Source organism: Streptomyces sp. NPDC053513, assembly GCF_044544765.1.
Taxonomy (GTDB): domain Bacteria; phylum Actinomycetota; class Actinomycetes; order Streptomycetales; family Streptomycetaceae; genus Streptomyces; species Streptomyces litmocidini.
Genome location: NZ_JBITXP010000017.1, coordinates 1 through 55,252, shown reverse-complemented (window position 1 = coordinate 55,252; position 55,252 = coordinate 1). Strand labels below are relative to the sequence as shown.

The following is a 55,252-nucleotide window of genomic DNA, read 5'->3' as shown; positions in this document are numbered from 1 at the left end:
GGGGGCCGGGGCGGCGGGGGCGGGGGGGGGGGGGGGGGGGGGGGGGGGGGGGGGGGGGGCGGGGCGGGGGGGGGGGGCCGGCCGCCGGGGCGCCCCCCCCCCCCCCCCACGGTGCTTGGACGTGACGGCAGTGGGAACAGGTCGAGCCGGTACTTCTCCACCCGGGGCGATCGCTGCTCGGCGAGACCGGCGAGCAGCTTCCGGTAGTAGGGGAGCGCGCCCGTGATCTCCGCGGCGCGCTCGTCCCGCAGGGCGGCGCCCCGAAGGACCTGACGAAAAGAGCCGGGCCGGACGGTGCCGTGGCTGCGACCACCGTCCGGCCCGGAGTATGTCGGGCAGGTGTTTCAGGCCGCCTGCTCGTGCGCGCAGGCGTCTTCGATGCCGTACGTCTCCCAGGCGGGGAAGTCGTCGTCGGCGGGGACGGTCTCGCCCGGCACCAGCAGGCAGGCTTCCAGCGCCGCGTGCAGGGCGTCGACGCGCAGTCCGGTGCCGATGAAGACGAGCTCCTGGCCCTGCGTGGTGTCCGGGCCGCGTGCGCCGGACGGTTCGAACCGGGCGACGGCGCCGGCCTGGGACCACAGTCCGGTCACCCGGGGCCGGGTGGCGAGCCGGAAGAAGCCCTTGGAGCGCAGGACCCGCCCGAAGGCACCGCTGTCGAGGCCCTTGGTGACGAAGGTCCACAGGCGCCCGGGGTGGAAGGGCAGGTCGGAGCGGAAGACGAGCGAGGAGATGCCGTACTCCTCGGTCTCCGGCACGTGGTCGCCGTTGAGCTCCTTCACCCAGCCGGGGGCCTGCTGCGCCTTCTCGACGTCGAACAGGCCGGTGCCCAGGACGTGTTCGAGGGGCACGCGTCCGCGGACGGCGGGGACGATCCGCGCCTCCGGGTTGAGCCGGGACAGCGTGGCGCGCAGCCGACGCGCCTCGTCGGGCTCGACGAGGTCGAGCTTGTTGAGGACGATGACGTCCGCGAACTCGACCTGGTCCATGAGGAGGTCGCTCACGGTGCGCTCGTCGTCCTCGTACTGGTCGAGCCCGCGCGCGACGAGTTCGTCGCCGCCGCCCAGCTCGGGCAGGAAGCCGGCGGCGTCCACGACGGTCACCATGGTGTCGAGCCGGGCGAGGTCGCCGAGGGTCGCCCCGTCGTCGCGGGGGAAGGAGAACGTCGCGGCCACGGGCATCGGCTCGGAGATGCCGCTCGACTCGATGAGCAGGTGGTCGAAGCGGCCCTCCCGGGCGAGCCGGTCGACCTCCTCCAGGAGGTCGTCGCGCAAGGTGCAGCAGATGCACCCGTTGGTCATCTCGACCAGACGCTCCTCGGTGCGGGACAAGGCCGCCTCACCGCCGCGCACGAGCGTGGCGTCGATGTTGACCTCGCTCATGTCGTTGACGATGACCGCGACCCGCAGCCCTTCGCGGTTGCCGAGGACGTGGTTGAGGAGGGTGGTCTTCCCGGCCCCGAGGAACCCGGAGAGGACCGTGACGGGGAGCCGGTCGTCGTACGGGGGCACGCGCTCAGCCCTCGGGCCGGATGAGGCCGCGCTCGTACGCCTTCACCAGCCGCTGCGGGACCCGGTGAACGACGCCGTCCACGGTGACCGGCACCAGCTGGGGCGTGGTCGCCTTCCACTGGGCGCGGCGGTGACGGGTGTTGCTGCGGGACATCTTCCGTTTGGGGACGGCCATGGGAACTCCTCGGTCTCGGGGGTGACACCCCGAGGCTATATGAAAATGGATCCCATTATCAACAATGAAGGGGTGGAGTGAGGTCCTGCGGGGGAGTGCCGAGTCGGTTCCGTGTGACACCGCGGCCTCTCGGGTGTCCGCGTGCGGCCCCGGGCCCCCTCGGGGCCCAGCGGGTCCACACGCGGACGTGGGTGCCCCTGAACGCCCATGGCGTCCATTTCCCATGGAGGGCTACGGTTCGCCACCGGCCGCCGGAGCTGGGAACGACGTCATGTCCGCCTCTACCAGGAGGACTTGGTCACTCCCGGAAGGAAGCCGGCGTGTGCCTGCCGGCGTGCCTGTACGCGGGAGAGGCCGAACTTGCGCAGGTAGCCGCGGGGGCGGCCGTCCGTGCTGTCGCGGTTGCGCACGCGCGTGGCGCTGGCGTCGCGCGGCTGTCGGCGCAACTCCGCGAAAGCGGCGTCCCGTTCGGCCGCCGTGGAGGACGGGCGCCGGATGATCTCCTTGAGCTCGGCCCGCCGGGCGGCGTACCGCTCGACGATCTCCTTGCGCTTCTCGTTCTTCGCGATCTTGCTGCGCTTCGCCATCAGACCTTCCCCCCTCGTGCGCGGATGCGCGCCACGGCGGCTTCGACGCCGATCGCGTCCACCGTCTTGATCGCCCTGGCGCTCAGGGTGAGCCGGACGTGCCGTCCCTCGCTGGGCAGCCAGTAGCGCTTGCGCTGGACGTTCGGGCCGAAACGGCGTGAGGTGCGCCGGTGGGAGTGGGAGATCGTGTTGCCGAAGCCCGGCTTGGCGCCGGTCAGTTGGCAGTGAGCTGACATGGGTGATGCCGCCTTTCCTGCTGGCTGGATGGGATGCCCACTGTAGCGGTATCGGAAATGAAAATCGTTCCCATATACTGTGCGGCATGGCACGCAACGAGATCCGCCCGGTCATCAAGCTCCGCTCCACGGCTGGCACCGGATTCACCTACGTCACGCGCAAGAACCGCCGCAACGACCCCGACCGCCTCGTGCTGCGCAAGTACGACCCCGTCGCCGGCCGACACGTCGACTTCCGCGAAGAGCGCTGACCCCCACCACGACCACCTCGAAAGGTCCTGCCATGAAGCCCGGAATCCACCCCGCCTACGAGCCCGTCGTCTTCCGCGACACCGCCTCCGGCACCGCCTTCCTCACCCGGTCGACGATGACCGGCGACAAGACGATCGACTGGGAGGACGGCAACACCTACCCGGTCGTCGACGTCGAGATCTCCTCCGCGAGCCACCCCTTCTACACGGGCACCGCCCGCGTCCTCGACACCGCCGGCCGCGTCGAGAAGTTCCAGCGCCGCTACGGGGCCCGCTGATGGACCACGCTCACCGGCTTCCCGTCGTGATCGTCGCCGGGCTGCACGCCGATGCGCGGAAGGAGGTCGTCGACCGTCTCCTGAGGGCCGTCCCCGGCAGTGTGGCCCTGCACCACGACCTGGCGGGGGCGTCCGACGGCGGCGTCCTGCGGTTGATCCGCGACGCCTCCGGCACCGTCTCCTCCGGCGAGACGCCACTGGTCGACGACTGCGCGTGCTGCGCGCTGCGCGAGGACCTCGTCCCGGAACTGCAGCGTCTGGCGGACAGCGGTCTGACCCGCCTCGCCGTCGTCGAGCTGTGGGACTCCGTCGAGCCGAAGGCCATGGCCGAGGTCATCGCCGCCCACGCCGGAGACCGCCTGACCGTGACGAACGTGATCACCGCCGTGGACCCCTCCCTCGTCCTGCCGTACCTCGGCAACGGCGACGACCTCGCCGAAGCGGGCCTGGCCGCCGCCCCCACCGACCAGCGGACGGTCGGCGACACCTGGGCCCGGCAGCTGGAGTACGCCCCCGTCCTCGCCGTCGTCGACAACGACCAGGCCGACGAAGAGGACCACGCCCTGCTCGCCCAGCTGCACCCCACCGCACGCCGGGTGGCGGCGGCTTCCGGCGAACTCGCCCAGATCGCGTTCGCCGGCTTCGACGTCGAGGCCGCCGCGGCCGCCCAGCACCCCGCGTGCGCGCTGCTGCCCCAGGACGCCGACGAGGCCGGCGTCACCACCTTCGTCTGGCACCGCCACCGGCCCTTCCACCCGGAACGGCTGTACGAGGCCCTCGAAGACCTGTGCTGCGCGGCGGCCCGCAGCCGCGGCCGCTTCTGGCTGGCCGACCGTCCCGACACGCTCCTCGCCTGGGACGCCGCCGGCGGAGCGCTGTGCGTGGAGAGCGCCGGCCCCTGGCTGGCGTCCCTGCCCGACGCCGCCTGGGAGATGGTCCCGCCGATGCGCCGCGCGGCCGCCGCACTCGACTGGCACCCCGAGCACGGCGACCGCTGCCAGCACCTCGTCTTCACCTCGCCCGGCCTCGACCGGGACGGGCTCGAACGACTCCTCGACTCCTGCCTGCTGACGGACGCCGAGTACCGGGCGGGACGTGAGGCGTGGAAGAGCCTGCCCGCCGCCTTCGGCTCCCTCCTCGACGCCGCCTGACCTCGTACGACCCCACTGACACGCTCAACCGAAGGAGCCGCGACATGGCCCGACGCCCCGACCTCCGCAAGCCCGTGAAGTCCCGCCCCAACCCGCTCGACGCCGCCGGGATCACGTACATCGACTACAAGGACACCGACCTGCTGCGGAAGTTCATCTCCGACCGCGGCAAGATCCGCAGCCGCCGCGTCACCCGCGTGACCGCCCAGCAGCGGGCCCTCGCCACCGCCGTCAAGAACGCCCGGGAGATGGCCCTGCTGCCGTACGCCGCTCGCTGACGATCGTCCGCTCGGCCTCCTCGTGGCGGAGGCCGAACACGGCACCACGAGGGGCGGCTGCCTGCCGCGTGGTCCGGGCGGCTACTTCACCGAAGGCGCGGAGTGGCGCCGGGTGAGGGAAGCTCTACGCGGACCTGCGGAGGAACCGTCCGCGTGGAGTCGTGCCGCCCAGAGCACCAACGGCACTTGGAGGGGAAGCCTCGCCAGCGCCGCCGCCCTGAGCGGGGCGGGCCGGTGGCGCCAGTCGTAGGCCATCTTCACGTTCGCCGGGAACACGGCGGTGAACAACCCCGCTGCGGCCAGCGCGCCCGCGCCGCGCGTGCGCGGGTGAGCGACCGCGGCGCCGACGGCGATCTCCGCGAGCCCGCTCAGGTGCGTCCAGGTCCGGGGCGAACCGGGCAGGCTCCGGGGCACCATCGCGTCGAACTGCCGTGGAGCGACGAAGTGGGCCACGCCGGCACCGATCAGCAGACCGCTGAGCAGTCGGGCGGACGTAGTCGAACCAGGCATGTCTCGTCTCCTCGCCGATGGTGGCGCCACGTGCGGATACCCGTAAGTTACCTGAAAGTAGGGAGCGGTCGGCGGCGAAGGGGAGTCGTTCTGCCCGACGCGGGGACCGTGACCGGGGCCTCCCGGGCGGTGTCCGGCGGCCGGGCGGTGTCCGGCGGCCGGACGCCGCCCGGGAGGCCGGAACTTCACCGTGCCGCTCCGTTCACCTGCGCGGGCACCACCACCGGCACGTGCGAAATCCTCCCTTCTCACGAGTCCGTGCGATTCCGTACGGGTCCGTACGAACTTGTACGAGTTCGTGCGAGTTCTGCGAGTGGGGCATGCGTCCGGCGCCGATCCGCTCTGCGGAGGGGGCTCAGGCCCGGGCCCCGGAGAAGTCGGCCGCGTCCAGCGGACCGACTTCCCCTACGGCATGGGACGCCGGGGCGCCGGGTGGGTCGCCGGGCGAAACGGTCAGGCGGGAAGGGGCATCAGGAGCAGAGGGGTGGTGGTGGGCTGGGGGGAGCCTCCGGCGGGTTCGAGGGTGAGGCCGACGGCGCCCGCGTCGGCCGGATCGCCGGCGAGCACGACGGTGCCGTCGTGCTCGATCAGTCCGGCCGGGCGCATCGTGCCGTCGTGGTCGAGCCAGAGCTGGTAGGTCTTGCCCGTCCCGGGTGCGGGCAGGTTGGTGGCGGTGAAGAAGGCCTCGTTCTGCCGCGCGGAGGCGACGACGGTGGTCAACGCTCCGTTGGCGGCCTTGCCGTGGACGGTACGGGCGTCGGGCGCGGCCAGTACGGTGCTGACCGCGTCGAGTTGCTGCTGGGCCTGGCGGGCTTGCCGCTCGAGGTCCTGCGAGTGCTGCGTCTGCCACACGGTGGCGCCGCCGAGTACGGCCGCGGCCACGCCGGCGGCCAGAGCCAGCGGCACGGCCCTGCGGCGCAGCACGCCACCGAAGGCGGGTGCGGAGACAGGGGCGGGGATGCGCGGCGGAAGCTGGCGCACACTCTCGATGGCGGTCATGACCCGGGCCTTGGCTGCCGCGGGCGGTGCCTGGGAGACCGCCGCTGCCAGGCGCGCCGCGGTCGCCTCGAACTCCGCCACTTCCTGCCGGCAGGCCTCGCACGTCCGCAGGTGGTCTTCGAAGACGCCGCGTTCGCCGGAGTCCAATGCGCCCAGGGCGTAGGCGGCGGCAAGGGTGTGGGCGTCGGTCGCGTCGTGTTTCATGTGGTCACCCCCATGCAGTCGCGGAGCCGGATGAGCCCGTCGCGCATGCGTGTCTTGATGGTGGGAAGAGGTGTGCGCAGGGCTTCGGCGACTTCACGGTAGGTCAGCCCCTGGTAGTAGGCCAGGGTCACCGCCTGTCGCTGCAGTTCGGTCAGGCCGCGCATGCAGCGGCGGACCTGCTCGGACTCCAGCCGGGTCTCGACCTGCTCGGCGACCTCGTCGAACGCGGTGGTGTGCTCACGGGCGGCCTGGGCCTGCTCGCGGTCGGAGGCGGCCTGGGCGGAGCGGACCCGGTCCACGGCCCGCCGATGGGCGATGGTCGCGGCCCACGAGGTCACCGCGCCGGCGTCCGGCCGGTAGCGGGCGGCCTGGCGCCACAAATCGATCATGACCTCCTGGGCGACCTCTTCGGACTGCGCCCGATCGCGCACGACTTTGATCACGATCCCGAACACCACGGGTGCGAGAGCGTCGTAGAGGACGGAGAAAGCCTGTTTGTCGCCGTGCGCGACCTTCTGCATGACCTCGGTCAGGTCGGCACGGCCCGTGGCGGGTCCGGCGCCGAAAGGGAGCGGTTGGTTCACCGGCGCCGCTCCGGCCGTGGCGAACCGGCGAAGCGGCGGCCGGGCGCGGCCGTCAGGGGACGGGGTGTCCATCGCATGTCAGTCCTCGACTAGTCGCTCAAGCGGTGGACGGGCCACCCCACGGGTCGGGCCGGCCACCACAGGAGGTGGGCGTGTCACCGGTTCTTCGTAGCGGACGGGCGCGCGGATGGGAGGCCGCTTCGTCACCCGCGCCCCGGTGGTTGACCCGTTCGAGGGAAGTGTGAGCTGTCGGCCCAGCCGGCGGGCGGGTGGCGGCGAAGGCACGGGTGGGGGAACCGCCGGGTGTACTGCGGTTCCCTGTGGGCCGCGCGGATCCGCCGCCCGGCCTCAGGTACCTAGGAGGTAGTCGAGATGGTTCGTGTACGACGCGGTCTTGCGGTTGCGATGGCGGCTGGTGCCGTCGTGGTGGGTGGCGCCGCGGCGGCTTCGGCCGATGCCGGTGCGCAGGGTGTGGCCGCGTACTCCCCCGGGGTGGGCTCGGGCAACCTCGTCCAGGTGCCCCTCCACGTCCCGGTCAACGCCTGTGGCAACACCGTCAGCGTCATCGGCCTGCTGAACCCGTCCTTCGGCAACACCTGCGTCAACGCCTGACGCCCCACCGAGGGAAGCCCCGGTCCGCCGCCGACAAGACGGGGTGGCGCGGACCGGTGACCTGACCCGGCGCGGAGGCGCAAGGCGGTCTCGGAGACGCGTTGCGCGAAAGAGCCGTATGCCGGGCAGGTCGGCTGCGGGTGGCCGTCGGCACAGCCACCCGCAGCAACCTTCCGGGACTCCGGCGGGGCTACCAGGTGAGGACCGCGATGACCTGCTTGCCGAGGTCCGAGGGGCTGACGAAGAGGTCCGCCCCCAGGGCCCGGACGATCTTCAGACCGCGGCCGCCCTGATCGATCCGCTGCCCGCGGCCATGACGCCCGGACAGGTCTGTCGAGCCGTCGCTGACGGCGACGCCCACCCGTCCCGGCTCCAGACCGACAGTGAGCGCGTAGGGCCCGTCGGCATGCAGGACGGCGTTGGTGACCAGCTCCGACACGATGAGCACGAGATCCTCTGCCACGGCAGGGGGACAGACTGCCGTCTCCCGGGCCAGGAGCAGTGCCGCGGTCTGCCGGGCCTGTCGCGCCGCCCGCGCGGCCGACGGGAGCCGGATGTGCAGCGTTGCCGGACATCCGCAGGACGCGATGGCGGTGTCCATGACCATTCCTCACAGTGAGCGGCCCTCCGGGGGCAGAGGCCGGGCGGAGGGGAACGGAGCGGGGCCCCGGTCGTCCCGGAACCCCACTGCGGTCTGCCGGTCAATGCCACTTGTCGTGGCAGTCCCAGTGGGCGGGAACCCAATGGCTGACGTAGTGGCCGGGCACCCAGTGCTGCTTCCAGTGGCCCTTGCCCCACCATCCGTCGTGCCACTTCCCGTGGTGGTCCCGGTGGCCCTGGTGCCAGGAACCCTGGTGCCACCTCCATTCCCAGTGACCCTTGGCCCACTTCTTGGCCCACTGGCCCTTGACCCAGGTGCACTGCTCATGGCGGTCGTGCCGGTGGTCATGGTCGCCGGTGACCACCGAGGTCACCGCGGACGGCGCCGGCGCGGCGTTCGCCGTGGCGGAGACGCCCAGCACGGACGCACCGGCCAGAAGTCCGGCCGAGGCCGCCCCGGCGGCCAGCCGCCGCGCGCGCAGGGATGCGCTCATCGCACTCACCTCCTTCAACCCGTCGATCGATGCGTTCCGCGGGCCCCTCGCCTTCGGGGGCCTCCTATGGGTAATTCGGGGCGAAATGCCTGACGGATTGCGCGCGCCGCGAAAAGGTTGTGCGGCCGATCCGGGGGCTCTCCACCCCCGCTTCGCTGCCGTACCGAACTGCTTGAGGACCGCCTGATCGACACCCTCCTCGTACGTTTTTCCCCGCCCCGCCCCCCGCCCCCGCCCTCGCGCTCACCCTCGGTCACCGCACCCGGCGGGTTCACTCTTTCGGGGGTCGGACCAATCCGCTGGGCGGGGGGCTGCCGAATGCCGGGTGTGAGCAGCTTCCGCAGGACTCCTTCCCGCGCCGCAGTGGGCACGTCGGCCGGTCTTCTGGCCGCGTTCACCGCGCTCGCCGTGGCCGAGCTGGTCGCGGGGCTCCTGCGGCCGGCCGCGGGACCGGTGACCGTGGTGGGCGGCGCGTTGATCGACCGGACCCCGGCCGCGGTGAAGGACTTCGCGATCCGTACGTTCGGCGAGAACGACAAGGCCGTCCTGCGGTTCGGCATCCTCGCCGTCCTTGCGTTCCTCGCCATCGGCCTGGGCGTGCTCGGCCTGCGTCATCGGCGCATCGCCGCCGCCGGTGTGCTGTTGTTCGGGATCGTCGGCGCCGCCGCGGCCCTCGGCCGTCCCGACTCCACCGGCGTCGGTGACGCATTCCCCTCGATCGCCGGAGCCGTTGCCGGCGCCCTCGCTCTCTACGTCCTGGCCTCCCAAGCACCCCCCTCGGCGGCCCCCGCTGCCGGCGAAGGCGGGGTGTGGAGCAGACGCGGATTCCTCACCGCGGCAGGCGTGACCGCCGCCACGGCGGCATCGGTGGGCCTGCTCGGGCGCTTCCTCTCCGGCCGGCAAGGGCAGGGTGCTGTCGTCTCCCGCGAGAACCTGGTCCTTCCCGAACCCTCGTCACCAGCCCCTGCCCTCCCCGCCGGAGCCCGGTTGAAGGTGCCCGGCATCAGCTCCTTCACCACCCCCAACCGCGACTTCTACCGCGTCGACACCGCCTTGACCGTCCCTGAGGTCGACGCCCGGACCTGGCGGTTGCGGATCCACGGAAGGGGCGTCGCCCGCCCCCGCACGTACACCCTCGACCAGCTCCTGGCCCGTCCGCTCATCGAGCGCGACATCACTCTCACCTGTGTCTCGAACGAGGTCGGCGGCCCCTACGTCGGCAATGCCCGCTGGCTCGGCGTCCCCCTCCGCGACCTTCTCCGGGAGGCCGGCGTCAGGCCCCCGTCCCACGGCGGCACGGCGGATCAGCTGGTGGCCCGTTCGGTGGACGGCATGACGCTCGGCTCACCCGTCGACGACGTCATGGACGGGCGCGACGCCATGCTCGCCGTCGGCATGAACGGCGAACCGCTGCCCTTCGAGCACGGCTTCCCCGTCCGCATGCTCGTCCCCGGCCTGTACGGATACGTCTCCGCCTGCAAGTGGATCGAGTCGATCGAGCTCACCACCTTCGACGCCTACGACCCGTACTGGGTGAAGCGCAGGTGGGCCCGCCGGGCGCCGGTCAAGACCCAGGCGCGCATCGACACCCCCAAGCCCTTCACGCGCCCCGCCGCCGGTGCCGTCGTCGTCGCGGGCGTCGCATGGGCCCAGCACCGCGGCATCACCCGCGTCGAGATCCGCATCGACGACGGCCCCTGGCAGGAAGCCGACCTCGCCACCCAGGACAGCCCCGACACCTGGCGCCAGTGGTCCTACCGCTGGAACGCCACCCCCGGCGGTCACACGCTCACCGTACGCGCCACCGACGGCACCGGATCGGTGCAGACCGAACAGCGCACCCGCACCGTCCCCGACGGGGCGAGCGGCCGGCACAGCGTCTTCGTGACCGTCCCCCAGATCCCCAGGGCCGGCCCGTAGACCGGCCCTGGCAGTACAAACCCACGCCGTATCCGACCTTCCTGACAGCTCTTCAAGGAGTAGAAGACGATGAACAGCATGAAGTTCCGCCGCACCGCGATCGCCGTCGCCGCGGCAGCCCTGCTGCCCCTCTCTCTGGCCGCGTGCTCCGACTCCGGCAGCGACACCAAGGCCGCCCCCACCGCGGCCGCCGGGGACGAGGCGAAGACGGACACGAACACCCCGTCGAACGACGCGACGACCGGCGACCAGCCCTTCGGCCCGGCCTGTGCCGGCGTGCCCAAGGAGGGCGCCGGTTCCTTCGACGGCATGGCCGAGGACCCCGTGGCCACCGCGGCCTCCAACAACCCGGCCCTGTCGACCCTGGTCACCGCGGTCAAGAAGGCCGGGCTCGTGGACACGCTCAACAACGCCAAGGACATCACGGTCTTCGCGCCCACGAACGACGCGTTCGCGAAGATTCCGAAGGCCGACCTCGACAAGGTCCTCGCCGACAAGGACATGCTCACCAAGATCCTCACGTACCACGTCGTCGGCCAGAAGCTCACCCCGAAGCAGCTGGAGAACGGCAGCTTCGAGACCCTCCAGAAGGGCATGATCACCACCGCCGGCTCGGGCGAGTCCTACAAGGTCAACGACACCGCGAACGTGGTCTGCGGCAACGTCAGGACCGCCAACGCCCACGTGTACATCATCGACACCGTCCTGATGCCGAAGTAGACGCCTGATCCTTCCGTCGTGGGAACGACCGGTGGTCCCGCCCCTTCCGAACAGGAAAGGGGCGGGGCCACCAGCACGACCGCGCTCCCCGTGGGCGATCCTCCGGCGGCGCCCGTCATCCCCGGATTCCCGTACCGGGCCATCGCCGGCCTCGTCTCCGACCGCGACACCACCTGAAAAACCACCAGCTCAGGACCGTGTCTCTCCGACACGATCACGCACCGGCTTGTCAGCGCCGGACCGTTCCCGTGCCTTGCGGTCGTTGTACGGCTCCTGATCCCCGCGCCGACTCCGGCGCGGGGGTCACGGATCCCGGTGCCCGCCGGGTGGGGCTGCCCGGCTCTCGAGGGTGCCGGGTGGACCCGGCGAGGGATCGCCCGCCGCGAGGTGCTCCAGGACCTCCGCCAGTTCCTGGCAGGCGCGGCGCACCGACCGGCGGGTCGCGCGCTGCTCGGTGATGACGGAGGCGAGAAGCAGGGCGGTCAGGGCGGCGGAACCGTTGAACGCCTGGAGCTTGACCATGATCTCGACGTCCGTCAGGTGGAGGAACGCGCCCCGCCCGGAGGTCGCCTCGAAGGTGGTGAGCACGGAGGCGAAGAGCGCGCACAGCATGCTTCCGGCGAGCTGGAAGCGGAGCGCTGCCCAGATCAGCAGGGGGAAGACGAGGAAGAGGATGCTCATCGGGCTGAGCACGGCCACGGGCACGAGGACCAGGGTCGTCAGCCCCAGAAAGGCCGCCTCCTTCCAGCGCCGTACCCGGAACCGTCCGGCCGGCCCCGCGAGGACGAGCAGGAGCGGGGCGACGAGCAGCACCCCCATCGTGTCGCCCACCCACCAGGCCAGCCAGGCGGGCCAGAACTCGCTCTTGTCCAGGGAACCCTTCGCCACCTGCAGTCCGACCCCCGCGGTCGCGCTGATCAGCATGGCGCCGAACCCGCCGAGGAAGACCAGGGAGAGTCCGTCCCGCAGCCGCGCCATGTCGCGCCGGAAGCCGGCCCGTCTCAGCAGCAGGAAGGCGCAGAGCGGCGCGACGGTGTTGCTCGCCACGGTGACCACCGTGGTGGGCCCCGGAGCGGTGAGGGAGGCGATGACGAGGAAGGAACCGAGGGCGATCCCCGGCCAGACCCGCGCGCCGAGCAGCAGGAGTGCGGCGACGGCGACGCCGGTGGGCGGCCAGATGGGGGTGACCACCACGCCTTCGACGACGAGGCGGCCCATCAGGCCGAGTCGTCCGGCCGCGTAGTAGCAAACCGCCACGGCCAGCGACATCAGGGCCGTCTCGGTAAGGGGCCGGAACTGCCGAATATCCAACACGTCAGCCATCAGACACCGGCCGGGCCGCCACGACCGGGCAAGGACCCCTGCGTGTCGGGCGCCGCCGCACGGCACGGGCCCGGGCCGGTCCGAGAGCCGACCCGGGCCGAGAGTCGATCCGGGCCGAGGGCCGATCCGGGCCGAGAGTCGACCCGGTCCGAGAGCCGATCCGGACCGAGGGCCGGCCTGGGCCGAGGGCCGGCCCAGCCCGAGGCGAGCCCCTCCCTTCACTCCTCGGCCGCCGACCGGGCCGGACCGCCGTCATGGCCGACGACCAGGACGGCCGCGTCGTCCTCGTGCCCCACCGTGGCCGCCAGCTTCATGACGGCGGAGGCGAGCGCGTCGACGTCCAGCCCGGCGACGGCGGTGATCCCGGCGAGCCGCGTCACCCGGTCCAGACCCTCGTCGATGTGGAGCGAGGGCCCCTCCACCACCCCGTCGGTCAGGAGGACGAAGACACCGTCGGCGGTGAGCCGGTGGCGCGTGGTCGGGTAGTCGACGCCGCGGAGCACACCGAGCGGAGGCCCGCCCTCGCTGTCGTCGATGCCGGAGCGGCCGTCGGTGGTGGCCCAGATGTGGGGGATGTGACCGGCCCGGGCGCATTCCAGGGTGCCGGCAGCGGGGTCGAGCCGCAGGAAGGTGCAGGTGGCGAAGAGGTCGGCGCCCAGGGAGCTCAACAGGTCGTTGGTGCGACCGAGCAGCTCTCCCGGGTCTCCGGTGACGGAGGCCAGCGCGCGCAGTGCCACGCGGACCTGGCCCATGAAGGCGGCGGCCTCGATGTTGTGCCCCTGCACGTCACCGATGGACATGCCGATCCGCCCGCCGGGCAGGGAGAAGGCGTCGTACCAGTCACCGCCGACGTTGAGCCCGTGGTTGGCGGGCTCGTAGCGGACGGCCAGCCGGGCGCCCGGAAAGCTGGGCAGGTCCGAGGGCAGCATGCCGCGCTGCAGGGCCACGGCGAGCTCGACACGGGAACGCTGCGTCTCGGCCAGTTCCCGCGCCCTGGCGGTCAGCGACCCGAGCCGGACCAGAAGGTCCTCGCTGTTGTCGGCCGGCCGTCTGCGGAACATCGCTCACTCCGACGTCACGACAATCCTCGCATCAGTCCGCCCCGTCTCCAGCACGCGGGACCACAGGGGACCACCTCGGTACGAACAGGTCCTTCCCCACTCTGCCCGGAGGGGACGGCGTCCGCATCTCATCGGCGGAGAACGCGGCGGATCCCGGCGGGCCACCCCACACCACCGGAAACGAACAATCGTTCGGCCGGATCGAAGGCATCGCCCCGTCCCCGACCTCCGTCCGGACCGAGCGGGCCGACGCCGCGCGACCCGCCCGGCGGATCACCTCGCCGCGCCCGCCCGAGCGCCGAGTCGACATCGGACGCCCTCCACCACCGTGAGGCGGTCGGGGACCGTCTGGCCGAGCTCCTCGATCTGATCGTCGAACGGTGAGCACGGCCTGTAGTCGGGCCGGACGGCGGCCGCGAGTTCCGTGACCGCCGGTGTGAGGCCCGGACGGGCGGGTGCATGCCCGGCCAGGAGCGCTCTCGGCCCTCAGTTCGAGACGGCCTCGGCCCAGCCGCGGTTGACGGCCTCTCTTGCCTTCTCCGTCTGCGCCTCCGTCGGAAACGTCGGCGTGCCCTCGACCGTCGGCAGTTTCCCCGCGGCGGTCTTGTCGAGGGTGCCGTCCTTCTCCATGGCGTCCATGAGGACGGGGCGCGCATAGGCGCCGAGCCGGAGGTTCTGGCCCTCCGGGCTGAAGACGTACTCCTGCCACAGACGTGCCGCCGCGGGGTGCGGAGCGTCTTTGTTCACCCCGTTCGCGTAGTACTGGGCGAAGCTGCCGTCGAAGGGGATGGCGGTCTGCCAGTCGACGTCCGTGCCGTTCTCGCGGAACTCGTCGGCGTATCCGAGGTTGAGGAAGTCCCAGTCGATGCTGATCGGGGTCTGGCCCTTCGCGATCGTGGCCGGGGTGGATTCGACCGGGATGAAGTTGCCGTTCTTGCTGAGCTCGGCGAAGAAGTCGATGCCGGGCTGGATGTCGTCGAAGGAGCCCCCGTTCGCCAGGGCCGCCGCGTAGACCGCGGCGAAGGCGGAGCCGGACTTGGTGGGGCTGCCGTTGAGCGCGACCTTGCCCTTGTACTCGGGCTTGCGCAGGTCGGCGAAGGTCGCGGGGCAGGTCTTGACGCGCTTGGCGTCACAGCCGATCGAGATGTAACCGCCGTAGTTGTTGTACCAGCGGGCCCTGCCGTCCTTCTGTTCCTCGGGGATCTCGTCGTACGCGGCGACCTTGTACGGAGCGAGCAGGCCCTGCCGTGCCGCGGACTGCGCGAACGAGTCCCCCATGTCGATCACATCGGGGGCGCGGCCTCCGCCCCTGTGCTCCTTCAGGGCGTCGATCTCGTCCTGGCTGGTGCCCTCCGGGTTCTCCACCATGACCTTGATCCCGTACTTCTTCTCGAAGCCGTCGATCACCGCGCCGTAGTCGGCCCAGTCGCTCGGGAGCGCGATCGTGTGGAGCGAGCCCTCTTTCTTCGCCGCCGTGGTCAGTGCTGCCATGCCGCCGGCGTCCGCGGCGGAGGTGGCCACCGCGGGTGCTCTGGGCGTGGTGCCGGGCTTGTCTCCGCAGGCGCCGAGGGGCGCCGCGAGGACCAGGCAGGCGGCGACGAAGGCTGTCGGGAGACGAGGTGTGGGCACAAAGGCTCCGTAACGGGCGGTCGCGTACTGATCGAGGCCAGCGTACGTTCGGCGGCCTCGGCGGCGCAGTCCCAGACGATGGTGTCCGCTGTCTTCCCTGCGGCCGCCGTACCGGCGCGTTCTCAGGACCCCTCGTCGTCCCACCCGGCCAGGAGCGCCTCCCCGAGATCCATCGCGGGCGGCGCGGCCCCGTCGAGGAGGGACTGCTCGCTCCAGATGATCTTGCCGCGGGCGGTGTAGCGGGTGCCCCAGCGCTCGGCGAACTGCGCGACGAGGAACAGGCCGCGACCGCCCTCGTCGGTGGCCTCGGCCCGGCGCAGGTGCGGGGAGGTGCTGGACCCGTCGGAGACCTCGCAGATCAGGCTGCGGTCGTACAGCAGCCTCACCCGGATGGGCTCGGTGCCGTAGCGGATGGCGTTGGTCATCAACTCGCTGAGGATGAGTTCCGTGGTGAAGGCGATCTCCTCCAGGCCCCAGTCCGCCAGTCGGCGGGCGCAGGCGTTGCGCACCGGGGACACCGCCGCAGGGTCGGGCCGCACGTCCCACTCGGCGATCCGCGAGGGGTCCAGTCGGCGGGTGCGGGCCACCAGCAGCGCGACGTCGTCGCTGGGCCTGCTGGGCAGCATCGCGTCGATCACCGCGGTGCAGGTTTCCTCCGGGGTGCGGGCGGGCCCGGCCAGGGCGGCGCGCAGCGCTGTCAGGCCCGCGTCCGGATCGCGGTCGCGGCTCTCGATCAGCCCGTCGGTGAAGAGTGCCAGCCGGGAGCCTTCGGGCAGGGTGACCGTCATGGTCTCCATGGGCAGGCCCTCGCCCAGGCCCAGCGGCGGGGAGACCGGCACCTCGGGCAAGGACACGGTTCCGTCGGGGCGGACCAGGGCGGGGCCCGGATGCCCGGCGGTGGCGGCCGTCACCTGCCCCGAGACGGGATCGTAGACGGCGTACAGGCAGGTGGCTCCGGTGATCCCCTGCCACTCCTGCTCGTCGGTGTCGATGTGGGCGACCAGCTCGTCCAGGTGGCTCAGGAGTTCGTCCGGAGGCAGGTCGAGGGTGGAGAAGTTGTACACGGCGGTGCGCAGGCGGCCCATGGTGGCGGCTGCGTGGAGACCGTGGCCGACGACGTCGCCGACCACCAGGGCCACCCGGGTGCCGGGCAGCGGGATGACATCGAACCAGTCACCACCCACACCGGCCTGAGCAGCCAGATAGCGGTGCGCGACCTCGACGGCGGACTGCTCCGGTACGCCCCGGGGCAGCAGGCTGCGCTGCAGGGTGACGGCCATGGTGTGCTCGCGGGTGTAGCGGCGGGCGTTGTCGACGGCCAGTGCCGCCCGGGCGGTCAGCTCCTCGGCGAAGGACACGTCCTCCTCGTCGAACGGCGGGGAGTCCTGCCCCCGCCAGTAGCCGGCCATCCCCAGCACCACGCCCCGGGCCCGCAGGGGCACGGCGATCAAGGAGTGGATGCCGCGGTCCAGGATCCGCAGGGCGTTGGCCGGGTCCTGGGCCCGCCAGCGGTGGGTGGTGCGCAGGTCCGCCTCCAGGACCGCGCGGCCGTCGGCCAGGCCGGCCGCCATGGGGCTGGTGGGAACGAACCGGATCAGCTCGCCGACGGGGTAGAGCGGGTGGTCGCCCTGAAGGCCGACGGCGGCGGTGCGGCGCATCTCGGTGCTCGCTTCGGTCGGCTCCTCGCCGCGCAGCACCGGGTCCAGCAGGTCGACCGTGACCACGTCGGCGAACCGCGGGACCGCCACCTCCGCCAGTTCCTCCGCGGTGCGCTCGACGTTCAGCGTCGTTCCCACCCGCACCCCCGCGTCGTAGAGCAGCTTCAGCCGCTCGCGGGCCGCCTCGGCCCTGCCGGAGAGTGCCCGCAGCTCGGTGGTGTCCCGCAGCGTGACGACGGTCCCGGCCTGCCCGTAGGGGGCGGTGGGCCGGACGTTCACCGACAGCAGCCGATCGGTAGCCATGTGCAGCTCGTCGGTCGCGGAACGGCCCGATGCGATCGGCTCGGCGATTCCCTCCTCCAGACCCAGGTCCGTGACGGGGAGGCCTTCCGCGTCCACGGGCAGACGCAGCAGCCGCCGCGCCTCGTCATTGGCCAGCAGCAGCCGTCCACCGCCGCCGATGATCAGCACGCCCTCCCGCACCGCGTGCAGCACCGCGTCGTGGTGCTCGTACATCCTCGTCATCTCGGCCGGTCCCAGGCCATGGGTCCGGCGCAGCAGCCGACGGCTCACCAGAGCGGTTCCGCCCGCGGACAGGGCGAGCACAGCGGCCGCGCTGCCGAGGACGACCGGCAGCTGCCGGTTCACCATGCTCTGCACGTTCTGGACCGTGACCGGGGAGGAGACGATGGCGAGGACGCGGCCGTCGGAGTCCTTGACGGGGACCACCGACACCACGGACTGTCCCAGGGACCCTTCGAAGGTGTCGGTGAAGGACTGGCCGGCCGCCGCCTTGGAGAAGGGGCCGACGACGTGCTTCCCGATCTGCCGCGGGTCGCTGTGGGCGAGGGTGACCCCGGAGAGCGTGTACACGTTGATGCCGTCGACCCCGGCGACCTCCCGGGCCGCCTCGGCGCTCGGCTGCAGCACCGCGCTCGGATGGGGGCTGCGGAGGGCCGCGACGATTCCCGGAGATTCCGCGAACGTTCCGGCGGCGGCGAGCGTACGGTGCCGGGCGTCCACCATGCCGGCGCTCCGGGCCTGCACCACGAGCGCCACCACCGCGGCGGCGACGAGCAGCACCACGACGGCCAGCTGCAGGAGGAACACCTCGCCGGCCACGCTGCGCACGCTCAGAAGGGAGGACAGACGCTGCGGCCGCCGTGCCTTCCCCCTGGGGGGCCGGGCGTGCTCCTGACGCTCCTGGTGGCTTCCCGAGCGGGGACGCCGAGAGGGAGGGGAGGAGCTCGTGGTCGAGCCGAGCAGCCGACGTCGGACTCGTCCAAGCAGGTCGCTCATACCTCATCTTCTAACCTCTGGGGGCCGTCGGCAGCGGGGAGCGACGGTCGCCGAGCCGGCGAGCCGGGTCCCCTCCGCAGAGCGAGGGCGTGGCGCGGAATGCCCGTGGTGTCCGGATAATGGATGGAACGGCGAGTGGAAGGGGACATCTCGTGCCATCGGCCAGGCCGGGGGGCGAGGAGACCCACGGCCCGTTCTGGTCCGAGCCGGGGACGCTGCTCGAGCACGTGCCCGTGGCCGTCTTCGGCCTCGACGACGAGGGCCTCGTCTGTTACTGGGGGCCCGGCGCGCGGGACCTCTTCGGACATGACGCCACCGCCGTCCTGTCGAAGCCCGGCGCCGTTCTCTTCGCCGACGGGCCCCCGGGCGCCCCCGACCCGTGCTCCCTGCTGACCGAGCGAGGCCGGACCCAGGGTTACTGGAGGGGGCGGCTGCCGGCCCGGCATCGTGACCGCACCGTCTTCGACTGCGGCTTCCGGGCCTTCTCCGTGACCGGATCCGGCGGACCTTCGGTGGTGATGGTCCTGGCGAGCCGCAGTGACGAGCTCGATCGGGTCAAGACCAACCTCGCCTTCCTCGACGCCCTCTTCGAGACCTGCCCCATCGGTCTGGTCATGCTCGACCAGGACCTCCGGTACGTCCACCTCAACCAGGCGCTCGCCGACATGGACGGTCTGCCGATCGAGGCCCACCTCGGGCGGCGCATGGACGAAATCATGATCATGTCCGACGGCGGCGAGTACCGGCGCATGCTCCGCGGCGTCGCCCTGGGCGGAGCACCGGTCGTGGGGACCCTGGTGGGCATGCGTCCGCGGGGGCATCCGGACCGTGATCAGGTGCGGTCGGTGAGTTTCTTCCCCCTGAGCCAGGCGGTCGGCTCGCGCCCCGGAGTGGGCGGGCTGATGCTGGACGTGACCGACCGGGAACGGGCCATCCTGGAAGCCACCGCCAGCCGTCGACGGCTGGCCCTGCTGGACGGGGCCTCCACTCGCATCGGGACCACCCTGGACGTGAACGTCACCGCCCAGGAACTGGTCGACGCCTCGATGCCGGACTTCTGCGACGGCGCCGTGGTCGAAGTCGTGGAGTGGATGGACGAGGTGGAGGACTTCGACCCGGCGCGACCGCTGTTCACCCGCAGGATCGCCTCCGGGACGATCCTGCCCCCTCCGGCCACCGAACTCGTGAGCGGGGTGGAGACGGTGCGGTACCCGCCCGGCTCCGTCATCCACGACATGCTGAGGACCGGTCGCGCCATCTCCGCCGTGGTGAACGAGGAACTCCTGGCCCGGACCGTCCTCATCGAGTCACGCTCACGGCTCTTCGCGGAGAGCGGACTGGCCTGCGTCCTCGTCGCCCCGCTCATCGCCAGGGGCACGGTCCAGGGAATCGCCATGTTCGGCCGGTCCACGGGCCGACCGGCCTTCACCCGGGACGACGTCAGCCTGGCCGGTGAGCTCGCCTCACGGGCTGCGATCTGCCTGGACAACGCCCGTCTGTACAGCCGTGTCCAGGACATCGCCCTCACCCTGCAACGGGCTTTGCTGCCCAGCGCGTTGGCGACCAGCCCGTACGTGGACGTGGCCCACCGGTACGTACCCGGCAGTCGGATCACCGAGGTCGGCGGAGACTGGTACGACGTGATCAGCCTGTCCGACGGCCGAGTCGGTCTGGTGGTGGGCGACGTGATGGGGCACGGTGTGTCGGCCGCCGCGGCCATGGGCCGCCTTCGTATCACCACCAAGGCTCTGGCCAGGCACGACAGCGAGCCCGACGACCTCCTCACCGAGCTCGACGCATGCGCCCAGGAGGCAGGCATCGAGCTGGCGACGTGCCTGTACATCGTCTACGACCCGAAGAGCGGAAGAGCCCGCATCGCCAGCGCCGGCCACCCCCCGCCCCTGGTGCTCCGGCCGGACGGCACAGTGGAGACCATCGACGACGTCCTGGGAATCCCTCTCGGCGTCGGCGGCTGCCCTTTCCGGACGATCGAGATCGAACTCCCCGGGAACGCGAGTCTCGCCCTGTACACCGACGGCCTCATCGAGACACGAGGCGCGGACCTCGAGGTCGGTCTGAAGGCGTTGCGCGCCGAACTGGGCGGGGACCCGGGCCCGTTGGAAGCAACCGCGGACCGCATCCTCGCGAGCCTGCTGCCCGCCCCGCCGGCCGACGACGCGGTTCTGGTCCTCGCCCGCGTCCGCCGCGCCCGTTGAGGAGGCGTCGAGCCCGGTGTGTCTCGGCAGCCGCTGGTGCGCGGCCTGCGGCAGGCGGGCCCGCGGCAGGTCGCGGCGGACGGTGACCACGTCGGCCGGGTGGCCGGCCCGCGCGTACCGTCCCCAGACGAAGACGGCCGGTCCCTCGTCCGGTCCCCAGGCGGACTCGGCCTCCCGCAGGCCGCGTTCGGCCCACTCCAGGACCTCGATCGTGCGTCCCGCCACCTCCGGCTCCCTGGCGACCAAGAGGTGTGCGTGGCCGTTCGCGACGTCCCCGATCGGTCCGTCCGAGTCGTCGATCTCCCCGTACGTCCGCTCCGAGGCCCGCAGGGCCTCACGGGCCACCTCCACCGCGTCGGCGGCCCGGCCGCTCGCCGTCAGCGCCCGCAGGATGGTGACCGCCTCCGCCGCCTGCTGCCCGTAGCGGAAATCGCCCTCCCGCCCGTACGGGCAGTCGCACCAGCCGGCGAGCCCGCCGTCCTCGTCCTCGGTCAGCTCGACCTCGTAGGCGTCGCTTCCGTCCGCGACCGCGTTGATCACCACGTCCCCGATCTCCAGCCGGGACACCGTGGACGGATGGCCGAGCCCCGCTCGAAGGAACGCGCCTCGGCGAGCCGGCGCAGGTCTTCCTCGGTGAAGCCCGGAGCATGTGTCACGGCGTTCGTCGAACCGGACGGGAACCACTCACCACCGGATGTTCAGGATGGTCCGACCTGGCCTGATGGTGCGTCGGAAAAGTCAGCCATCGGTCGGCGTGAGCTCTGCGACCCCTGGGGACTGCTGACCGGACAAGCGAATGGTCGTACGCTCCGAAGGCCACCCTTGGCCTGCAAAAAGCGGGCAGGGAGCAGACAGATCGGGAGTCATTCCGTGCGTCGTGCCATGTTCAGGTCCAAGATAAGATCTGACCATGTGGCGTCGCCGCAGGTCAGGGGCATCATGTGCCCCCCTCAGGTCAGCAAACGGTCAGCATGCGTCCGCATGCTGTCCCCGCGTGCTGACCACCGACCCGCAGCAGGCGCCTGAGCATGATACTTGGGCTGGAACGGATGGTTCGCGACATGGCCCGACAGCTCGCCCGCGTCATGGGTTCCTTCTTCAAGGACTGCGGCTGCGCCAAGCCCACCCGCGCCCTCACCCGTACTCGATCCGTTTCCGCGACGCCCTCGGCAGGCAGCGCGAGGAGTCCGGATACGCCACGCAGGACGACGCGGTCGAACGGCTCACCCAGCTGTACGTGGAGAAGAAGACCACGGCGCCGTCGGTGGCGGCGGCCCGCCGTGAACTGGGTCAGCTGACGGTCGAGGAGTACGCGAAGCAGTGGCGGCCGAGGCAGCGCCGGATGACGGACTACTCCACCGGCGAGCATGTCGACAGCTCGATCAACGTGCACATCGTCCCGCGTCTGGGAGCGCGGAAGCTGAACTCGGTCACGCCGATGGTGGTGGAGCGGTTCCTGGACGAGAGGGAGAACGAGGGGGTCGGCCGGGGCAACCAGGTGAACATCTCCCGGGCTCGGACCGCAGGCAACCTCGTCTATGCGGAGCAGAGCGGCCTGTCCTCGGCCGGCGGCTTCCTCGTGACGGAACCGCTCCGGCGTCTGCTCGCTGACCACCGGACCGAGCTGCCGCAGGCTCTCGTCGTGGGCGCGAAGGGGGCGGGTAAGACCTTCATGTACGCGAAGGCCTGTGCCGCGCGGACGTGGCAGAAGTTCGCAGAGCAGTCCGGGATCAGGGGCGTCACCGTCGAAGCGCCCATCGTTCCTGTTCTGGAGTCAGCGAACCTGGAGTACGGGGATCTCGAGCCGCAAGACCTGCGTGATGCTTTCGCGTCGGCGAGCGGTCACATGCCGCAACGGAATGTCACCAGCTCCAGCATCTCGGACCGGCTCAAGGCCGGTCTGGGCAGGCTAGGTGGTCAGGATGAGCTTGGGTGGCGGAGCCTGTGGCTGGAATGCCTGGCCATGGCCTGCGGACTGGAGGTCTCGGAGCAGCGGACTTCAGAAGAGGCATTGATCGAGCTTGGCCGGCGGGCCAAGGCGGTCTTCGTGATCGATGGCCTCGAGGACCTCATGCAGAACCTGGACAGTGACACGAAGCGCACTGCACTGCGAGTTCTGCTGATCGACGTCCTTGGATGGCTCCGCTCCCTGCGCGGCCGCCCCTTCGGTCTTGTGGTCTTCGTCCGGCGTGACCTCGTCACCGGCGCGGTTCGGCAGAACAGCGGCCAGCTCCTGGGTCGGTACGATCACTACGCCCTGCATTGGAGCAAGGAAGAGGCCCTGCGTCTCGCCCTGTGGGTGACTGCGCACGCCGATGCACTGCCCGAACCCATTTCGCTTTCCGGGATCACCGATCTCTCGGCGGACGAGTTGATCGACAGTCTCATTCAGGTGTGGGGTTGGAAGATGGGAAGCGCGAAGTCCCGTGAGGCGCGCTCCCACCTATGGGTCCCTGCGGCCCTGGGTGACTTCAACGGCCAGGTGCAGGCGCGAGATGTGGTGATGTTCCTCGCAACAGCAGCCAAGAACTCTGAGCAGTACAACGATACGGTGGACGACCGTGTGCTCGTCCCCACTGCCATGCGCAAGGCCTTGCTGGAGTGCAGCAGGAACAAGATTATTTCAGTGGGGGAGGAGAACAAGGAGATCGGCCGGCTACTGGTGCACATGCAGGGACTCGGCCACTCTGTCCTGGTTCCGTTCGAGCTCGAGCAGGTCGAGTTGACCGTGGCGGATGCGGACCTGCTGATTGAATCCGGGGTCTTCAGTAAAGGGGCCGACGGGCGCTACTGGGTGCCGGAGATCTATCGACATGGTCTTGGGTTCAACAGTGAGCGCCGCGCGCGGGTGCTCTGGTAGCAGGCCGCAGCCTCAGGTGCTGGTGAAGGGACGCAGGTTCGATTCCTGTCGTCGCGAATCGAAAGAGTCGCAGACCAGAGGCCGTATCGGAATCGTCCGATACGGCCTCGAGATTCCTTCGGGGCCGATCGAGGGTTACGGCGGTTGGAGCGGCTCGCGTGGTGGTGAATGCCGCGGGCAGCGGCGGGCGAGGCGTGCGGAGCGCCTGGGGTGTGGAGACGATGCCGGGTGCCTTGCCTTGATTCGGCCAACCTGCTACACGGTTGGTGATCTGTGCGGACCGAGGTTCTGGGGACCTTACGAGCTGGTGCGTGATAGTGACGGAGTCGTGTTCGCCTGATCGGGGTCGTGATCACGCGGCGGTAGTGCGGTCGGCGACAAGGCCGGCGATGGCCCGGTAGGTGTCGGGCAGGCGGTCGCGGCGGTGGGTCCAGCGGGCCGACTGCTTCCAGCGTTTGTGGTCGGCAAGCGCGTGCTCGACGGTGATGCGCTTCGACGAGTGCCGGTGCCGGGCTTCCTCTCTGGCTGAGTGCACGTGCGACAAAGCGATCTTGTTCGGCTTTCTGGGCGGTGTGATCGCCCGCCCGGGGTGGTCGCGGCGGAGGCCCGGATATCCGTCGTCCAGGAGAACCTCCACATCAGGAAAGTGCCGGAAACAGACACCGATGCCTTCGTTGCGCGTGGCGGTCGCGTCATGCATCCGTCCTGGTCGCAGGGCATCGCTCCAGAGCGTGCGGCCCTGGTGGTCGGCGATGACGGTGGCCTTCATCGTGTTCTGCTTCTTCTTCCCCGAGACGAACGCGCGGCGTCCGCCGCGGCCGGCCAGAGGACGGCGGACCTGGATCTCGGTGGCGTCCAGCCGCAGCTCGACGCCCTCAGCCTGGGCATAGGCGAACACATCGGCCAGGGACTGCAACCGCAGGCCAGGACGGTCGGGAACAGTGCACCCCCGCTCGGCCAAAAGCACCCGTATCTCCCCGATGGCCCGGGTGACAGTGGAACGATCGACACCGAACAGCAGAGCAAGCACCGAGTGCGGGAGATCGTGCCGCAGATGGATCAGCGTGGCGACCAGCCGGTCGGTGAACACCAGCCGATGCCTGGCACCGACCCCTGCCTCACGTTTTCTGGCCCCGCCGCGTGCCTCGTGACGGCGTCCCTCCACAGCGGCCTGCCACGGGCCGGCCAACTCCTCAACCAAGCAAGCCAGGTGGTGCCGGAAGATGCCGGTGAACAACTGATGCGCGAGAACCGCCCGACTGGCCATGATCACCACAGCTGGATCATGCCACCCACCAGTACAGACACCTCACCCGCTATCACGCACCGGCTCGTAAGGCCGGGCCTGCGGCTGGAGGCCCTTGACCAGGGTTGATCGCGGGCCCGAACCTTCGCGGGTTGATGTCGTCGATCTTCGGAAGGCCGGGGTGGCGGTCGAGTTTCTGACGGATGAGCAGGCGTCGCCTGTGAAGCATCGCCTTCCGATCTCCGGCGGCGACTCTTCGCGGAGGGATTGGTTTAGGTCGGATTTATCTGTGGCGGGCCCTGTGTTTTATATTTTGCCGTTCACCTGGGGCCCGCACAGTTGCCTGTCTGCCTGCGTGGGTCCGTTGCCACGTGAGCGTCTTGCCGTGAGAAGTGGGGGCTATAGCTGGGTCGATCCTCTGGGGGAATCCCATCCGATGGCGGATATACAGCAGACAGACGATTCCCGTTTTCCGAAAATCTGAATCATCTGGATTATTACTGTCTGTCGCTTCGCTGCACCTTGCGATGGAGTGAAGCGAGCAGAACGCTCACTCTCCGAGCAGGTTGAAGACTGGCGGTCGCCCGCATGTGGCGGCTGTGTGCGGTGCATCCGTGCGACTTCGATCAGGCCGGGCCTTGATCAAATGGGGAAGATGTGGAGCGCCCGCCCGCTATGAAGCTCGCGGAGGTATTGGCGGAGATCCGTTTGAGCCCGCCAGTCTTTTACCCACTGCGGTCGCGGGGGGTGAATGCTTCGAATGATCAAGATGCCGAACGGTGAACTCGGTGTCGTCGTGCAGATTTGGATGCCTGGTGGGAGGTGCATAGCGCTTCTCACGCTGATCGGGGCGGCCAGTGGGGGCCTGCCGGGAAAAGTTCAGGTCAGGCGCACTTCTTCGTGCCCCTAGAAGAAGCCGAGCTTCTTCGGGGAATACGACATGAGTGAATTTTTCGTTTGCTGGCGGTACAACACCTGCGCCCGTATTGATCAGCCTAAAAGGTAGTTGTTGCGGCCTTCTGGCCGGGCCTGATGTCGCCCGCACCGCCCTGAACGCGGCACTGATCACGGCGCTACGGAGCGCTGGAGCCCAGGCCCGTCAGACCGCCACCCAGCTCCTTCGAGACTACGAAGTGGTCTCGTTTCCCGTCCGGCCGGACGGGTCGGACACCGATCCCGATCCAGCGCAGCGAGACCATACCGCTGTGACCGTCAGGGTGATGATCGCGTCGGGCGTCATGGCGGGGCTCGTCGACGTGCATTACCTCGACCCGGATCTCTGCATCGTCCCCAGCCTGATCGAGCTGGACGCCACCAGATGGCTCAGGAATAACCAGGCACGCGAGGAACACGTGTGGTGGCGGGACTGCCCGTCTTGCGGCTACGCCGGCAACGTGTACGGCGAACTCGAGGCCACACCATGCCGATGTGAGGAGTGGAAGGAGGAATGCCAGCACTCCGGCGGGGTCATCGATGTAGGGACCGTCGAATCCTTCTCCTGCCCCTTCCGTGGCCTCGTACTGAGCAGCCGTGGAGAGCTTGTTACGGCAGGCATCGAGTCACGCACGGAAGCCCTGAACCCCGCGGAGTCCTGGTGAGCTAAGAGGTGACCCGCCTGAAGCGTGTTGCAGAAGGTTGCGTTCGGGCAGGTCAGGGCCGGTTTGCGGCCGGTCCGGTCATGCGGCGAGGACGAGGTCGTGCATGTGGGCGACGGCCTGGACCGCGTAGTGGAGGCCGTTGCCGCGCTGCTGGCAGTCGCGGAGGATCTTGTAGTGCTTCATGCGGGCGAAGGCGTGCTCGACACGGGCCCGGACCTTGCGGTGCTCGGCGTTGTCCTCCTCCTCGCCGGGCAGCAAAGCCCGGCCGGGGCGTTTGCGGTGCGGGACGACGAGCCCGGTGTTGATGTAGGCGCCGTCTCCCAGCACGGTCACGCCCTCGCAGTGCCGGGCCAGGCCGGAGTCCCGGCCAGGCCTTCGCGTCCGCGGTGTTGCCGGCCACCGGCCGGGCCGCAACGATCACCAGCTTGGTATCGGCATCGATGACGACCTGCACGTTCGCCGAGAACCGGTAGTTGCGGGAGGACGCGCCGGTCTTGCGGTCGCGGACCGGGATCAGGGTGCCGTCCACGATCCACAGCCGCTCGACCGCGTCGGTGGGGCGGGTGGCCGGCTCGATCGCGAGCAGCGGCCGCAGCCGCTGGATGACCCGGCAGACCGTCGCCGGCGAGCAACCGAACAGCGGCGCGAGCTGCCGCATGGTGAGGTTCGTGCGGTAGTACACGGCCACCAGCAGCACCCGGTCCGCCAGCGGCAGGCACCACGAACGGCCGCCACCGGGCCCGTTTCCGCCCCGTTCACGCACGGCCTTCGACAGTCGCTCGAACTGCCGCATCCGCAGCCCCGTGAACGTCTCCACCCACAACGAATCAGCCCTCAACACCCCGCCCGTACAGGGGAAATGCCCGGCCCCTGCCCAACCCGTCGACCGGCGGGTGAGCGGTCACGGCAAGGCCCCCGGGGTGGGTTCCCGGGGGCCTCGGCGGTGGGGTGGGGTCAGCCCGGCAGCGGGCGGTCCCGCTGGACGACGGCGTCGGTGTGCGCCGAGCCGTCGGCGACGCTGGTCACCCGGTAGCCGCCCTTGTGGAAGACCCAGTACCAGTTCTGGGCGTTGCCCGGCTGCCGGCCCGGCACGGGCTGGACGGCGTCGACGTGCTCCACCCCCGCGAGGGACGACCACAGGGAGATCTCGTTGTCGCCGCTCTCGCGGCGGTCCCGGTACCCCCCGGCCTGGAGGGAGATGATCCGGTACCGCTGGCCCGCGGGTGTGGTGTGGAACATCCAGTAGTGGTACCGGCCGTCACCCCCGGGCTGCTTGTCGGGGATCGGCAGCACCGCGTCGACATGGGTGACCGGGTCGGGCGCGGCGTCGAACGAGGTCCACTGGCTCAGCGGCCGCGCCCGGTTGCCGTCCACCCTGACCCGGACGGGCTCCTGTCCGTCGACGAGGACGTACCGGTAGCGCTGCCTGCCGTCGTCGCCCGTGAAGAACAGCCAGTGGCCGGACTCCCCGCCGACCTCCTGCCGGCCCGGGACGGGCCAGGCGGCGTCGACCCGCTCGATGTCGTGCAGGTCGTCCCAGAAGGACAGCGGCCGCCCGTCCGGGTCTTCGAGCGCGAGGGTGGCGTCGCCACCGCCGACCGAGGAGCTGAGCGGGACGGCCCTGCCGCCCTGGAAGGCGAGGTAGCGGCCCGGGTGACCGGGCCGGGGGACCACCGCGTCGACCGGCCGCGCCTGGGGATCCGGCACGGGGGTGACCGACCCGCCGCTCTCCAGGCGCCCCTGGGCGAGACCGCGCAGGGTGCTCAGGGAGGGGCTGAAGGCGTACACCGCGCCCTCGGTCCTCACGAACGGACGGAACCCGAGCGTCGTGGTCTGCCGCTCGCCCGCCGCGTTACGGCTCTCGAAGCTGACCTGGCCGTCGTTCACATCGGTCAGCTGCCCGCTCACCATGGGGTCGGGGCCCGGCCGGTGCGGGCGGTCGTGCGGGAAGTCGGGGTCGTTGACCCAGTCGGCCTGGATGAACTCGAACTGCCGCACCAGGTCGGCCTGGTAGCAGACGAAGACGAGCCCCCGGGGGTCGTCGGCGCCGGCTCCCTCGCCCTGGGTGGGGTTGAAGGGCCGCCCGTAGGGGATGCCCCGGCGGATGATGCGCCGCTCGTCCATGAACCTCTCGTCGACGAGCTCGCCCTCGTCGACCAGTCCGTCGCGCGGGTTGGTCTTGCGCAGGTGGGAGAAGAGCGGGGTGACCAGACCGTCGGGGTCGTCCTTGAAGGTGATGTCGTTGTCCGGCTCGGGCTCCGGCTTCCCGGCCGGCTTCATCGGGCAGTTGGCGACCGACGCGCCGGACGGCCAGCGGCCCACCAGACGGGCGGCGAGCCACTCCTGGGTGGTCCGGTCGTCGACCGCCTTGGCGGCCTTGAGCCGCTTGAGCTCGACGCCGACCTGCGCCCACCAGCCGGGCACGTCCTGGTGGAGGCGGCGCAGGACCTGGAAGGAGCCGTTGCGCATCCAGGGCGGGACACCGGTGGGCCGCTTGCCGTCGCCGGTGGCGTCGACGACGAACTTGTCGGCCGAGATCAGCCGGGTGCCGGGGTGGCCCAGCACATAGCCGGGGCGGGCCGGGTCCTCCTCCTCGAAACCGCACACGCCCGGCTCGCTGACGCCGTCCTTGAAGCCGAAGTGCTCCTTGCCCGCGGAGTCGCCGGGCAGGGTGGTCCCGTCCTGCTGGAAGACCACGACGGCCCCGGCGCGGGAAGCCGCCTCACGCTGCCGGGCCAGCTCGTTCCTGAGGTCGTCCTCGGTGTCGCAGGCGATCGTCAGGACGGCGTGCACGACGCGGGAGTGGTCGTAGCCGAACAGCCAGCCCTTCGGGTCGCTGTCGTCGGTGTCTCCCAGGGCCAGCGCCCGGTCGGACGCGCCCTGGACGAACGCCTCGACCGTGCTCCCGCCGGGCACGGAGTCGAAGATCTTCTCCTTGTTGGTGAAGAACTGGAGTCCGGGATGGGTGAGCGCGAGTCCCAGCCAGGTGGCCTTGAGGTGCTGGGGGTCGTCGCCCATCGAGTTGCGCCGGGCCTCGCTGAACCGGGCGTTGAACTCGGCGACCTGCCGGGTGGTGGCGATCTGCGGGACGAGGGCCTCCAGCCAGGAGCGGGCGGCGGTGACGTCGCCGAACTGGAGGAGGAGCAAGGACACGTTGTCCTTCTTGAAACCGGCCAGGATGTCGCCCTGGATCTCGGTGCTGTCGCGCAGCGTGAGCTGAGCGGGCATGAGTCTCCCTGAGGGGGTCGGGGACGGACGGGGAGAGGCGCGGTCAGGCGCCCGGGCGCAGCTGCACCCACTGGGCGGTGCTGGGCACGCCCCGGTCGTCGAGCAGGAACAGCAGGTAGTACCCGGGGGGCGCTTCCTCGGCCGAGGCGGGGGTGCGCAGCACGAGCTTGTTGCCGGCGCGGCTGGTGATGGGCAGTTCGAGCCGGCGCTGGCTGGTGTCCACCGAGTGGGTGGAGGTGATGGGGGCCATCAGCACGGCCCGGCTGACCCGGTCCGGGGTGCTGGTGCTGACCCGCAGGTTGGCGGCGTACCCCTGCGGGGTGGTGGGGACGCCGGACAGGGCCGGCCGGTCGCCCTGGTGCAGGTAGGCCGGCTCGTAGATCTCGATCGTGCCGTTCATGTCGGACTTCACGTCCGGGTCGTTGGCGATCTGCTGGAGCTCGTCGCCGGTGACCATGATGCGGCCGTCGGGCAGCAGCACCGCGTTGGAGTGATAGGCGCGCGGCAGTCGCTGGACGGGGCCGAGGCGCCACTGGCCGCTGCTGTCGCGCAGCTCGATCTGCCGGTACTTCTCGTCCGCGTTGGGGTTGTACGGACCGTTGCCGTAGTCGCGGATGTCGTAGCCGCCGTTGACGGTGAACAGCGTGCCGTCGGGAAGGATCAGCGTGTCGTCCTGGGTGCGGCCGAAGGCACGCGGAGTGTCCTTGGTCCAGCGGCCGCCGGAGAACTTGTAGGTGTTGGGGTCGTTGCGGTTGCCGCCGAGGATCAGCACGGAGTCCGGGCCGTTGACGCCGTTGGGCAGGGCGACGGCGGAGCCGTAGTTGCGCATGCCGCCGTCGGGCCGGTTGGTGAGCTTGCGACTGGTCTCCTGCTTCGGGTCGAAGACGTACTGCTCGTCGTAGTTGCGCCCGAACCCGTAGATCAGGCCGTCGCGCAGCGAGAACAGGTGCGGGTAGTCGACCGTGAACTCGGCCTTGACGGACCACCTGTCGAGCGACTGGCCCCGGGGCCTGGCCGACGGGTCCAGGGAGACGGCCGTGCCCTTGGCGGGGAAGCGCTCGATCGACTTGGACAGCACGCCCCATCCGACGTCGCCGTGGCCGGAGGTGATGAACTGCCGGCCGTCGGCGCCGGTGACCACCGTCGGGTACCAGCGGCCCTCCGCCATGTCCTGCTGCTGGAGCCAGGTCTCCTTCCACGGGTCGAAGACCAGCGCGAGGTGCGCGCCGGAGCCGTGGTTGCCGCCGAGGTTGCCGCCGAAGACGCCCACCATGCCGTTGGGCAGGTAGGAGTGCCCGGCGCAGAAGATCGGCGCGGGCCGCGGCTCGTCCGTGCCGTCGTCCACCTCGACCACGGGCGGCGGTACGGCCTTGAAGGCGGAGGCCTTCGTGCCCTCCTCCGGGTCCCAGACGTAGGCGCGTCCGGCGTTGTCGCCGCCGATGACGTCGGTGGGCGCGGTCTCCTTGTTCGGGCTGTCCTCGACGGGCTCGAAGGAGAACAGCAGGACCTTGCCCGTGGGCAGCAGCGCGACGTGGTCACCGAAGTCGGGACTGGGGAAGTACTCGGTGAACTTGCCCCAACTCTCCGCGTCGAACGCCGAGTTGATCTCTTTCTGGGACTCGGTCAGTCGCTTGAGGCTGCGGGTCCGCATGGGCTGCGAGTAGCCGTGGTCCATGGCCCGCATGCCGATGCGGTCGCGGGCCAGCTGTTCGGCGGCGCCCTGGCCGAGGGCCTTCGCCTCGGCGGGGCGCACCTCCGCGCGGACCTGTTCGTCGGTGATGCGGACGCCGCCCGACCGGACGGGGGACTCGTGCGCCGGGGAGGGCTTCGAGCGGGCGGACGGGACGGAGGCGCCGGCGGGCGCGGTGGCGGACAGTGCGATCGCGGCACAGCCGACCGCGAGCGCCCATCTCCCTCTGCGGGACATCAGGCTCCTTAAGAGCGCATGGCAGCCACCCGGACAGAGCCGGGTGACCACGCAGGGTGACTGAACGAGGCGAGTAGATCACACACCGTAGCGATTCGGGGGCTGGTGTCCGAGCGGAACGATTCAGCATGGCCCGTTGGTGTCCCGCTCTGCGTGTCCGCAGGGGGGTGGAACGGCGCGCTGCTAGCAATGGGCCGACTCCCCTTCCCCTGCTCCAAGGAGGACCACTACCATGCGCACGACTCGGGCCGCTCTCGCGGCCGTCGCGAGTGCCGTGACCCTGCTCGGCCTCTGCGCCGCCCCGGTCGCGGCGGACCCGCCCCAGCCGCCGCGCCACATCACCGGCAAGGTGATCCGCGGCGGCGCCGACGGCCGCCCCCACGAGCTGTTCTGTCCCGCGCCCTTCCAGGCCTACAGCGGCGGCTTCACCATCAAGGCCCGCAAGGGCGCCCGCTTCATCGAGGAACCCGCCGACCTCCTGGAGAGCCGCCCCAACGACACCGCGACCGGCTGGATCGTCGCCGTACGCAAGGGCCAGCTCCTGCCGTCACCGCACCCCCACCGCGCGCACCCGCGGATCGAGCCGGCCGACCTGGTCGTCCACGTCGTGTGCACACAGGACATGCCGACGCACGGCATGTGACCGTCCCCGCCGCGGGACCGCCGGCGCCTCGTCCCGCGCCTGCGGTCCCGCGGTGCTGAACTACCCTGGCCGGTGTGCTGCGTGATGTGACTGCTGTTCGATACGTGACCCCGCTGCGGTCCGGCGGCTCCGTGCCCGCAGTCGTGGAGGCCGACGACCTGGGCACGTACGTCGTGAAGTTCACCGGCTCCGCGCAGGGCCGCAAGGCGCTGGTCGCCGAGGTGATCGTCGGCGAGCTGGCCCGGGCCCTCGGGCTGCGCTTCCCCGAACTGGTGCTGGTGCACTTCGACCCGGCCGTCGCCGCGCACGAGCCGCACCAGGAGGTGCGCGAGCTGCACGGGGCGAGCGCCGGCCTCAACCTCGGCATGGACCACCTGCCGGGCGCCCGCGACTTCACCCCCGAGATCGCCGAGGTCCTCCCCGTGGACCCGCTGGAGGCGGGCCGGATCGTCTGGCTGGACGCGCTGACCGTCAACGTCGACCGTACGGTCCAGAGCTCCAACCTGATGGTGTGGCCGACGCTGGGCACCGTACCGCCGCGGCTGTGGCTCATCGACCACGGAGCGGCGCTCGTCTTCCACCACCGCTGGGACGGCGCGGACCCCGCCAAGGTGTACGACTTCCGCCACCACGCCCTCGGCCTCTACGGCCCCGACGTGCGCGCGGCCGACGCCGAACTCGCGCCGAAGGTGACCGAGGAGCTGCTGCGCGGGATCGTCGCCGGGGTGCCGGACGCCTGGCTCGCCGACGGCGGGTTCGCCACGCCCGACGAGGCGCGCGAGGCGTACGTGGCCCACCTCCACGCGCGCGTGCGGGCGTCGCGGCAGTGGCTGCCCACCGATTTCCCCGACCGGGACGAGCTCGCCGCCGAGGACGCGCGGCGGGCGGCGAGGAACCGGCGAGGGCGCCCCGCGTGGCTCAAGCAGGTCCCCGACCTGCACGGCAAGCCCGCGGCCGAACAGGATTGGTCGGTGCACCTGGGATGACGTCCGGGACCCGCCGGGTCCGGATCGAGTACTCACGCAGTGCCGCCGGCTGCCGCGCGCGGCAGCCGGCGCAGAAGCTGCTGACCACCTTCGAGGCCGAGCCGGACGAGCCGGCCCTCAAGTCCGGCACGGGCGGGGTGTTCGTCGTGCGGGTGGGCGACGAGGTGGTCTGGGACCGGCGCGAGCACGGCTTCCCGGAGCCCACTGCGGTCGAGCGGGCCGTACGCGACCGAGTGGCCCCGGGAAAGCCCCTGGGCTCTGTCGCTCCAGCCATGTGAAGACCGCGGTCCTCTTGTGGAGGACCTTGGCGTTCTTGCCCCAGCCGAGTTCGTCCCCCTTCAAGCCCGGTTTCGACGCTTCCCTGCGGACCCGGCTCGTGGACATGCTGAGCATCGCGGCGACCTCAGAGGTCTCCATGAGGACGGGCTCGACGGGTCGGCGCCTGCGAGGTCGGTCGTTTTCGGAGGGGTGCGGTTGCGGTTCCATGGGTGAGACGGCTCCTCGAGGCTGCTCTGAGGCTGATCGCGGTGCCGGGTCGTGCTCTGCTCTGGCCGGATTCCGGAGATTCTTGGCGGCCGCCCTGTGTCACTGCCAAGGGTCACCGGGTGGACCGCGGCCAGGGTCGTGAGGATCGCCGGCTTCGCCGCCCCGGGATTCGCTGCCAGGTTGCCGCGCCGCTTCGCGGGTTCCTGCGGTGGCGGGGCCCTCGCGGACGCAGGGATCGGGAGGCGTGTCGCCGATCCGTCGGGGTGACGGTGATCACGGGGGCCGTGGGCGAGAGCTGCGTAGGCTTGTGGAGTCGTCTGGGCTGCGTTCGGGGCCGAAGCGGCGTGTGCGCCGGCGCCATGGGCCTCGTCACCGTCGTCATTTCCGACACCGAGACCGAAGCCGCCTCCACGTACCGGCGTGCCCTGTGCTTCCCGCGCGGGTCAGGCCGGGTGGAGCGCGGTGTGGAGGGTGTCGACGGCCAGGGCGATGGCGGTCTGGGCCCCGCGGGTGGGGCGTAGAGCATTGAGCATCACGAAGTCGTGGATGACACCCTGGACGCGGACGGCAGTCACGGCTACGCCTGCGGTGCGGAGGCTGGCGGCGTATGCCTCACCCTCGTCGCGCAGGACGTCGGCCTCCGCGGTGATGATCAGGGCCGGAGGCAGGCCGACGAGCTGGTCGGTGGTGGCCCGCAGCGGGGAGGCGGTGATCTGTGCGCGGTCCTCCTCGCCGGGTGCGTACTGGTCCCAGAACCACTGCATGCCGTCGCGGCGCAGGAAGTAGCCGGTGGCGAATCGGTGGTAGGAGTCGGTGTCGAAGCTCGCGTCGGTGACCGGATAGAACAGGACCTGCTGGAGCAGAGCCACGTCGCCGCGTTCCTTGGCCATCAGGGTCAGCGCCGCGCTCATGTTGCCGCCGGCGGAGTCGCCGGCCACGGCCAGTCGCGTGCCGTCCAGGTCCTTTTCGGCCCCCTGGGCGGCGATCCACCGGGCGACGGCGTAGTTCTGCTCGATGGCCACCGGATAGCGGACCTCGGGCGACAGACCGTACTCGGGGAAGACCACCGCGGCGTGGGCGCCGACGGCCAGTTCGCGGACCAGGCGGTCGTGGGTGTGGGCGTTGCCGAAGACCCATCCAGCACCGTGGATGTAGAGGATCACCGGCAGCGGGCCGGTGGATCCGGTCGGCCGCACGATCCTCGCCCGGACGCTGCCGGTGGGACCGCCCGTGACGGTGATCCACTCCTCGTCGATCACCGGCAGTTCGACCTCACCCGACTGGACCTCGTCCATGACCTTGCGGCCCTCGACCGGATCCAGGTCGAACAGGTACGGCGGGTTCGTCGTCGCCTCGGCGAACGCCAGGGCCTCGGGTTCGAGTACGGGCTCGACCGGAGTCGTCGCATCGGACATCTGCAGCACCTTGTGGTACGGGAACGGTTTCCTGATCACCACGCTATGGGCTGCCGCCAGTGGTCACTTTTCCGTCGGTGCACCGTCGGTGTCGCCGCAGTGTGCTCCGGTTCGACCCTGGAGTCGCCATTCACGGGGCGTCGTACCGTAGGCCGCTCGAAAGATCCGGCTGAAATGGCTGGGACTCACAAAACCCCAGCGCTGGGCGATTACCGCCACCCCCACCTCCCTGGCCATGGGGCGGAGGAGTTCCCGGCGGCACCGTTCAAGTCGCTGTGTCCGGATCCAGCCGCCCACGGTCGTGCCTTCGAGCTGGAAAAGCTTGTGCAGGTAGCGGACCGACATGAAGTGCGCTTCGGCGATCCTGGACGGTGACAGGTCTGGATCACCGAGGTTGCGCATGATGTGGTCCTTCACGCGCTCAAGAGAGGCGGCGGCATGCGGGGCCCCGGAAGTGGAGCGTCCGCGGCGCTCGTCGATGAGGAGCGCCATCAGATCGAGCGCGGTGGCGGCGACCCGGTGGCCGGCGGCGTCGTCGAAACCCTCGGCTTCGCGCGCCATGCGCGCGAGAAAGGTCGCCACGAGCGCAGCGCTGCCCTCCTCGCTGGTGAAGGTGGTGGCAGTCAACGCCTGCAGATCCTTGTCCCGCACGTGAAGTTCTTCGCGGGGGAAATGGAAGGAGGTGAAAGCGAATTCCCCTTCGAGTTTGATCCTGAACTGGCGGGACGAGTCACTGATGGAGAATTCTCCCGGCCCTATCACGGATTCCCGCCCGTCCTGCTCCTTCGTCACGGTGCCCTGCTGCTGAAGGCTGACGATCAGTGACTTGCGGTCGTCGCGGGAGATGTGGCGCTTGTCGCGCTTCACCACCTGCGGTCCCGCCTGGACACGGGAGATGTGCAGGGTGCCGAGCCGGCTGCTGACGATCGTTCCGGGCGACGGTTCCTTCTCCAGCAGATTCACGTCCATCGGCATGAAGGTGCCGGAAACCGCTTCGTGCCAGCGTTCCGCCCGGTCAGCAGCTGACAGGGGCTCGGTGGAGAGAACAATGGGCACGGATTTCCTCCCTGGACGTCGTGGGCGCTCGGTTGAAGATCCGTACGGGAATCGCCCGCCTGCGCTGCCGGAGTGAATCCCGCCGGCCGGGGGCCGGACCGCAGATCGGATCTGTCTGCGCCCCAGCCTGCCGGGCGACCGGGACAGGCGCATCAGTCAGTCGACTGGTCCGTACGCCATGCCCCGCGGCGGTCGCGCTGAACTCAGGCGAGCAGCCTTCGCGGGGCGCCGCCGCCCTGTCCCCGTGCCACCCGCGTCGGCGGGCTGTCGCGCAGAGAGGGCAGCGTAGAGAGGGCAGCGCAGAGAGGACAGCGAAGAGAGGACAGCGACACGAAGCCCTGCGCCGACCGCTTCACCACCCTGCAGGCCGCCAGGCTCAGTCTCGGACAGAGCATCGAACTGCCCACGCACCCTGCGCCTGTTCGTGGCCAAGGGCACGGTGATCCCGGAGAGCAGCGGCCCGCTTGCCTCCATGACGGGCTCGACAGAAAGGGTCCCCATTCGGCCCCGAACGAGGCAACAGTATGCTTTATTTTCTGGCTGGCAGGGCCTGGGAGCGCATCGCATCTCGGAAGCTGACGAAACAAGGGATCCCCACCATGAACGAGCCGACGGGTCCTTCCTGCGCGCCGTCTCCCCGACTGCTTTCGACCGGGGCCCAGCATGGGCACTAGGCGCAGCACGATGGGCCGGCCGGAGCCCGTCACCGGGCTGGCGGGCCGGGAATCGGAGGTCGGCCGGGTCCTGGACGCGATCGAGCACGGCCGCAGCGCCCCGCGAGCACTGCTCCTCACCGGCGAGGCGGGTAGCGGCAAGACGTCGTTGCTGGAGGTCGCCGCCGAGCACGCGCGGGTGACCGGAGCGTGTGTGCTGAGGTCTCAGGGCTTCGACGGGGAGTCGGAGCAGTCGTTCGCGGCCCTGCACCAGTTGCTGCTTCCGCTCATGCCCGGTGCCGCTGATCTTCCCGGCCATCTGCGGGAGGTTCTGGAGACCTCGTTCGGCCTCGCCCCGATCACCAGACCCGCCGATCCGATGCTGCTGCGCGTCGCCGTCCTCACCCTGCTGGTCGAGGCCTCGCGCCACCGACCTGTCGTGATGCTCGGCGACGACGTCCAGCTCTTCGACCGGGACTCCCTCGACGTCCTGGGGTTCGTGCTGCGCCGTTTCGCGGCCGAGCCGGTGACGGTGCTCCTCGCGGCCAGGGGGCTGACGGCTCCGGACTCTGCTGTCGCGCACCTGCCAGTCCTGTCGCTGGGGCCGCTGACGGTCCAGGCGGCGGCCCGCCTGCTGGACGCGCAACCCGATTCACCTACCGGCAGGGCCCGGAGCGAGGTGCTGGACCAGGCTGACGGCAATCCTCTGGCCATCATCGAACTGTGCCGTTCCATGCGATCGGGCAGCCTGCTTGGTCTGTCCGACGGCGCACTGCCCCGGACCCAGCGGATCCAGGAGATGTTCTCCGCCCAGTTGCGCGCGCTGCCGCCCATCACCCAACGGATGGTGCTCTACGCAGCGGCTGCCTCGGACCAAGAGGACCTGGAAACCCTTATGTCCGCAGCAGGAGCGGGCACGGACCTGTCGGTGTGGGCGTCCGCGGAGGATGCCGGGCTGATCACGATCGCGGGCCGCCAGGTGGGTTTCCGGCACCCGCTCGTGCGCGCGGGCGCCTACCAGGGCGCCCCGGCGCACCTGCGCCAGCGAGCGCACATCGACCTCGCGGCCGTGCACCAGGACGATCCGGCCCGCCAGGCCTGGCACTTGGCCGCGGCCTGCATCGGCCAGGACGAATCCGTGGCGGCGACCCTGGAGGACACCGCCGAACTCGTCGAACAGCGCGGTGGGTTCTACGCGGCCGCACGGGCCCTGGAACGATCCGCCGAGTGCAGTCCCGCTCCGGAGGATCGGGCACGCCGATACGCCAAGGCACTGAGAGCCGCCAACAACGCGGGCGACACGTTCTGGGTGCGCGAGCTTCATTCCAAGGTCACCGCACTGACCGAGGACCGCGACCTGCTCGGCGTCGCGGCGAACGGGGCCGGTCTGGCCCTTTCCATGTCCGGCCATCAGAGGGAAGCGTTCCAGCTCCTGATGGGCGCCCTAGAACCAGACCTGCCGCAGGACGCCAGGACGACGCTGGCGGTGACCGCCGTGATCGGTGCGGTCGCCTTCCAGTCGGGCCTGTCCGAGGTCAGGCGCCCGCTGCTTCCCCTCCTCGAAGCGATCGAGACCAGTGCCGTCAGCACGACCTACTCCGAACTGGTCGCGGACGAGGCCGTCAACGCCTTGCGGGCGGTCATCCTCTGCGAAGCGGATCCGATCAGGAACGCCCCCGCCCTGTTGAGCCGAACCCAGCGGCCGAGCTTGCTGGAACCGCTGACGGGCATAGCGGAAATGATCCGACTGCAGACGCTGGGCGCGGTCGCCTGGATGGCCGACGAGTCCGACCTGTGCGTGGACACCTTCCGGCGGGCGTTCGCCATGCTCCGCTCGTACGGAGCCATCGGAACAGGCGCGATCGCCCTCTCCGCAATGGGCTCGGCCCTGATCGACGTCGGACGGTGGGCAGAGGCCGACGAACTGCTGGACGAGGCGGCGACCCTGGCCGCCGTCCAGAAGATGAAGCACATCGAAGTCGACATCGAAGCCCTGCGCGTGACGCTGCAAGCCCTGCGCGGCCGCTCCGCCGATGCCGGGATCCTGACAGATCCCGCATGGACGGTCGTCAACCTGGAGGAGAACACCGCCACCCACGCACGACTGCTGCGCGCGGCAGGCACCGCCGCGACAGCCGCGGGCGACTACGACGGGGCGCTGCGCCACTTCCGGCAGCTGTTCCACCAGGACGGCACTCCCCTGCACTACTTCCTCTCTCACCGGTCCATCGCAGACCTCGCCGCCGTCGCCCAGCGGACCGGGCACCAGGAGGAGGTCGAGCCTCTCGTCGAGGCGGTACGCAAGGCGCTGGGACCGCATACGACAACGCGAATGACGCTGCTCCTGCACCACGCCACCGCACTGGTCGGCGACCCGACGCAGGCGGAGCACCACTTCCGCCTGGCCCTGGTCAACCCGGCCGGTGACCAGTGGCCCCTCGCCCGTGCGCAGGCCCGGCTTCACTACGCCCAGTGGCTGCGCAGACGGCGACGCCCGCTGGAAGCCCGCCCGATCCTGGCCTCGGCAATGGAGACCTTCTCCCGGCTCGGTGCCACCGCCCTGGCGGACGAGGCGCGGGCCGAGCTTCGGGCCAGCGGCGTCGCCGCGCCGTCCGACCGGCCCGATCCGCTGTCGGAACTGACCGCCCAGCAGCAGCAGATCGTACGGCTGGCGGCGCAGGGCCTGGGCAACAAGGAGATCGGAGAGAAGCTCAAGCTGTCCCCCCGCACGATCGGCTCGCACCTCTACCAGGTGTACCCGAAGCTCGGCGTCAGCAGCCGCCACCAACTCCGCGACGTCTTCGGTGTCCTGTGAACGACGGCAAGCCGACCGGCGGACAAGGTTCCGATCGCTACGAGGAACGAGAGGTGAGGAGTGTGGAGCACAAGCCCGTCACCGGCGAAGGCGGTCCCGATCGCCCCGCCGTGGTCCTCGATCCCGCCGTCCAACGGTTGGTCGACGCCTCGGCGGACCCGCCGTACCTGCATCAGCTCGGCCCGGTCGACGGCCGGGAGGCACTTCTGGAAGCCCAGGGGCACCTCTTCGACGACTTCCCGGTGGACGCCGCGTTCTGGGCGGCGCCTGTCGGCCCCTCCGGACTGGTCGGCTTCTGGACCTTCCGCCCCGCAGCGCGGAGCGGCCCGCTCCCCGTGGTCCTTTACGTCCACGGGGGCAGGTGGATGCTCGGTGACGCGCAGACCCACACCCGGATGATCTGCGAACTCGTGACCGCCAGCGAAGCCGTGTTCGTGGTTCCCGAATACACGCGCACTCCCGAGGCCCGGTACCCGGTAGCGCTCGAAGAGTCGTACGCCGTACTGACCTGGCTGACCGACAACGCCTCGGACTTCGCACTGGACAGTCGGAGGCTGGCGGTGGCCGGCGACTGCGCGGGCGCCACCATGGCCACAGCGCTCACCATCATGGCCAAGCAACGCGGCGGCCCTCGCCTGCGCGCACAACTGCTCTACTACCCGATGACCGCCCCGCACTGCGACACCGCCTCGCGGAAACACTTCGGGTCCGGCTACCTCCTCACCACCAAGGCCCTGGACTGGTACTGGCAGCAGTACACGGACGACGACCGAGAACTCGCCGAAGCCACGGCCTCCCCGCTACGGGCGACGACCGCCGAGCTTGCGGGCCTGCCCCCCGCACTGGTCGTCACAGCCGAGGCCGACGTCGTCCGGGACGAGGGGGAACAGTACGCGCGCCGACTGCAGCAAGCAGGCGTGGCCGTGACCGCCGTCCGCTACCTCGGAACGGTCCACGACTTCGCGTCTCTGAACGCCCTGCGCGACAGCCCGCCCACCAAGGCCGCCATCCGCCAGGGCGGTGTCTTCCTCAAAGAGGCTCTCACTGTTGGGCAGTGAGAGCGGGGAGGCGAACCGTGCTCTCACCGGCCCGACGGCCGATGAGAAGTTCGAGACCGAGTACATGGCAGCCCCGGCGGAAGAGCTGTCTGCCAACAGGCCCCGCGATTGACCCGGTGACGTGCTGCTCCGGGGAGCCGGCGGGCTGATGGTCCAGCGATCGCCGGTCGGCCCGTCACTCGTACCAGCACTTCAGCCGATCCGCCTCCGGCCTGCTCGACGTCGGCGATCGACTCCGGCATCCACGGCTGGGCCGGCGTCACCTCGACCGAGGCCGGCTGGGCGTCCGCCGACAGCCAGTGCTCCGTCTTCCAGGCCCCGCTACGCAGGAGCGGCTTGGGGGAGTGCGGGCAGATCTCCTCCACATCAACCGCACCGGGGCCCGTGGGAGTACCTGCCACACGACTTCCCGCCGTTCAAGCCCGCCTACGACTACCACGCCAAGTGGGAGGGGGACGGAACCACCGAGCAGGTCCACGACCTGTTCCGGGACAAGGATCGCCAGAGAAAGGGGTGGGGATGTACGGCTTCCGGCACTACTTCGCCCCCAACGCCCTCGGGAACGGCATCTCGATCACCGATGTGGCGGAGTGGATGGGGCACAAGTCCATCGAGGAGACGTACCGGACCTACCGGCCCTTGATGCCGGGCAGCATCACCAAGGCCGCCCGGGTCCTGGACGCCGGCCTCTGGGAGGCAGCTTGAGGGCGGGAAGGGCGACGCCTGGCCTTCGAGGTGAGCGAGGAGATCCTCTTGAAGTCGTTGCCCTCAACACGCTGACCTGCGCAGATAGCCACATGAGCAGTGCTGACCTGCGAATTTGCTTATTTCCGGGGATTTCAGGGCGACGCCGTCTTGCGCGGTCGATTCTCCCCAACCGCTCCCCATCGGGCTTGCGTTCTCCCCAGTGGCCGCCCGTGGGGCGAGACGTGCCTGTATTCGAGGGGCTCTATCCGTCACCAAAGAGGACTGTGTGACCGAGACATCCGGAGAGTTCCCCAGAGGCGATGGGCCCCACGGGCCGGCAGAGGGGTCCTCCGCCGGGTCACTGGCCCGGGCGGCCGGGCGGCGGCTCGGTGCCGCCGTCCGGCCTGCGGTCCCCGCGCCTACCTCAGCGGCGTCGCCGCAACCGGTGTGCCAGGCGTCGGCAGCGGTCCCGCCAGGACGACCGGGGCGCACCGCGCATCGAGGCGAGGATCAGTGCCCGCTCCTGGGGTGTGGTGCCGCGCGTCAGCCAGATCAGCGAGGCGTGCCGCACGGCGGTCCGCGCGAGCATGAGCGCGGCGGTCACGGCGCCGGTCGGTCCGTAGAGGTGGGGCAGTGCCTGCAGCAGGTCGAGCATTGTGTCGAGGGCCATGTCCGGCTCCTTGTTGCTACGAGGACTCCCCCCAGCTCGGACCTCGATCGGCCCTGGAGAGAGGCCGGTCGGCGACCGGCCCCGACAGCGGACCTCGGCATCGGATTTCTTCGCCCGCCCGGCGTTGCCGCATCGTGTGAAACACCCTTCGTGACTGCCACGACCTGGCAGGATGTGGGGAATTCTTCAGCGGAGAACGCCGGGGGACGTGGTGAAGAAAACGATGAACGCGCGGCCGCTGCTGCCCGGACAGGGCCAGAGAACCGACTGGGCGTCAGTGGCGGACGTACCCAGCCCGGACACGCGTCCGTACACCGCCTGGCTGTGGCGAGCCCTGGCGCACTGGGCAGCCGAACACGGCGACCCCGACACCGGGTGTCAGCCGCTGAGCAAAGCGGTCGGGGACTGGCTTCGTGTCGCCCCGTCCTCCGTGACGGCGTGGCGCAAGGGCGACTTGTGGAGGCCCGCATGGTTCGGGACCGTGCGCGCCAAGGTCGGCTGCAACCCGGCCACGTGCGCGTCGCCGTACGCGGACGAGGACGAGCTGGCCACGGCGCTCGTGGAGGCGGACCGGGAAGAGCGGGAGCATCGCACGTCCTCTTCGCGGCGTGCTCTCCCGGCCCTGGCAGGCGCCGGCCCGGTGAGGGCCCGGCCCTCCCGAGGCACGGCCGCTTCCCTCCCCCTCGCGGCCCCTCACCACGACGAGTACGAGAGGACGAGAGTCGCCCTCCGCAAGGTGGACCAGGTCGACCGGCGGACGGTCAGCGCCTGGGAAGGGGTGGTGCCCCTGTTGGACGACCCCGACCGGGCTGCTGTCAGCCTGCGCGACGTGTACGTCACACGCAGAGCCCAGAAGGTGCTCACCCGAGGTTTGAGAAACCAGATCGTCAACCGCGGCCCGCAGGGCAACGCCGTGCTTGGCGAGCCGGGTACCGGCAAGAGCTGCGTGCTGTGGGGGGTGCGAAAGGAACTGCGGGCGGCGGGGTGGACGGTCGTGGCCGTCTCCGCGTCCGCCCTGCTCGGCACTCCGGACCATCCGGCGGATCTGCGGCTCCAGGAACTGCTCGCAGCGCTGGAGGCGAAGCTGACCGGCCTCGATGGACGGCTGCCGGGCCGCGGCGGGAAGTCCTCGGCCCGTGACGACAGGCCGCCGGGAGGGCGGGCACGGCAGGGGACCGGCCCCGTCGCCCTGCTCCTGGACACCGCGGATCTGCTGCTCCACGACGCCACGCGAGCGGGCGAGGACCTGCTGGTGAGGCTGGTCCAGGAGGCTCGCGCGCTGGGCGTCGCCGTCGCCGTCGCCTGCAGGTCCGCGGAGGCACGCAGACTGGAGGACCGCGAACGGGCGGGCATCGATGCACTGCTCAGCAAGGAGCACCTGGAGGGCTACGACGACGGCCGCGCCGCGGCGGACGTCACACAGCACGTCGGTGCGCCGTGGGAGCCGGGATCCGAACTCGACCGTGCCGTGGCAGCCCACCTGCGCGTCTTCTGCCGTGACCCCGGGCGGCCGAGCCCCCGCCAGGGAAGCGACCCCGGGGGGACGGGCCCGGCAGAGCCGCTGGCGCAGCGGATGCGGTCGACGCTCGTGTACGCGGCGGCCCGTGGGCTGCCGCTCGGGCAGTTGATCCGCCACCCGCTGTCCCTGCGCATGCTGTTCGACGTCTATGCCCCGGCCGGTCCACGCGACAGGGATCTCGACGTCACCGGCCTCTTCCGCGAGTACTGGGACAAGCGCGTGATCGAGGACGTCCGCCACGCCGTCTTCGGCGACGAAACGGCCGACGAGCAGGCCCGGCGGGACCTGTCCCAGGAAGTACGGGTCCTGGGACTGGCGATGCTGCGCGCGGGCAGGCCGGAACTGTACGGCGCGGACGTGCGGACGGCTCTCGTCGCCCACACGGCGCTCAAACGCCGCCAGGACGTCGACAAGGCCGTGGCAGTGCTGCTGAACCGGGGCGTGCTGCGCAAGATCGAGGGCGGCCGTATCGCTTTCCACCACCAGGCGTTCGCCGAGCACGCGGCCGGTCAGGCCCTGCGCCACGCCAGGCGTGGGCTCGCCGCGACGGCCGTCCGGGTTACCGAGCATCCGGATGACCTCCTCCTCGCCGAAGCCGCCCGGCACGCCTTCCATATCGCGGACCGCGAAGGCGCCACCGGCTGGTACACCGCGCTGGACACACTGATGCGGCACGACCACGCGGCGACCCGCCTCACGGCCCTGCGCATCCACGCCGGTCTGCGCCACCCGCCGGAGGACGCGGTGAGTCTGGCCGTGGAAACCCTGCGCGACGCCGACCCGTGGCAGGCCGCGTCCTACATGACGGTGCTCACCGGCACCAGCAACCCGGCACCGACCGCCTGGCCGCGCACCCTGCGCGCCATTTGGGACCGACAGGACGGCCAGGAACGACGCCGGGTGCTGATCGCCGTCACCCATCTTGCGCACCAGCAGCCCGAACCGGTCGCGAACTTCCTTGCTGGCCTCCGTCTGCTCGACTTCACGGAGCGGGAGAACCTGAACTGTCTGCCCTTCGGCCGAGATCTGACCCTCTTTCTCCTGGGCTTGCACACTGCGTCGCCGGAGAAGTGCGCGACCGGCGTCACCAAGCTGCTGAACGCGGCGGCCACCTTCCGCAACAAGGCCGTCCTGCTGCACGCCCTGGTCGCGCTGGCCCACCTGACCGCCAGGCAGCCCGGCCGGTACGCCGGTCACGCGACGAGCATGCCCCGTCTGCTCGACGGGCTGCGCCAGGCGTGGCAGGCGGATCTCGACAAGATTATCGATGCGGCGGCTCCTGTGTGGGCGACCACACTGCGAGCGGCCACCGCCGCGGAGATCGAGGACGTCGTCCGCACCCTCGCCGAAGAGCTGAAGGCCGGTCCCTCGGCCCCTTCCGGAGCCCTGCGGCTGCGCTCCTTGGCCGAGGTGCTCGCTACCGGGTCCCGCAGACTGGTCCAACGCTGCCTGAACGGCCTCTCCGACGCCGCCACCTCCCCCGAAATCGCGGAGCTCATTGCCAAGTACCTGCTGGCGCCTCTCCTCTCCCAGCAGCCGAGCCTGTCGGGCGTCGCCGCGGCCGGCGACTGGTGTCGGCGTCGGCTGTCTCCGGCAGAGGACATGGACCCCGCACGCGGGGCCACGGGTGTCATCCTCAAGGCCCTCGACGCGAACAAGGCGCCCCTGCCCGCTGTGACGGTGGCCGCCTGCCTGCAGACGCCGCGAGATCCGGACCGCTGCACTGACGACACGCTCCGGCGGTGGCTGAACGACCCATGGCCCGTATCCCTGACGGTGGCCGCCGCGGCCGGAGGCCACCGCGTCGCTGAGCGCGCCCTGGATCTGCACATCAGCATGGACCCGCCCGCGACCGGTACCCACGCCGTACGGCTGCGGGAGGCGATGGGCCGCCGTGCCGCGGACCATCCCGGCCCGCTCCTCGCCCGGCTCCAGGAGGACGCCATCCGCAGCGGTGACCTCAGCGGTCTGAAACGGCTGGCCAACCTGGGCCCCGACATGATGACCGTCCTCCTGGACGATCCGGGCCACCGGGAGTCCCTGCTTGCGATCGCCAAGATTCTCCGGGACTCACCCACTGGCCTCAAGGCCACCGGCGTCAAACTGCAGACGCTGGCGACCACCCAGGGCGGCCTGCTGCCGGTCACCGTCGAGGAGACGGTCGAGCTGTTGACGGCCACCCGAAACGGGGAGGTCCAGAGGGGTGTCCTCAGCAGCGTCGGGGAGCAGTTGCACCGGCACGCCGCGCACTGGCAGAAGCAGGACCCGCTTGGCAAGCTCACCCCGGTGTTGGAGGTCATGCAGGACCGAGGACGGGAGATCCGGGCCACCGCGGGCCCACGGTACGATCACCACGCCCGGCAGTTCATGCTGGCTGCCAACGAGGCGTATCTGCTGCGGATCGCTCTGCACGCCCACTTCGACGATCTCACGGCATGCCCTGTGGAGGAACTTCTGAGCGCCTTGGAGGCACTGGTCTTCGCGGAGCTCCCTCTCTTTCTTCCGCCGAAAGATCAGGAGATCGCCCTGCATGCGTGGCGCCGCCGGTTCGAGCATCTACCGCACCTTTGCCGCCGTCTGGCCGCAGAGGGCCATCACCAGCAGGCCCGGAGGCTGCTGGACCGCGTCATCGACTTCGCCAACCATGTCCATCCCTCTGGCAAGGGCCAGTGGCGCGAGACCCTCGCCAACGACTGGCGCCGCTACCTCCGTGTGGTCAGCCTCGAGGACCGGGAACGACTGACCGGCACCATCCTCGACCTTGCTACCCGCGACATTCCCTTCGCCAAGCAGTTGGTGGAGGTCGCTGGTCAGAGTCTGGGAGACATCGCACCGGAGCTGTACGCGTTGATGCGCGATCCGGACACGCCGCCGGCGCTCATGCCGGCTCTGCGCAGCACGGCGTCCTGGGCTGGACGTGCGGGCCATGGAGCACCATGGACGGAGATCTACGCGGAGGTTGCATGGGAGTGACCTGTCACATCACCCTCGACCCGAGCGCTTGGCCCGTGTGACGACCACCAGTTCGAGGCCGACGGCAGATCGCGCATGGTCTGCGGCCCATCCCCCAGCCGGTGCCGCGCTGAATCCCGGTAACGCTCTGCTCCTTGTACGGACGGAGCGTGACAGGGGTGACGGCCAGTGCAAGTCGGATGCAGGCGTACATCAACAATTGCAAAGTGCGGAAAGTGCCACAGGAACCTCACACCTCGGCGTAGTCTGCGGGAATTACCGCAGGCGGGCCGGGGTGGCCTGCAGTGCGGCGGAGGTGCCATGGGTGGGGACCCGCATGTCTCAGCAACGGTCGGCGATCACGGGCGAACGGGGGTGTCCGATCCGTACGGTGACCAGGCTCTGCTGACTCCCGCCATGACGAAAGGCTATGACGCCGTACCTGGCGGGGAACGGTATCTGTTACTGCGCTATCTCGAAGCGGTGGTCGCCGCTCGCCGGGCACCGGTACACACCGCCGTCGCCTTCAATGCCGTGTACTTCGGGTACGACCTTGGAGGCGACGGATACGGGGGCAGTCCGCTGCGCCTCGACGACTTCCCTGTGATCACCCTCGGGAGGCGCACCCCTGCCCTCCCGGTCGGTGCCATGGTGTGCGTGGCCACGGGATCGGACCCGCTCTACGCGGAGATCGTCCACCGCGAGGGCGCGCATCCGGAAGTGGGGCCGCTCGGGGACGTGCCGGCCTGGGTGTCCGGGGCGCCTGCCGGCGCCGCGGGCCCGGGCAGGCCGGCGACCGGCGCGGCTCTCCGCCGAAGGGAGCTCCTGGTCCCGGATCTCCATGCTTTCGGCCCGGCCCTGAGCCTTTCACCGGCCCAGCTCCACCGCTTACGCACGCGTCGGCGCTGGATCAACGAGGATGGGCATGTCGTCGTCGACGTCTCCTACCCGTCCCCGGAAACGGCCCGGTGTGACGACCTGACGGCCTACGCGGACCATCTCCTGACCACGGCGCGGGAGCAGCTGCTCAGCCCCTTCGTTCCCTTGTCTCTCGCCGAACTCGTGGGCGGCACGAGCGATGACGAACTGCGGGCTGGCCTAATCGGTCTGCTCGACACGGTGCGGGGCGTCCTCGGCTCCAGCGCCTCGCTGCGCACATGGGACCACTACGCCGTGACCCGGGCTTCTCTCGCGGAGTGCTGGGGCAATACCGGACCGCTGGGCGGCGACGACCTCAGGTCCCTCGCGGCCACGGTGGAACACGCGGCCATCCCGGCGAGGCGGCGCCATGGCCTCACCGCCCCCGTCACGGTGTACACGGCGGTAGGGCCGCGGCTTCGCCAGTTTCCCGGTGCGACGGAACTTCTCAGGGGAGTGGGGTACGCCGCGGCGGTCTGCCGGGCGAACCTGACACTCGCCGACGTCGTCCGAAGGGATAGTGACCAGGGCCTGTTCGAGAACGGCTCCCGGATCACGCTCGACGACACCTTCGAGAGCGGAGGCGTCTGGCGGTCTCATCATCCGGGTGGTGCCGAAGCGCCCGGAGACCCCCTGGCCCCGGCAGGGCGTGGCTGGGCATCGACGCTCCCCGCGCTGCGGGAGCCGGAAGCAGGTGCGGATCCGGAAGCGGAGATCGATCCGGTCGATCTACCCCTCGCCGACGATGCCTTCCTCGGCCTCGGCGAACTCCTGCGGAACGACGCGAAGGAGATCGCCTGGCGGTCGCCCCTGCGGCTTGCCCATCTCATCGACGGCTGGCTCCCCCTGCATTTGTACGTCGCACACGAACTCCGCCGGTCCCACGGCCCACGCCTCGCCTTACACCTCGAACTTGACCATGTCGGCCAGACACTGGCCGAACGCGAGGCAGCTCAGGACATCACCGCAGAACTCGGTGCCGAATCGGGTCGTTTGACGGGAATCCACTGGCCCCGCGACTTCTTTCCCGGCCTGATGCTCGAGCTGCGCTGGCTCTGCGGCGAAACGGTGATTCGCGTGGCCACGGCCCCGCTCACGGATCCGGTGCATGTCGACGACCGCGTGATCGGCCACTGCTACGACTCCCGCGTACTCACCCGAGAGGACGCTCCGGGCAGCGATCGCCATGGCGACAGCGCGGTCGGTCTCGGCCCCCGGCAGCTGGTGATGCGCACCGTGCGCCGCTGCGGGCTGCTCACCCTGGACGGCCATGCCCTACTGGACCGTTCGGTCCTGCCGAGCGCGGTCTACGGGCGCCGGCCGGCACGGTCCCAAGCCGCCGCCCTGGAGTCGGCGGTCGCGGAACTGCTCGCGGAACGACTTCTGGAGCCGGCCCTCGGCAGCCGGGACGCCTGGGGCCAACCCCACTACCCGGTGCGCGACGGGCAGCCGACCATCCCGCTCATCGGCTACCGCCCTGTACGGCGACGGGTGATACGCCCATGGGGCGGCACGGAACCGGACGGCTCGGGGCTGCTCACCCCCCAGTTCGTCGCCGGTCACCTGAGGCGCCTTCGACCGGGCTGCTCGCCCAGCGAGGCGCAGCGAGCGGCCTTCCGCGAACACTGCCGCAGGCTCGGCAAGGCGGACGGCTGGGAACTGCCCCACGGCTACACATTCGTCACCGAGCACACACGCGGCCGCTGACCCGCGAATCCACGTTCCCCACCCCCTTTTCCCGCCGTCTTGTTCCTCTTTTCCGGCTCCTCGGCGTCGAGCGAGCCGATCCCGCAGAACCAGCCGCAGAAACGGAGTAGGCGTACATGCACGACCGCTACCACGTCATCACGGGGCCGCCGCTGTCCCCGCCGACCGTCTCGGCCGAGGACCTCGGAGGTCTAGCCGCCGCGCTCAACGCCTTGGAACATCCGGTCGGCGCCACCCTGAACGAGCTCACGGTCGGCATGGTGGAACTCGCCTTCAACTCCCTGCCGCCCAGAGACCGGCAGAAGTTGCTCGGCGGCCTGGGCATTCGCATGGCGGCCCCTCGACGGGCGGGCAGGGCCCTGTGCCAGGACGTTCTCTCCCGGCTGCGGCGCGACGCCCGGCAGCACACCTGCACCTGCGGTATCAGAGACCTCACGCCCACCGTGCTTGATCAGATTGTCGCGGTCGCCTTCGCCCAGGACGACAAGACCGTCTCCGCCCCCGTTTCCCGATGGGACGCGACGCTGCTCCGGGCCACGGTGTTCGCCTGGTGCAACGCCTCCGTCGCCGACGCCTACGTTCTCGCCTGGGCGGCCGACCAGGACTGGTTCACGGAGACGGCCGACGAGGAGGAGTCCGTACGCCTGGCCGTCGTGGCCGACGAAGCCCGGGCCGTCGTGGCGGCGTACCCGGACTTCGACGGCATACAGGAAGGCTTCGAACGGCTGCCATCGGGCGACGGGAAGGGCGAGGCGGCAGCCGTCGCTGACAGGCCGGGCGGGAAAGCCGCCGGTTCCGAGGGCGCCGTGCCGGACTCCGGCACCCCGCACGACGTGCTCGTGACCGCATCCGAAGACGCTCGCGTCGAGCAGGGGACGGATCCGGAGGAGGCCTGCCGACAGCTGGAGTCGGCCCTCGCGGGGGCTCGGCGAGCCGCAGAGAACGTGACCGGTGCGGTGGCGGACGGTCGCCCTCCGCATGACGAGGACCTGGCTGCGCTGGGCGTGCTGGGTGCCGTCTTCGACAGCGCCGACGAGGTGTTCCGCGCGGCGGGGATGAACGGGACGCCCCGCCGCCTGGAGGACATGACGCAGGCCGCACGCGAGTATCGGGCGGCATGCGATCGTGACCGCCAGGCACGGGAGACGCTGCGGGAACTGCTGGATGTCGCAGGCCGGCCGGACAGCCCCGCCGCCTTTGCGGCCGAGGCCGTGCGAGGAGCGACCCGTCGTCTGCTGGACGCAGCGGTGTGGGAGCAGACGCAACGGCAGGAAAGCGCCGCGCTCGCCGACCTGGCACGGCTGATCCGGGAGGGACGACAGGCCTACGCGGCGACGGAGATCCTGGCCCTGCAGGATCAGATGGTGCGGGTGCTGCCCGCGTGTGCCATGGCGGTGGTCATGGCTCCTGAACTGGCGCTGGCGCGGCCGGAGGAGACTTCCGCAGAATCGGCTGGGGCTGGGGCTGGGGCTGGGGCTGGGGCCGATGCGGTGGCGGTGGCGGAGGCCACCGAAGGTGACGTCGGAGGAGCCGACGAGCACGCCGCCGACGACATGGCCGCCGAGCACGGCAAGCCGGTCGTCGAGCAGACGGACGAGAGCGTGACGGAGGGGCTCGGCGGCCGTGCCACCGGGGGACCCCAGCCTCACGCCGTACCCGAACCGGAAGCCCCCGCCCCGACGCCGACGGCCGGTCCGCTCGACACCGACGACGTGCCGGCCGTGACACCCATCGACGAGCCGACGGCACCTGCCACGGGCCCGGAAGCGGACTTCCCGGCCGCGCCTGCCCCGGCGCCCGCTTCCACCACGTCGCGCGACGAGGAGCCGGCCCTGAAGGCTCTCGCCCCCGCCACCACCGAGGAGAACCCCGACGAGGCCGCGACGGAGCGGGCCCTGACGAGGCTGGTAGTGGAGCGGCGCTTCGGACTCGCCCACCACGTGGCGAGCGCCGCCGGTCACCCCGAGCCGCAGGTGGCGGCGCTCCGCCTGGCCGGTGCCGCCGGGCTGCTGACGTCCGGTGACAGCCAAGGTGCCCGGCTGACCGCCGATCTGCTCCAGCGGTACGGGGGATACGCCGGCCGAGACGCGGAAGGCAGCGAGCTCCTTCTGCTGCCCGCCCTGCTGCGTACGGCGCTGATCACCGGGGACCATCTGGCGGGTGCCCAGCTGAAGGCACTGGCGCCCCGGCTGCCGGAACGGCTGGCGGAGGCGGCGACCGCGGTCGCCGACCGTGCCCTCAGCGGCGCCCTGATGATGGCCTCGCCGCTGGTGGTCAGCGCCGACGTCTCCGGGGCGGAGGCACGGCTGCGGGAGTTGCTGGAGCAGTGCCGTGTTCTGCTCGTGCCGCCGAGGCTTCGGTTCGCGCGGGCGACGGAGATCGCCAAGCGCTGGCTGTCCGACGACGGGCTGCTCGGATCGCTGCTCATGACCGTGGCCGGCGACCACCGTGACGGGGTGGCCCAGGTGCGCGAGCAGGCCGAGCGCCTGTCGAAGCTGCCCGAGATCAGTAACGAGATCGACCGTATGGACCGCAAGCACCGCTCGCCCAGCGGCAAGCCGCTCCAGGGCTCCGGGCGGCAGGACCTGGTGCATCTCGTGGAACGAGCCGTCGGCCTGGCCAAGGAATGGTGTCTGGCGGTCGACACCATCCGCCGAGGTGACCGCTCCGACGGCAACCGGGCGGTCAAGGAGATCTCCTCCCTGCGCCGGTCCCTACTGGACGGCCGGGAGGCGGCACTGGGCGAACTGGAGCAGCTGGCGCGGGGCTCGGCCGCCGTCAAGGCCGCGACCGCCTGGGCTGCACGTGCCTCGATGGAGGAGCTGTTCGCCCTGCTGGCCGGTGACACCGCGACCACGCGTCCCGGCGGCCCGGTGGACCCCGAACTCGTGCTGGACGCGGAACTGCTGAAGGTGTGCGACCGCCGTGACGAGCAGCCGTCGCTCGACGAGCTGCTCACCGCGGTCGACCGGAGCTGGCAGGACGCCCTCGACGAGCGGCTCGCCCACGACGCCTTCACCGCGGCTCGTACTCTCGTCGAGCTGGCGGGACGAGGGCTGCTGCCCGGTGCAGGGGCCGGGGAGTTCGCCCCGCCCGCGGTGGCCGAGATCGAGGCCCGGGCGGCCGCCCGGCGCGCAGAGCTGCGCGGGAAGCACGACGACCTCGTCGCCGAGCTGCACCGCGCGCAGGCCGACGGTGCCGTGACCGACGACCAGGACCTGCGTCTCCAGGAACTCCTCGCCGACGCCAGGGGCCGGCTTGACGGCACCGACACGTACGACCTGGTGGACGTACGACGCGCGCTCGACACCGTACGCGGCGACCTGCCCGCCTTCCGGCAGCAGGCGGCCGACCGGATCCGGGCCCGGCTCGACGCCCTGGACCCCACCGAGGAACTGCGCGCACAGGTCCTGCGGCACCTGGACACCGGTGGCCTGGCCACGGCCGCCGACCTCGTCTACTTCCTGGAGATCGGCGAGGACGTCCCGGAGATCGACGGTGGCGAGTCCCACCTGACCGAGTTCTTCCCGGCCGTGCCCGATGGGCTGCCCAAGGGCGTCGACCGCGCCCTCGTCGACCTCGTCCGGTCTGGTGGAACGCACTCGCACATCCCCATCCTGGACTACAGCGCGCTCTCGACCGACGAGGCGGCCCTGGCGGCGGACGCCCTCGACGAGTGGCGGGAGTTGGGTGTCACCGAGCCGAAGGACCGGCTCGAAGTGTCCGCCCGGAGGCAGCTGCTCCCGGCCCTCAAGCTCCTTGGCTACGACGCCAAGAGCGCCAAGCCACTGGACGAGAAGTCCCACCGGCGACGCGAGTACCGCCTCTTCGAAGCGACCGAGGTGGAGATCAACGGTAGGGCGAAGGCGCCCGCGTTCGGCTCGCAGATCCGGGAACAGGGCGGCAGCCTCCGTGTGCTGATGGTCTGGGGCCGTCCGCCTGCCGAGGTCGTCATGAGCCTGGCGGAGAGCGACACCAGCGGAGCGAGCCTCCTCGTCGCCTACTTCGGCACGCTGAGCCGTGGGGCCCGCGTCGAACTCGCCGTCGGCTCCGGCCGGCTGCAGCCGATGCTGGTCGTGGACGACGCGGCCCTGGCCTACCTCGCGGCCCGGGGCAACCGCCAGGTCAGCACGGCCACGCAGACACTGTTGCCGTTCTCCGGCGTCAACCCGTACATCCGGGAGAAGCGCGGTCGGATCGGCGGCGAGATGTTCTACGGCCGTGACGCCGAGCGGAAGAGCGTTCTGGACCGGCACGGCACGCAGGTTATCTTCGGCGGCCGGGGACTCGGCAAGTCCGCCCTGCTCAGTGACGCCGGGGAGCGGTTCGAGGGACAGCGCCCCGGATACCAGCTGGCGGTGTACGTGAACCTCGACCAGGAGAACATCGGCAAGGGCAGCTCGCTGGGGCCGGAGGCGCTGTGGAGCGTCCTCGACCGAGAGCTCAGGGCCGCCGAGGTGCTGAGCGGACAGCCGAGCCGCAAGTCGGGGAAGGACATCTCCGAACGGGTGCGCGCCGGTATCCGTGCTTGGCTCGACGGGGACTCCCGTCGGCGGCTGCTGATCCTGCTCGACGAGTGCGACCAGTTCTTCGAGGCCGATGCCCCCCGCTTCGACCAGACCAAGAAGCTCAAGGGCCTCGGGTCCGACACCAAGGACCGTGCCAAGGTGGTCTTCGCCGGCCTGCACTCCGTGCAGCGCTTCACCAAGCTTGCCAGCAACGGGCCGTTCAGCCATCTCGCGCAGACCCCGAAGGTGATCGGCCCTCTCGCTCCCCAGTCTGCCGCCGAACTGTTGGTCGACCCCATGCGGGCGCTCGGCTTCGAGTTCCAGGACATGGATCTCGTCAATCGGGTGCTCGGTTACTGCTCCTACCAGCCTTTCCTGCTGCAGATGTTCGGTCACCGGCTGGTCGAGGTGATGCACCGCAAGCGGGCACGGCGCGGAGCCGAGGGACCCCCGTACGCGGTGGAGATCGCCGACATCGAGGTCGTGGAGTCGGACACCGGTCTCAGGGACGGCATCTCGGCAGCCTTCAAGGACACCCTGAGTCTCGACCACCGCTACGACGTGATCGCCAATGTCCTGGCCTACCACGCCCGCCATCGTGGCCTTGAGGTACGGCTGAGTGATGCCGAACTGCGCGAGGAGTGCGAGACGTTTTGGCGCAAGGGCTTCGAACAGCTCGACACGGAGGGATTCCGCGCCTATCTCTCCGAGATGGTGGGCCTCGGTGTCCTCGCACCCAATCACGACGGTCAGGGCTGGCACCTGAGGGGCCCGAACGCCCTGCGCATGATCGGCACCTCCCACGAGGTGGACGCCCGTCTACTCAGGGCCGAACAGGACTGCGAACTCCAGGAGAGCATCGTTCAGGAGGGCCGTCCCGAGCTGCCCGACGGCCGACCGGCGCCGCTTACCATCACCCAGCTCGACGACCTCCTCGGCGAGCGGTCCAACCAGACGAGGGTCGTCCTCGGCACCACCGCGACCGGTGTCGGTGACGTCGGCGACACCCTTCGTACGATCGCCGGACGCATCGCCGACTGGACACTGCCACCCGTCGGCAAGCCCAGTGTCTACAAGCAGGAGCTTGCGGGCGGCCGCCCCCGGGAACGGCGGGTCGTCATCAGCGACTTCGCCCGCTATCCGGACGCCCGGCCCGAGGCGCCCCGGCAGGCCGTCGACCTGGCAGAGACACTGCTGCCCGCCACGCCGGGGGTGACCCGTGCCGTGGTCGTCGTCACCGATCCCACCCAGCTGGGTCTGTGGCGCCCCCTGCTGACGGGTACCGAACCCACCTCGGCCGCTCCCGTGGTGCTGCGTCGGCACGACCGCCGCAGCCTGCGCGGCTGGGCCCAGCGGGTCGAGAAGTTCCACACGGAGGACCGACTGGACCGACTCCACGAGCTCACCGGAGGCTGGCCGATCCTGGTTGACCGGGCCCACCGTCTCCACGGCGAACTGGGCGACCCGGACGCGGTGCTGGACCGCCTGGCCGGCCTGTGTGAGGACCGGGCCGACGCCCGCGCCTTCGTCCAGGCGACCGGCGTGTACGCGGAACCGTTGCTCGTGACCGGCTACCGGTCTCTCGCCGAGGAGTTCAAAGAGGGCCTGTTTGACCTGGAAAGTGCGGTGACTGCCGTGGCGGTTCGGATCGAGGACGAAGACGAGGCCCGCTGGATCGTCACCTGCCTTGACGCCCTTCAGGTGTTCGACCATCAGAGGAACCAGTTGCGCCTGGAACCGCTGCTCCGGAGGTGCGTGATGCTCCAGGGCTGACGCCGAGGGGACCCCCTCCTGGAGGGGGTCCCCTCGGGCTGGGCCGCCGCCGGGGGCGCGGGGCGGTACCTGAACAAATTTCGGTCCCAATCCGTGGCCTAAAGGGTGTTGCAGAAGGTCCGCTTCGGGCAGGCCTGAATGGCGTTTGACCTGCTGATGCACCGGGTCATGGCGAGGTTGTGCAGGGCGGCGACGGCCTGGACGGCATGGTGAAGTCCGTCGCCTCGCTGCCGGCAGTCGTGCAGGATCTTCCA

General features: G+C 70.6%; 39 protein-coding genes and 3 pseudogenes. 21 read left to right on the top strand and 21 right to left on the bottom strand.

What is annotated here, in order from left to right:
* Positions 1–344 precede the first annotated feature (344 nt).
* The 4 genes from ACIGW4_RS26090 to rpmB all read right to left on the bottom strand — a co-directional run bounded on the left by ACIGW4_RS26090 (position 345) and on the right by rpmB (position 2,506).
* Positions 345–1,508, bottom strand: coding sequence for a GTP-binding protein (locus ACIGW4_RS26090; RefSeq protein ID WP_399583105.1), 1,164 nt, complete (start codon positions 1,506–1,508; stop codon positions 345–347).
* 4 nt (positions 1,509–1,512) lie between these two features.
* On the bottom strand, positions 1,513–1,683 hold the full coding sequence (gene rpmF / locus ACIGW4_RS26085; protein WP_398709031.1) for a 50S ribosomal protein L32: 171 nt from the start codon (positions 1,681–1,683) through the stop codon (positions 1,513–1,515).
* Positions 1,684–1,964: 281 nt separating this feature from the next.
* Positions 1,965–2,270 carry a 30S ribosomal protein S14 gene (gene rpsN, locus ACIGW4_RS26080; RefSeq protein ID WP_123456580.1) on the bottom strand — a complete coding sequence of 102 codons (306 nt, stop codon included), beginning with the start codon at positions 2,268–2,270 and terminating at the stop codon, positions 1,965–1,967.
* Complete coding sequence (rpmB, locus tag ACIGW4_RS26075) at positions 2,270–2,506, bottom strand: 50S ribosomal protein L28 (protein ID WP_399583103.1); 237 nt, start codon at positions 2,504–2,506, stop codon at positions 2,270–2,272. Before rpmB ends, rpsN begins: the two co-directional genes overlap by 1 nt.
* 86 nt (positions 2,507–2,592) lie before the next feature.
* Between rpmB and rpmG the strand changes: the two genes are divergently transcribed.
* The 4 genes from rpmG to rpsR are packed head-to-tail and all read left to right on the top strand — an operon-like array spanning position 2,593 to position 4,464.
* Positions 2,593–2,757 carry a 50S ribosomal protein L33 gene (gene rpmG, locus ACIGW4_RS26070; RefSeq protein WP_123456582.1) on the top strand — a complete coding sequence of 55 codons (165 nt, stop codon included), beginning with the start codon at positions 2,593–2,595 and terminating at the stop codon, positions 2,755–2,757.
* A gap of 32 nt (positions 2,758–2,789) precedes the next feature.
* Positions 2,790–3,035 carry a type B 50S ribosomal protein L31 gene (locus tag ACIGW4_RS26065; RefSeq protein ID WP_123456583.1) on the top strand — a complete coding sequence of 82 codons (246 nt, stop codon included), beginning with the start codon at positions 2,790–2,792 and terminating at the stop codon, positions 3,033–3,035.
* Positions 3,035–4,186, top strand: coding sequence for a CobW family GTP-binding protein (locus ACIGW4_RS26060; RefSeq protein ID WP_399583101.1), 1,152 nt, complete (start codon positions 3,035–3,037; stop codon positions 4,184–4,186). Before ACIGW4_RS26065 ends, ACIGW4_RS26060 begins: the two co-directional genes overlap by 1 nt.
* A 44-nt stretch (positions 4,187–4,230) precedes the next feature.
* Positions 4,231–4,464, top strand: a complete 234-nt coding sequence (gene rpsR / locus ACIGW4_RS26055) for a 30S ribosomal protein S18 (RefSeq protein WP_399583099.1) — start codon at positions 4,231–4,233, stop codon at positions 4,462–4,464.
* A gap of 81 nt (positions 4,465–4,545) precedes the next feature.
* Here rpsR and ACIGW4_RS26050 read toward each other — a convergent pair whose 3' ends face one another.
* The 3 genes from ACIGW4_RS26050 to sigK all read right to left on the bottom strand — a co-directional run bounded on the left by ACIGW4_RS26050 (position 4,546) and on the right by sigK (position 6,761).
* Positions 4,546–4,974, bottom strand: a complete 429-nt coding sequence (locus tag ACIGW4_RS26050; protein ID WP_399583098.1) for a hypothetical protein — start codon at positions 4,972–4,974, stop codon at positions 4,546–4,548.
* A 453-nt stretch (positions 4,975–5,427) separates the two neighbouring features.
* Positions 5,428–6,177, bottom strand: coding sequence for an anti-sigma factor domain-containing protein (locus ACIGW4_RS26045; protein ID WP_399583096.1), 750 nt, complete (start codon positions 6,175–6,177; stop codon positions 5,428–5,430).
* On the bottom strand, positions 6,174–6,761 hold the full coding sequence (sigK, locus tag ACIGW4_RS26040) for an ECF RNA polymerase sigma factor SigK (RefSeq protein ID WP_398709022.1): 588 nt from the start codon (positions 6,759–6,761) through the stop codon (positions 6,174–6,176). The genes ACIGW4_RS26045 and sigK overlap by 4 nt, the downstream gene beginning before the upstream one ends.
* Positions 6,762–7,133: 372 nt before the next feature.
* Between sigK and ACIGW4_RS26035 the strand changes: the two genes are divergently transcribed.
* Positions 7,134–7,373, top strand: a complete 240-nt coding sequence (locus ACIGW4_RS26035) for a chaplin (protein ID WP_123456589.1) — start codon at positions 7,134–7,136, stop codon at positions 7,371–7,373.
* Positions 7,374–7,563: 190 nt separating this feature from the next.
* On the opposite strand, the gene ACIGW4_RS26030 is transcribed toward ACIGW4_RS26035, so the two are convergent.
* Together ACIGW4_RS26030 and ACIGW4_RS26025 are read right to left on the bottom strand one after the other, a co-directional pair.
* Positions 7,564–7,974, bottom strand: a complete 411-nt coding sequence (locus tag ACIGW4_RS26030; RefSeq protein WP_359588656.1) for an ATP-binding protein — start codon at positions 7,972–7,974, stop codon at positions 7,564–7,566.
* A 100-nt stretch (positions 7,975–8,074) separates the two neighbouring features.
* Positions 8,075–8,467, bottom strand: a complete 393-nt coding sequence (locus ACIGW4_RS26025; RefSeq protein ID WP_399583093.1) for a hypothetical protein — start codon at positions 8,465–8,467, stop codon at positions 8,075–8,077.
* A 318-nt stretch (positions 8,468–8,785) separates the two neighbouring features.
* Here ACIGW4_RS26025 and ACIGW4_RS26020 point away from each other — a divergent pair, with 318 nt between their 5' ends.
* From ACIGW4_RS26020 to ACIGW4_RS26010, 3 genes are all read left to right on the top strand, one after another.
* On the top strand, positions 8,786–10,387 hold the full coding sequence (locus ACIGW4_RS26020) for a molybdopterin-dependent oxidoreductase (protein WP_399583091.1): 1,602 nt from the start codon (positions 8,786–8,788) through the stop codon (positions 10,385–10,387).
* 69 nt (positions 10,388–10,456) lie between these two features.
* Positions 10,457–11,107 carry a fasciclin domain-containing protein gene (locus ACIGW4_RS26015; protein WP_399583090.1) on the top strand — a complete coding sequence of 217 codons (651 nt, stop codon included), beginning with the start codon at positions 10,457–10,459 and terminating at the stop codon, positions 11,105–11,107.
* A gap of 18 nt (positions 11,108–11,125) precedes the next feature.
* Positions 11,126–11,284, top strand: a complete 159-nt coding sequence (locus ACIGW4_RS26010; protein WP_185094704.1) for a hypothetical protein — start codon at positions 11,126–11,128, stop codon at positions 11,282–11,284.
* Positions 11,285–11,410: 126 nt separating this feature from the next.
* Here ACIGW4_RS26010 and ACIGW4_RS26005 read toward each other — a convergent pair whose 3' ends face one another.
* The 4 genes from ACIGW4_RS26005 to ACIGW4_RS25990 all read right to left on the bottom strand — a co-directional run bounded on the left by ACIGW4_RS26005 (position 11,411) and on the right by ACIGW4_RS25990 (position 17,909).
* The gene (locus tag ACIGW4_RS26005) at positions 11,411–12,430 is read right to left on the bottom strand and encodes an MASE1 domain-containing protein (protein ID WP_123456594.1); all 1,020 of its coding nucleotides are present in this window, start codon (positions 12,428–12,430) and stop codon (positions 11,411–11,413) included.
* A 218-nt stretch (positions 12,431–12,648) separates the two neighbouring features.
* The gene (locus ACIGW4_RS26000) at positions 12,649–13,491 is read right to left on the bottom strand and encodes a PP2C family protein-serine/threonine phosphatase (protein ID WP_399583087.1); all 843 of its coding nucleotides are present in this window, start codon (positions 13,489–13,491) and stop codon (positions 12,649–12,651) included.
* 486 nt (positions 13,492–13,977) lie between these two features.
* Positions 13,978–15,120, bottom strand: a complete 1,143-nt coding sequence (locus ACIGW4_RS25995; RefSeq protein WP_399583085.1) for an ABC transporter substrate-binding protein — start codon at positions 15,118–15,120, stop codon at positions 13,978–13,980.
* Between the two features lie 122 nt (positions 15,121–15,242).
* Complete coding sequence (locus ACIGW4_RS25990) at positions 15,243–17,909, bottom strand: SpoIIE family protein phosphatase (RefSeq protein WP_399583083.1); 2,667 nt, start codon at positions 17,907–17,909, stop codon at positions 15,243–15,245.
* A 320-nt stretch (positions 17,910–18,229) separates the two neighbouring features.
* Between ACIGW4_RS25990 and ACIGW4_RS25985 the strand changes: the two genes are divergently transcribed.
* From ACIGW4_RS25985 to ACIGW4_RS25975, 3 genes are all read left to right on the top strand, one after another.
* A complete protein-coding gene (locus ACIGW4_RS25985; RefSeq protein ID WP_399583081.1) occupies positions 18,230–20,293 on the top strand; it encodes a SpoIIE family protein phosphatase in 2,064 nt (687 codons plus the stop codon).
* Positions 20,294–20,504: 211 nt separating this feature from the next.
* On the top strand, positions 20,505–20,717 hold the full coding sequence (locus tag ACIGW4_RS25980) for a hypothetical protein (RefSeq protein ID WP_399583080.1): 213 nt from the start codon (positions 20,505–20,507) through the stop codon (positions 20,715–20,717).
* A gap of 570 nt (positions 20,718–21,287) precedes the next feature.
* Positions 21,288–23,153, top strand: a complete 1,866-nt coding sequence (locus ACIGW4_RS25975) for a hypothetical protein (protein WP_399583078.1) — start codon at positions 21,288–21,290, stop codon at positions 23,151–23,153.
* Between the two features lie 352 nt (positions 23,154–23,505).
* Here the strand turns inward: ACIGW4_RS25975 and ACIGW4_RS25970 are convergent, their stop codons facing one another.
* Entirely contained in the window at positions 23,506–24,420 is a 915-nt protein-coding gene (locus ACIGW4_RS25970) for a transposase family protein (RefSeq protein WP_399583205.1), read from the bottom strand.
* Between the two features lie 1,184 nt (positions 24,421–25,604).
* On the opposite strand from ACIGW4_RS25970, the gene ACIGW4_RS25965 reads away from it, so the two are divergent.
* Positions 25,605–25,997 carry a hypothetical protein gene (locus tag ACIGW4_RS25965; protein ID WP_399583076.1) on the top strand — a complete coding sequence of 131 codons (393 nt, stop codon included), beginning with the start codon at positions 25,605–25,607 and terminating at the stop codon, positions 25,995–25,997.
* A gap of 78 nt (positions 25,998–26,075) precedes the next feature.
* Here the strand turns inward: ACIGW4_RS25965 and ACIGW4_RS25960 are convergent.
* The 3 genes and pseudogenes from ACIGW4_RS25960 to ACIGW4_RS25950 all read right to left on the bottom strand — a co-directional run bounded on the left by ACIGW4_RS25960 (position 26,076) and on the right by ACIGW4_RS25950 (position 31,152).
* A pseudogene (locus ACIGW4_RS25960) lies at positions 26,076–26,790 on the bottom strand (transposase family protein).
* Positions 26,791–26,951: 161 nt separating this feature from the next.
* Positions 26,952–29,225 (bottom strand): Dyp-type peroxidase, encoded by a 2,274-nt coding sequence (locus ACIGW4_RS25955; RefSeq protein WP_399583075.1) that lies wholly within the window; start codon positions 29,223–29,225, stop codon positions 26,952–26,954.
* Between the two features lie 43 nt (positions 29,226–29,268).
* Positions 29,269–31,152 carry a galactose oxidase-like domain-containing protein gene (locus ACIGW4_RS25950; RefSeq protein ID WP_399583073.1) on the bottom strand — a complete coding sequence of 628 codons (1,884 nt, stop codon included), beginning with the start codon at positions 31,150–31,152 and terminating at the stop codon, positions 29,269–29,271.
* 232 nt (positions 31,153–31,384) lie between these two features.
* On the opposite strand from ACIGW4_RS25950, the gene ACIGW4_RS25945 reads away from it, so the two are divergent.
* From ACIGW4_RS25945 to ACIGW4_RS25935, 3 genes and pseudogenes are all read left to right on the top strand, one after another.
* Positions 31,385–31,795, top strand: coding sequence for a hypothetical protein (locus tag ACIGW4_RS25945; protein WP_123456601.1), 411 nt, complete (start codon positions 31,385–31,387; stop codon positions 31,793–31,795).
* A gap of 74 nt (positions 31,796–31,869) precedes the next feature.
* Positions 31,870–32,781 (top strand): HipA family kinase, encoded by a 912-nt coding sequence (locus tag ACIGW4_RS25940; protein WP_399583070.1) that lies wholly within the window; start codon positions 31,870–31,872, stop codon positions 32,779–32,781.
* Positions 32,778–33,059: pseudogene (locus ACIGW4_RS25935) on the top strand (SelT/SelW/SelH family protein). The gene ACIGW4_RS25940 and the pseudogene ACIGW4_RS25935 overlap by 4 nt, the downstream one beginning before the upstream one ends.
* A gap of 651 nt (positions 33,060–33,710) precedes the next feature.
* On the opposite strand, the gene ACIGW4_RS25930 reads toward ACIGW4_RS25935, so the two are convergent.
* Positions 33,711–34,682 carry an alpha/beta hydrolase gene (locus ACIGW4_RS25930; RefSeq protein ID WP_399583068.1) on the bottom strand — a complete coding sequence of 324 codons (972 nt, stop codon included), beginning with the start codon at positions 34,680–34,682 and terminating at the stop codon, positions 33,711–33,713.
* Between the two features lie 63 nt (positions 34,683–34,745).
* The gene (locus ACIGW4_RS25925) at positions 34,746–35,738 is read right to left on the bottom strand and encodes a helix-turn-helix domain-containing protein (RefSeq protein ID WP_398708997.1); all 993 of its coding nucleotides are present in this window, start codon (positions 35,736–35,738) and stop codon (positions 34,746–34,748) included.
* Positions 35,739–36,422: 684 nt separating this feature from the next.
* Here ACIGW4_RS25925 and ACIGW4_RS25920 point away from each other — a divergent pair.
* The 3 genes from ACIGW4_RS25920 to ACIGW4_RS25910 all read left to right on the top strand — a co-directional run bounded on the left by ACIGW4_RS25920 (position 36,423) and on the right by ACIGW4_RS25910 (position 40,969).
* On the top strand, positions 36,423–39,206 hold the full coding sequence (locus tag ACIGW4_RS25920; protein ID WP_399583066.1) for an AAA family ATPase: 2,784 nt from the start codon (positions 36,423–36,425) through the stop codon (positions 39,204–39,206).
* Between the two features lie 62 nt (positions 39,207–39,268).
* Positions 39,269–40,264 (top strand): alpha/beta hydrolase, encoded by a 996-nt coding sequence (locus ACIGW4_RS25915; RefSeq protein WP_399583064.1) that lies wholly within the window; start codon positions 39,269–39,271, stop codon positions 40,262–40,264.
* Between the two features lie 519 nt (positions 40,265–40,783).
* Complete coding sequence (locus ACIGW4_RS25910; protein WP_399583062.1) at positions 40,784–40,969, top strand: hypothetical protein; 186 nt, start codon at positions 40,784–40,786, stop codon at positions 40,967–40,969.
* A gap of 406 nt (positions 40,970–41,375) precedes the next feature.
* Here the strand turns inward: ACIGW4_RS25910 and ACIGW4_RS25905 are convergent, their stop codons facing one another.
* On the bottom strand, positions 41,376–41,621 hold the full coding sequence (locus ACIGW4_RS25905) for a hypothetical protein (protein ID WP_398708989.1): 246 nt from the start codon (positions 41,619–41,621) through the stop codon (positions 41,376–41,378).
* A 736-nt stretch (positions 41,622–42,357) separates the two neighbouring features.
* Between ACIGW4_RS25905 and ACIGW4_RS25900 the strand changes: the two genes are divergently transcribed.
* The 3 genes from ACIGW4_RS25900 to ACIGW4_RS25890 all read left to right on the top strand — a co-directional run bounded on the left by ACIGW4_RS25900 (position 42,358) and on the right by ACIGW4_RS25890 (position 54,998).
* Positions 42,358–46,113 carry a hypothetical protein gene (locus ACIGW4_RS25900; protein WP_399583060.1) on the top strand — a complete coding sequence of 1,252 codons (3,756 nt, stop codon included), beginning with the start codon at positions 42,358–42,360 and terminating at the stop codon, positions 46,111–46,113.
* A gap of 396 nt (positions 46,114–46,509) precedes the next feature.
* Positions 46,510–48,717 carry a hypothetical protein gene (locus ACIGW4_RS25895; protein WP_399583058.1) on the top strand — a complete coding sequence of 736 codons (2,208 nt, stop codon included), beginning with the start codon at positions 46,510–46,512 and terminating at the stop codon, positions 48,715–48,717.
* Positions 48,718–48,833: 116 nt separating this feature from the next.
* Positions 48,834–54,998 (top strand): hypothetical protein, encoded by a 6,165-nt coding sequence (locus ACIGW4_RS25890; protein WP_399583056.1) that lies wholly within the window; start codon positions 48,834–48,836, stop codon positions 54,996–54,998.
* Between the two features lie 164 nt (positions 54,999–55,162).
* Here the strand turns inward: ACIGW4_RS25890 and ACIGW4_RS25885 are convergent.
* A pseudogene (locus tag ACIGW4_RS25885) lies at positions 55,163–55,252 on the bottom strand (IS5/IS1182 family transposase); the annotation flags it as partial.

What these genes read in the sequence shown, in the direction of transcription:
- rpmF (WP_398709031.1), bottom strand. Translation starts at nt 1,683, where the DNA reads ATGGCCGTCCCCAAACGGAAGATGTCCCGCAGCAACACCCGTCACCGC.
- rpsR (WP_399583099.1), top strand. Translation starts at nt 4,231, where the DNA reads ATGGCCCGACGCCCCGACCTCCGCAAGCCCGTGAAGTCCCGCCCCAAC.
- ACIGW4_RS25895 (WP_399583058.1), top strand. Translation starts at nt 46,510, where the DNA reads ATGACGAAAGGCTATGACGCCGTACCTGGCGGGGAACGGTATCTGTTA.
- ACIGW4_RS25890 (WP_399583056.1), top strand. Translation starts at nt 48,834, where the DNA reads ATGCACGACCGCTACCACGTCATCACGGGGCCGCCGCTGTCCCCGCCG.
- ACIGW4_RS26035 (WP_123456589.1), top strand. Translation starts at nt 7,134, where the DNA reads ATGGTTCGTGTACGACGCGGTCTTGCGGTTGCGATGGCGGCTGGTGCC.
- ACIGW4_RS26065 (WP_123456583.1), top strand. Translation starts at nt 2,790, where the DNA reads ATGAAGCCCGGAATCCACCCCGCCTACGAGCCCGTCGTCTTCCGCGAC.
- ACIGW4_RS25970 (WP_399583205.1), bottom strand. Translation starts at nt 24,420, where the DNA reads ATGGCCAGTCGGGCGGTTCTCGCGCATCAGTTGTTCACCGGCATCTTC.
- ACIGW4_RS26060 (WP_399583101.1), top strand. Translation starts at nt 3,035, where the DNA reads ATGGACCACGCTCACCGGCTTCCCGTCGTGATCGTCGCCGGGCTGCAC.
- rpsN (WP_123456580.1), bottom strand. Translation starts at nt 2,270, where the DNA reads ATGGCGAAGCGCAGCAAGATCGCGAAGAACGAGAAGCGCAAGGAGATC.
- ACIGW4_RS25920 (WP_399583066.1), top strand. Translation starts at nt 36,423, where the DNA reads ATGGGCCGGCCGGAGCCCGTCACCGGGCTGGCGGGCCGGGAATCGGAG.
- ACIGW4_RS25930 (WP_399583068.1), bottom strand. Translation starts at nt 34,682, where the DNA reads ATGTCCGATGCGACGACTCCGGTCGAGCCCGTACTCGAACCCGAGGCC.
- rpmG (WP_123456582.1), top strand. Translation starts at nt 2,593, where the DNA reads ATGGCACGCAACGAGATCCGCCCGGTCATCAAGCTCCGCTCCACGGCT.
- ACIGW4_RS25910 (WP_399583062.1), top strand. Translation starts at nt 40,784, where the DNA reads ATGTACGGCTTCCGGCACTACTTCGCCCCCAACGCCCTCGGGAACGGC.
- ACIGW4_RS25945 (WP_123456601.1), top strand. Translation starts at nt 31,385, where the DNA reads ATGCGCACGACTCGGGCCGCTCTCGCGGCCGTCGCGAGTGCCGTGACC.
- ACIGW4_RS26025 (WP_399583093.1), bottom strand. Translation starts at nt 8,467, where the DNA reads ATGAGCGCATCCCTGCGCGCGCGGCGGCTGGCCGCCGGGGCGGCCTCG.
- ACIGW4_RS26030 (WP_359588656.1), bottom strand. Translation starts at nt 7,974, where the DNA reads ATGGACACCGCCATCGCGTCCTGCGGATGTCCGGCAACGCTGCACATC.
- ACIGW4_RS26005 (WP_123456594.1), bottom strand. Translation starts at nt 12,430, where the DNA reads ATGGCTGACGTGTTGGATATTCGGCAGTTCCGGCCCCTTACCGAGACG.
- ACIGW4_RS26015 (WP_399583090.1), top strand. Translation starts at nt 10,457, where the DNA reads ATGAACAGCATGAAGTTCCGCCGCACCGCGATCGCCGTCGCCGCGGCA.
- ACIGW4_RS26045 (WP_399583096.1), bottom strand. Translation starts at nt 6,177, where the DNA reads ATGAAACACGACGCGACCGACGCCCACACCCTTGCCGCCGCCTACGCC.
- ACIGW4_RS26050 (WP_399583098.1), bottom strand. Translation starts at nt 4,974, where the DNA reads ATGCCTGGTTCGACTACGTCCGCCCGACTGCTCAGCGGTCTGCTGATC.
- rpmB (WP_399583103.1), bottom strand. Translation starts at nt 2,506, where the DNA reads ATGTCAGCTCACTGCCAACTGACCGGCGCCAAGCCGGGCTTCGGCAAC.
- ACIGW4_RS26000 (WP_399583087.1), bottom strand. Translation starts at nt 13,491, where the DNA reads ATGTTCCGCAGACGGCCGGCCGACAACAGCGAGGACCTTCTGGTCCGG.
- ACIGW4_RS25955 (WP_399583075.1), bottom strand. Translation starts at nt 29,225, where the DNA reads ATGCCCGCTCAGCTCACGCTGCGCGACAGCACCGAGATCCAGGGCGAC.
- ACIGW4_RS26020 (WP_399583091.1), top strand. Translation starts at nt 8,786, where the DNA reads ATGCCGGGTGTGAGCAGCTTCCGCAGGACTCCTTCCCGCGCCGCAGTG.
- ACIGW4_RS25950 (WP_399583073.1), bottom strand. Translation starts at nt 31,152, where the DNA reads ATGTCCCGCAGAGGGAGATGGGCGCTCGCGGTCGGCTGTGCCGCGATC.
- ACIGW4_RS25905 (WP_398708989.1), bottom strand. Translation starts at nt 41,621, where the DNA reads ATGGCCCTCGACACAATGCTCGACCTGCTGCAGGCACTGCCCCACCTC.